Consider the following 49,430-nt stretch of genomic DNA (forward strand, 5'->3'; position numbering starts at 1 on the left):
CGCATTCGCATATACATTATGCAGCTCAAAGGGTTGAAAGAAGAACAGCATGCCCCTGCGGATTTCATGGGCTTGACGATTCACGATTACTTTTCCTACTCCTGCATGAACGAACAGCATCTCACAGCAGGAATGGAAGTGGTAGTAGCCCGAGGAGCCGCTCTCTGTCCGGATTCTATATCTCCAAATCAACGTCCTCTCGCCCAGCCTGCTCGGGTCAAACAATAACGGGGATTTCTTCACTCGGGACAGCTCCCTTCATGTAACCCATTATATAGGATGAAACTCCTTGCGTCGTCCTTAGGAGACTCCAAAAGTTCTTCCCTATATATCAACATGGATTAACGGGACCTTACCTTCTGAAAAATAAAAAAGACCGGCTTTCCTGGTAGGATCCCCTTTTGTTAGACGAAGACAAAAGGGGATCCTACCATTCATCAGCCGATTTCTTATCGTTCTTTGTCAGGCGGCTTAAGCTTGAACCGCCTGCAGCCAGGCTTGCGCAATGAGGGCATTGCCGGCAGGTGACGGATGAACGCCATCCGGTGCCCAGTAGGCAGGGCCTGTCTGCGTGCTTGCCTGCGCGAAGAGGCCGTCGAGCGGTACATACAGCGTCTTGAACTCATTGGCCAGCTCGCGAACCGCCTGGATCTTCGGATCCAAATCCTCTCTCCATGCCTTCTGACTGTCGTTTACCGGCAGTACGAACGGCTCGATGAGGACGATCTTGGCATCCAGCTTTTCCTTCGTTTGTACGATAAGTTTGCGGTAGTTCTCTTCAAAGTCCTGCGCACTTGTCGCATCATTGCTGTCGTAACGTCTCCAAGTGTCATTAATGCCGATATAGATCGATACCCAAGTCGGCTTGAGAGCCAGGCAATCCTCTTCCCATCTGGCCTGCAAATCGCCGATCCGGTTGCCGCCTATTCCCCGGTTGATAAAGCTAACCTGCTTCTGCGGATATTTGCTCGTGAACAGAGCGGTAGCCAGGTTCGCATAACCTGAACCCAAATCCCATCCATACTCGCGGTTACGCCCTCCATCGGTAATGCTATCGCCTTGAAATAATACCACTGCTTGGTTTTCAATTAATGTCATCGTAACACCTCCGAGAGTAATTATACGACATCATCCGAAAAATGTAATCGCTTTTTTAGCTGAAAATAACTAACGGTGCAGCTGCTATGATTCTGGTAAACATTTTATTTTCATCAGAACGCTATGATATACTGAGCAAAAAAGAAGGATGTGGAAGCATGCTGTTTTCCGAATTTACAATTAGAAATGTCGTGCTCAAAAATCGGATCGTCATGTCGCCGATGTGCATGTACTCTTGTACCCATAAAGATGGAAAGATCACTCCCTTCCATCTTGTGCATTATCCATCCCGGGCGGTAGGCGGCGCCGGACTTATTATACTTGAGGCTTCTGCTGTGACCGCACAGGGGCGAATCACCGATCAGGATCTGGGCATCTGGAACGATGAACAGATTAGCGGTCTGCAGCAGGTTGTCCAGCTGATCCATGAAGCCGGCAGCAAGAGCGCCATCCAGCTCGCGCATGCCGGCAGGAAAGCCATGATAGACGGGCCGATCATCGCGCCTTCCGCAATTGCCTTCAACGATAAGATGCAGCAACCCGAAGCCATGAGCCAGGAGCAAATCAAGGAAACGGTCGATGCCTTCGCCAAAGCCGCCGGCCGCGCGGTCGAAGCCGGATTTGATATTCTGGAAATTCATGCTGCGCACGGCTACTTAATTCATGAATTTCTGTCTCCCCTATCGAATACAAGAGAAGATGGGTACGGCGGTGACGCTGCGGGCCGTTACCGGTTCCTTAGCGAGATTGTGAACGCCGTTCGTGCCCTCTGGCAAGGACCTCTGTTCGTGCGGATTTCGGCAAGCGACTATCATCCCGAAGGATTGGACGTTGACGATTACGTTCAAATTGCTTCTTGGCTGAAGAATCAAGGTGTCGATCTGATCGACTGCAGCTCCGGGGCTCTCGTGCCTGCCGCGCCGCGCACCTATCCGGGCTATCAGGTTCCTTTCGCAGACAAAATCCGCAATGCTGCGCAAATCGCAACTGGAGCCGTCGGCCTCATTACCCGCGGCAATCAAGCGGAAGAAATCCTGCAAAGCGGCAGAGCCGATCTCATCTTCCTCGCCCGTGAGCTGCTTCGTGATCCTTACTGGCCGCGCACCGCTGCCAAGGAGCTTGGCGTAACGATTCCGGCACCTAAACAATACGAACGTGCGTGGTAGGGAAGCGCCGCTGCGATGAGGAATAATGGAACAGCGCCTGCCTGATACGCCGCCGAAAGAGGGGAAAGCATGGCATACCGAACGTTTGAATTGCGATGCAGCGACAGCTCGAGCCGGTTCGCTTGCGAATGGAAGCCCGAGGATACGGAGCAAATAAAGGCCGTGATCGCTATCGTTCACGGAATGGGAGAGCATACGGGCCGTTATGAGCATGTCGCCGATTGGTTTACTGCAAACGGCTACTCTGTTTTTGGCTTTGACCAATGCGGGCATGGACGTACGGAGGGTAAGAGGGGACACACCGAATCCTATGAAGCGCTGCTGACCGGAGTCGATGAGATGCTTGCGGAGGCTGCACGAATCTACCCCCGTCTGCCGGTCTTTCTGTTTGGTCACAGCATGGGCGGCAACGTCGCAATCAATTACGTCTTAAGGCGCAGGCCGGCTATTAAAGGCGCAATAATCAGCGGGCCGTGGCTCAAGCTCGCGTTCTCTCCGCCGCCGCTGCAGGTGGTCGTCGGCCGGATCGTCGAACGCGTCTTTCCCAGATATACGAATAACCGGCCGCTTAATGTAGAACATTTGACATCCGATCCGATGATGATGGAGATGTACCGCAGCGATCCGCTCGGACATGGTCATATTACGGCAAGGTTCTTCTTCTCGGTCCAGACTGCCGGGCTGTGGGCATTAAAGCACGCATCCGAATGGCCTGTCCCGCTGCTGCTTATGCATGGCGGCTCCGACCGCGTAACGTCGATCCATGCCAGCAGGCAGTTTGCAGCAGCGGTCGGCCCGCTATGCACATTCATCGAGTGGCCGGAATTTCGGCATGAGCTGCACAATGAGAGCAAACGCGCGGATGTTTTTGAGAAGATGAAAGATTGGCTGAGTCAAAAGTAAAAGGTGTGCTGTCCGAGGTCGGAATATGACTCCGGGCAGCACACCTTTTTCATTGATAGGGCTGGAATGATGAATGATCGCCTGCCGGCTATTTCCACCAGCTGTTATCTTCACTCGTCAGAAGCGCTGCCGATTCACGGCTCCACGCAAATTCCCTTTCCTTCCCGTTCAACAGCCAGCGGCTTGGGCAGGTCGTTTCATGCCAGTCCAGCGGTACGCCTGGAGGAAGCGGTTCTGCCGCCAGATCGAAGGCTGCCCGGATTGCGGCTTCCTGTTCCTTCGTTACGGATGAAGGTGAAGCCGATACGAACAGCGGCGTCCCGCTGCCTGCCAGCAGATCCAGCCACTGACGATTCAGCTCCCATGGAATCTGATCCGTAATGCCGATACAATCCGCGTCATGACTGTAGAAAGTTCCATGCTGAGGCATGCGGAAGGCCAGTGTATTTACACCCATATACCGCGTCCGCTCCCACGACTTGCCGCTCGTATCATCGCCTGTTCTCTGAATTTCGAACAACCCGGCTGCCAGATGGCTGACCGTGTTGCATCCAATAATGATGCTGCTGCCTGCCGATTTCCGCAGCACGCGGTAGAGCTCCAGTATAATCTCCGCCGTCGTTCTCGAACGGTCATGAAACCGCTGCGTGAGCGCATTCGTTCTCGATTTCATCTGAAAGCCCCACTGACCCAGAATATCGAAGGTCGTGAAATCATGCTTAATCATCTCAAAGCCCCAGGAAACCATTCGCGACTGCGACTCAGCAATGTAATCCAGCACGGACCGGACGCTTGGATCCAGCACATTGCCTCCCCCGGCTGTATAACGAATGCCTTCCGTCACATCCGAATCATTCGTAAGCAGCGGACGGAACCAGATGCCCGGCTTCACGCCGATTTCCTTCATTTCGCCGGCCAGCTGTTCCATCCTCGGAAATTGCTTATTTCCAACCCATGGGCCTCCGTTGCAGGCTCCCCCGCCGCTCGTTAATTGCCAGCCGTCATCAATCACCATATACGGACGGTTAGCCGCCGATGAAGCCAGGGAAGACATAAACTTCGAATCCTCCAGAATTTCCTGATGCGAGCTGTTACCGTATGCATAATACCAATTGTTGCCCCCATAAACCGGCTGGGCCGGCATTAATGGACGCTCACACATCACCGCGCAGAAACGGGTCGCGGCGGCGAAGCTTGACTCCCCTTCAACCCCTTCATAGCCTACGATCTCGGCAACATCCAGCCGCCTCTGACCTAATTGAACGCCTTCGCTGCCGTTGCGGACATCGGCTGAGAACGTAATTCCCTCCCGGTCGAGATGCCAATAACAGAATGAATGCGCGCCTGTCTTGACTCCATAGCCACTTGTCACGGAACCGTTATGAGTGAGAAAATACCAGGGCATCGTCCGCTCCGGCACGATTCCTCTCCATTCCAAATCCCCATATGCCCGCTCCCAATGGTCGCCGAGAACCGTGAGCGGCCCGCGGAGTGGTTCGATCCAGCGGAGCTTGATTGTTTTGACCGGAGTGCCCGGCGCTTCCAGTTGTATGGCTGCTGTCCCATTATGCTGTGCAATGGTAAGCTCTATCCCTTTGACCTGCCAATGTCCTTCTGACAACCGGCTCGCTGCGCTCCAGCCCAGCTCCGTCTCGATTAGAACCGCATTCGGTTCGCTGTTAATGATTAATGTCATTCCGCGTCCAGCTCCTTATCACATGAAAGACTCGTACTTCCATTCCAATCAGAAACTATAAAACGAACAAAACAAACAAACTATACAAATGTTATAATGAAAACCCGGGTACATTCTAGCATGTTCCATGATCCGGTTACAATTCCAAATTGGAGGCCAACAACTTTCATAGTGCAGACGATCCGCTGGAAGCAAGAAGATTATCTGCCGGGGAGCCGCTGAGCAGGTGCACGAACAGCTTGGCGGCCGAGCAGAGTCTGCCGAATCCGGGCTGTACAGAAGCAGAAGGACTGCCATCAAATGACAATCCTTCTGCTTCTGTATATTTTCAGTTACTTTCAGCAATCGCAATGGGTACCCGCCAGTGGCCGGCTATTCAGCTTGCCCTAATTCCAGCCAGGCTCCAGCAGCTGCTTCAACCCTACAGCGGGAGCATCCTTCGGAAAATATTCCAAGCCCATATAGCCGCTGTATCCTGCTGCTTCAATAGCTGCAAATATACGCGGATAGTGAAGTTCACCTGAGCTCAGCTCATGTCTGCCAGGATTGCCCGCGGCGTGAAAATGCCCGATCCAATCCAGATTAGGCAGGATATTGGCGAGCAGGTTGCCCTCTGTGATCTGCTGATGATAAATATCGAATACGATTTTAATGAAAGGGCTTCCAACCTCCCGTACAATATGGAAGGCCTCTTCAGATGTGGTGAGATAATAACCGCCGTGATCCACAAGCGTGTTGAGCGGTTCAATCACAAGCGTGATCCCTGCTTCCTCAAGCAGCGGAGCACTGGCCTTTAAACCTTCAATAATAGACTGCTGCTGCAATTCGCGCGGGACTCCTTCGAGCAGCTGACCGGTTTGGCCGATGAGCGCAGAGCAGCCGATCCGCTTGGCCGCGGCGATGGATTCCCGTAACCCCGTAACGAACTTCTCTCTTTGGCTCGGCTCCACTAAACTTACGAATTTGGTACAGATGGAACCGATTCGGAGGCCTGTTTCGTTAACCGTCTGTTCCAGCCGGTCCAAATCCTTATCCCACCATGACCAAAACTCAATCGTGTCATAGCCGATTTCTTGAATCTCCTGAATGCTCTCGAAGAAATCCTTACCTCTGTAAATGGAGTCCACACATACAGAAAGTTTCATTGTCATCCCAGCTTCCCCACGTTTCATATGTATTTGCAATTTCAATAATAATCGATCGATCAGTGTCGATCCTCTGGTTAGCGCTTTGAATTTGGTCCAGCGGCCGCTCCGGTATCCTGCTCCACGGAGACTTCACGAATTCCGAATTCCTGCGCCCTATCTTGCCACATTTAACTCAATGACATTGCGGTCAGGATCGAGAAGAAAAATTTGCGCGAAGCCTGTAATACTCTCCCGGTTCGCTTTGCATGGTACACTGTGGCTTTCCAGCCAGGCCAGCGTATCGTCGAAGCTGGTAACCCGCAGCGCAAAGTGACCGTCCCTAGTATCGATGCCGCCTGTTCGTTTCGTCTGCCCCTCATGGACGATCAAATGCAACTGCTGTCCGTTCGGCCCAATTGCATACCACGTGCCGGGGAAGTCAAAATCCGGCCGCTTTATTTCCTGCAGGCCGATAATCTCGGAGTAGAACGCCCGCGCCTTCTCCAGATCCGTTACGATTATACTGACATGATGAATCCCTTCCGGATGAATCATCTCTCGTTCACCGCCTTTTTTGACTCCATCATAGCATAAAACGGCTCCCAGTCGACCCCTCTGGTTAGAAGGTTTTTTGCTGTCTCCTGCTGCTCTGCTTCCGCTCAATCCTCCTTCATCTAATACTGCTTCGGCGTACTTCCGTACATTCGCTTGAATATCCGAATAAAGTAGCTCGTTTCCATCCCAAGCTGCTGAGCAACCCTCTCAAGCACAATCCATTCTTCTTGATGAACAAGAATATGCCGATGTTGAAACCGGCGAGCCCGTTCAAGGAAGGATAGATTTAGGCGTTAATGGCGCACGGATTCTTAAACGGTAATGGAATAAGGTTAACGCGATTAATTAATGAATAGACCAATGGCAGCCTGGGACCAAGAATCGTCCCGGACTGCCACTTCTTTTATATAAATTCTTTTCGACCAACGTAAGATTATTTCTTTCATGACATTAACCCTCCTCTCTTGCGTATGCACGGCATGAGAATATGTTATCCGGATACAACCAAATGAAGTTCAATTCCCGACGGATCAGCAACGATAGCCGTTTCACCATCATAGCGGACCTGCTTATCCGCTGCCTGCAGACGTTCCACAGCTGCACGGACTGCAGTCTGATCGGGCAATGTGATTTCATAGTGCGCAAGTCCCGGTGAATCGGCCGGAACCAATGGCGCACCGACACCGGCCCATGTATTCAGCCCAATATGGTGATGATAGCCGCCAGCTGATATAAACAAGGCCGATTTCTCGATATGAGCCACGATATCGAAGCCCAGAACATCGACATAGAACGCTCTAGCCGCTTCCAGATCCGTCACATGCAGATGAATATGCCCGATAATCGTTCCCGCGGGCAAGCCCCGCCATGGATCATCTCCCGCTTCCTCGATCAGGTCATCCCAGTCGATCGGATCAACAGCCATAATGTACTCGCCCTTCTTGTCGCGCTGCCATGTATTTCTCGGCCGGTCCCGATAGATTTCAATGCCATTATTGTCAGGATCCGCAATATACAGCGCTTCGCTGACGAGATGATCCGCCTGGCCAATATGAATGCCGGCAGCAATTAAATTACGCAGTGCAAGACCCAGTGACTTCCGGTCAGGAAGCAATATTGCAAAATGGTACAAACCCGCTCCGGATCTGCGCGGCCGAACGACTGCATCCGGAATTTCTTTAAGAAGCAGAATTTCATGCTTACCATCAACGGTGAATGCTGCTGTCCCGCTATCTTCCTTCAGCAGCGTTAGTCCAACGACATTGCGATAAAAATCAATCGACCGCTGCAAGTTGCTTACCCTCAGCTTGACATGTCCAATCGCCGTGCCCGGATGAATATGTTCGGACATTGGATTCACCTCTTCTTCCCGATGGTTGTGTACGCCTAACAACATTCTAATACTGAAGCAGATCCGTTTGCAAAAATAAGCCGCGTAAGCCTCTTCGCCCGCTCGCATCAGAAGCTTGCGGGAAACACAAACAGGGAAAGGGCTGCCGCTGCTGCGTATCTGATACGTTTGGCGAGAACCCTTTCCCTATTCTATTATCCATTTCCATCAGATATCCTGCTTCATACCGTATCTAAACCGATCCCTTCTTCTCCTTGAGGGCGGCCAATTCCTTCTGAATTTCCTCCCGTCTCTCCTGCTCATTAACCGCAGGAGCGGCCTGCAGCACTTCACCGACCTGTCTTCCGGCAAGGGCGCCCGATTCCAGTCTCCACACCTGCTCTTCAATTCGGGCGAGGCCGTAGTTTAAACGATCCGCATCGAAAGCCGTCAAAGAGGAGCTTGCCGCTTGAATCGCCTGCGCCGCATGGATTCTAGATAATAAATGCTGCTTCTTCAGCTGCAGCTCATCATACTTTTCCTTCATCAGCTTGATTTGGTTCAGAAGGACGGACGATTGCGTCTTGAGGGTTTCATACTGGGCTTTGCTTGCAGCCAGCTTGGTTTGATTAGTCAGTTTATCTTCCAAGGCCAGCTCTGCAATCTCATCCTCACCGCGGGCAACCGCCAGCTCCGCCTGTCTTGAACGCTTCCTAACTAAAGCCGATAACTCCTCGATCTGCAGCTCATACTTACGCTCCACGAAGTACTGCTGGGATAATGCCTGCTGGGCTTGTCCGATTTGCTCCTCCAGCTCCCTTATATATTGTTTGATCATACTTATAGGATTCTCCACCTTATCCAGAAAATGATGCACATCCGCTGTTGCCATATGTTTAACACGTTTAAATATCCCCATGTTTATTCTCCTCACGATTTATATTGTTTTCCCATTCATCGAGCAGATCGGTGTTACGGGTTGGTGTCGGTGGTGTCATTTCCAGCATCGGGCTGACCTGTGCAGCTCTTGGGGAAAAACGTTTGACTCTGCGATACAGCCAGAATACAACCAGACCCACAATTAGCAGCACCCATCCAATTTTGCCAAGCAGCTCACCGCCGTCCATGCCGCCATGCTCCCGTCCTTCGCCCCGGCTGAACATCCGGCCTTGACCCATTTCGAATCCATGACCTCTATCGATGACAAACACTTGTCCATGCTGAGCGATTACGGCCCGTTTTCCGCCTCCGAAATCATGGCCGTGGCCGCCGTGTAATACTTTAACACCGATGATGACCAGAATCAGCAGGCTTGCGATTAGGATTGCTAATTTCAAGCCTTTAAAGCCTTTGAACCTTCTTTTCATCCACTCTCCTCCTTTCCCCGAGATTACTTTCACTTGCTTCTTCTTCAAGATAATCGAACTTGGTGAAAATTTAGTGAAATGCCTTTCATCTGATTTTCATCCTATTGTGGTATCTTGTATGTATCTTATTTATTTGATAAAGGATCAGGTGGCGGTTATGAAAATACTGTTGGCGGAGGATGATCCGCTTCTGGGCGAGCTCGTTGCCCATATGTTGAAGAAAAAAGCTTCCTATCACGTCGATTGGGTTACCGGAGGGGAAGATGCTTACGATTATGCTCTGGCATCCTCCTATGACGTACTCGTTCTCGACTGGATGATGCCCGGAGGTGACGGTACGGCCATTTGCCGCCGTTTGAGAAAAGAAGGGTACAAGGGCGCCGTGCTTATGCTGACTGCTAAAGATACGCTTCAGGATCGGATCGACGGCTTGGATTCCGGGGCTGACGATTATTTGGTCAAGCCCTTTGAAATTGATGAGCTGTTAGCCCGGCTTCGCGCGCTTTCCCGCCGGAACTTTGCTCCGATCCACGAGGAAACGGCCCGGATCCGCGGCCTCGAGCTGCATCGGACAAGCCAGACCGTGCACAGAGGTGAGGAGCGCATCCAATTATCGCCCCGGGAATTCCAGCTCTTCGACCTGCTTGTACAGAATCAGGGTCTCGTGCTTACGCGGGAGGTAATCTTTGACCGGATCTGGGGGTTTGATGCTGATGTCAATCTGAAGACAATTGACGCCACTATAAAGCTGCTTCGGAAAAAGCTGGGGATCTCCGAGCCTGACTCTTTCATTCAAAGCGTACGCGGGGTGGGATATAGGCTTGAACATTAAAGCGAGGTTCAGAAAGTGGATGCACCGCGAAGGGGGGTCCGTCTTCAGCCGAACTCAAACCAGGCTGACCCTCCAATACAGCGGGCTGTTAATGCTGTTTCTGATCTTATTCATTGTCATTGTGCTCGGCTTGCTGTATTACATCCTCATTAATGATTCCAAGCGCCAAATCAATGCGCTTGCGGATGAGGAAATTGCTGCTGTACGGGATATTCTCATTCACAGCGACAACAAAAAGCCGGCTAATCAGGTATCCCCGGTCTATTTTACGATTGGACAGAATCAGTTCTTCTACTACTGGATAGATGCCTCCGGCACGCTTAAATTCGGGGAAGAGCTGCAGGGAGAAGCAAGGGGTGAGCTCCTTCGCTGGCTGTCCGGTTGGCGGCCGTCTTCGGACAAGGTCCGTATCGCCGACCTCTATTCTCGTGATCGAGATCGTGATTTCGGAGAAAGGTTCCATCCCGAGCAGGAGCAAAAACTGAAGCTGATGGCTGCAGGACGCTCACTCTATATGAAGAATCAGCTCATAGGCACGCTGTATATCGGCAGGGATGTCTCCTTCCAGTTCAAGCTCTTTCGCTGGTCGCTGGCCGCCCTCTTGGCGCTCGGCCTCCTCTTCTTCCTGCTGGCCTTGTATCTCAGCCATATCATGTCCAGGCGGGCGATGATTCCCATTGCCCATTCATACACCCGTCAGCGTGAGTTTGTAGCCGATGCTTCGCATGAGCTTCGAACGCCGCTTAGCGTTATTTTGTCCTCGATAGATACCCTGCAGATGGAAGAGACTTTGGGGAAGGATGCTTTCATCCAGAGAGTTCTCGGCAATATGAAGGGCGAGGTGAAACGGATGACGAAGCTGGCCGGCGATCTGCTGACTCTGGCGCGTTCCGATTCGGGAACTCTGCTGCTGCAAAGCGAGCCGCTGGATTTGACGGTCCATGCGCAGGAGATGCTGCTTTCCCTGCAGCCGCTGGCGCAAGCCAAGCAAATCGATCTGCAGCTCAAAGCCCCGCAGACGCTGCCGATCAGAGGGGATGCGGACCGGCTGGAGCAGCTGCTGGTGCTGCTGGTGGACAATGCGATTAAATATACGCCTGACGGCGGTTATGTGCTCGTTGCATTATCTGTGGAGACGGTCAAAGCTGCATCGGAGCTGAAGATTATCGTGCAGGATACAGGCATCGGCATCCCGCCCGAGGAGCATCAGCGAATCTTTGCCCGTTTTTACCGCAGGGATAAGTCACGCTCGCGCCAGCTCGGCGGTCACGGCCTCGGCCTTGCGATTGCGAAGTGGATCGTGGATGCCCACCAAGGATCGATTCAAGTGGTGAGCAAGGTTGGCGAGGGCAGTACCTTTACCGTAAGAATTCCGTTTGAGCGGCAAACGAATAACGGGCAGCAGAAATAGAACCAGCCGGACAGGAGTTAGATCCTGACCGGCTGGTTCTCTATTCATGCACCATTTGAAAGCGAAGCCTCCCAGCTAACTTCTAAACTTAATCGTCGTACTCCGTGACCCAAGTCACGTCGAACCATGCGGTTCCCACCCCGTATAATAGTTCAACTACACTATTATTATTTGTTGGACTTCGACTAAGCGTATGGAACGCACTCGTAAAAAGGATACCGCGAGCCTCAAGGACGGATTAGCCCTGATCTTCCATGCTCCGTTCTCGAACTCGCCCTCGTCGATTGACAAGTACGCCACATAGGGAGGATGACCCGGCTTCGCCTGAAACTCGACGGAGAAGCCATGCCCGGCAACAATAAACTCCGACTCCGCGATGATAATGCCCGCCCCCGGAAACCCCTCATTCCGAGACGTCTCGCCTGGCTTCAGGAATGAAAAGCGGATTTCCCGACCGCGCATAACAAGCACACTCGGAGGGTATCCCCGTTTTGTGCGTTTTAAAACCCATTATGCTCATTTTATAGGGGTGCAGATATCATATATTTCCACTAAGTTTGTGACCGTGTAAGTGCTTTGAATTTCTGCAGAGCATTCTTGTGACTTTCTGTTAATCCAGCAGGTATCAATTCCTGATAGAATGCCGCCTTTTATATCGGTATTTAATGAATCCCCGATAATAAGCGCTTCCTTTATATTAAAATCTTTAATATGACTCATCACGTAATCGAAAAATTCTTTTGATGGCTTTTGAAATCCAATGCTTTGCGAATCAAAAATGTCTTCAAAAAATTCATATAAGCCTGACTGCTTCAATCGCTTTATCTGAGTTTGGGTTATACCATTAGTGATAACAAACAGCCTATGGGATGCAGATAAGCTCTGACACACTTCTAAAGCTCCTTCCATATGCTGACACCCATTGCCCAGAAGTTCTCTATACAGATTTTCCCATTCAATGCCGTCCACAACTTTTCCCAGTCTTAACATGGTTTCTGAAAATCTTGAGTTTAGCACATCATCTAATACAATATTCCCATTTTCATATTCAGCCCATAGTTGTTTGTTGACGGAATTATATACGCGAAACAACTCATCCGAAAAAGTATATCCGTGCTGCTGAAACAATTTGTTTAACGAATCAGTTTCATTAGCGCCGAAATCTAACAATGTATCATCTAAATCAAATAGAAGTATTTTATAACTCATTTTTCCTCCCCTAAAATATAAATAACTGCAAAAATCTGTTATTTACGTGCGGCCGGCTGATATTCTCCAGGCACCATACCCGTTGATATCGCTATTCGATTCCAACAGTTGATCGCATTAATCGCCATAATCAAATCGACAAATTGGCCCTCGTCGAAATGTTTGCGGACTTGCTCATACAATTCCTGAGGCACGCCAGCATCTGAAATTTTGGTCACAGCTTCCGTTAATGCTATTGCGGCCCGCTCCGCTTCCGTATAGAACGGAGCTTCCCGCCATGCACTAAGCATATACAATCGCTGCTCCGTCTCCCCCGTCGCACGCGCATCCTTCGTATGCATATCAAGGCAGTAGGCGCAGCCATTAATTTGCGAGGCGCGAATTTTAATCAGCTCCCATAGTTTATGGTCAAGACCGCTCTTCTTCACATACCCTTCCAATTTTAAAAGTGTTTGAAAAGCTTCGGGCTGCACTTTGATATAATTCAGTCTCATTTCCATGTGTCATTACACCCCTTCATTTTTTTGTGGATAACGTAATTAAAAAGTAATTACTTTTTTGTTGCTTAGTAACCAAAAAGTATTAATTGAGATTAGTCGCTCCAATTCCATGACCATAAATATGCCCCAGCTAAAACAAATAAAATGTATTTCATGATGCCTCTTTGTGTTCTAACTGGTCCTCCAGATGACATGATTGAACTCTCCCTGAGGTTAACTAGAGAATTTTACTATTCTCAGTAAGCTTCTCTTTACTCCTTCTCAGGGAACATCCCCGTGGAGATGGCGATTCGATTCCATGCATTAATGGTATTGATTGCCATAATGATTGCCACATATTCTGCCTCATCCACGTGTGCCCGAACTCTTTCATACAAATCCTGCGGCACGCCTTGCTCGGAAATACGGGTTACAGCTTCCGTAAGCTCAAGCACCACTCTTTCTTTGTCGGAATAAAAGGGTGCTTCGCGCCACGCGCTAAGTAAATAAATCCGCTGCTCCGTCTCGCCCATTTTCCGCGAATCCCGTGTATGCATGTCCATACAATAAGCACACCCGTTAATTTGTGATGCTCTGATCTTAATCAATTCATATAGCTTTGCATCCAGCCCACTTGCCTTAATAAACCCTTCCAGCTTCATCATCGTTTGCAAAGCACCTGGACTTGCACTGATATGGTTTAATCTAACCTTCATAGTAATCTCCTCCGTGAACAATAAATTTTATCTTGCCTCATAAAGCATAACGACGACAATATATATCGTCGATTAAATTCATCTACAATATAGATCTTTAATTTATGACTGTCAACCAAAAATCATGGGTCATTTAGGTGAAAATGCCCAAATACCCACATTTGACAAGGATTTTAAATCCACCTAAGATGATTAATAACAATCTTTATAACTAGAAAGCAGGTGTTTGCATGCAGTATAGTATTGGCGTTGAATATGGACTGCATTGCTTGGTATATTTAATTGATATTCCTCCTGATTCTACAATTGGGATTAAAGAGCTCTCCGCTTTTCAAGGTGTTTCGGAGACCTATCTTTCGAAGATTTTTAGTAAATTAACAAAAGCTGGTATCGTAAGCTCTGTCCCTGGTGTAAAAGGAGGCTATAAATTAGCCAAGTCTCCTGCGGAAATTTCTTTTTGGGATGTAGTTGAAGCTGTTGAAGGTGCTACCCCCATTTTTCAATGTAAAAACATCAAAAATAATAGCTATCTATGCCGTGATGAAGACTATGCAGCATGCTCTCAAGCTTCTTCCTGTGTGATTAACTTAACTATGCTCGAAGCTGAAGATAGTATGCGCAAAGTTCTGCGTAACAAGACACTTACTTGGTTGAATGAAGAGCTTGATCGTGTATTAACCCCTCAATCGCGCAAAGATACTCGTGAATATTTTGCTAATAGCAGCAATGTTTAATGGTGAAATTAAATGGGACACTTATTGAATAAATGCGCTCATGTTATTGAAATTGGAAATTTAACCATGTCAAAAAAAAACAGGCCAAGACTGTATGGTTCCAGTTTTGGGCTGCTTTTTGTGATGCTTCCTTGATAAACTTTACATGAGCTGTGATTAGATCGTTAAAACCTCGCGAAGCATTCCCCATATATTTATCACGGTGAGCGCAGATTAAATACCCAAATAATTGCTTGAAGCCAGATAGCCTGGATCCGCAGCGGAAAATAGATGGTGATCATCATCATCGGGAGGATAGGGTAAAGGCGAACCTTCCGATTCCCATAGCAACCACCAGTGCCGCTATGCCCCTGAGCAAAACAATCATCGTCTGTCTCTCCAATCGCTTTCCTCCTTTCTCTACCGACTACTTATCGGATATCCGAGCCATATTTTAGCTAAAGTACTGGAATTAAGCTTATTAATTACCAAAATCTGCATAGCATAAACGCATTCCGCTTCGTCCATAGTACCTTAAAGAGATAAGTAGTTATGGAGGTTGTTCGTCCATGAGTTTAATAAGCAGTAGTATCGAAGTGAATGAGGCTTATCTCAGAGAACAATTCAATAATTGCTCAGATATTGTATTTCGATCTTTTATTTTAAGGGATGAAACCATACTTTTACTTGTTTATTTAGATGGAATGACTCGATTGCAAAGCGTTGAGGAGAACATGCTGAAGCCGCTTATTTTCAGCGGTTTACCGCAAGGTATAGATCGAATACATTCGCTCGCCGAGATGTTCAGAAGCAGATGGCTTCCGTTAACAAATATAAAGACAGACGAATCTCTGGAGGATCTAGTCCATCATATCCTACAAGGTAGCTTGGGAATATTGGTGGATGGCGAGGCATCTGCGATCATCGCTCAGGTCCAAGACTACGAGAAGAGGAGCATCGAAGAGCCGAAGAAGGAATCGACCTTGCGCGGGGGCGTTCGTGATCTACAGCTCGCACAATATACGGATTTCACATATGATTAAGAACGTGTATATTATCGGTTACTTTTATTCCTTCGTTAACATTGTCATACCTTTGATTTTATGGATGATAGGAAGTATACGGCAACGCCGTAAAGCGTCCAGCATCAATTAAATTTGTAAGTAAGACCACAAAGTAAAATTCTTAGATATCCTTGAACTGGTTAAGCGTATCCTTTTGGTCATGGGCGCTGCTGCGGCCAGAACTACGGCAGTAGCGGAAAAATACATCCAACCCAACCTGATCAGCAAGGACGATTTCTTCCTCAACCTCACGCAATCGCTGTGCATGACTGATCGTCTCGCCTGTTAGAACATCCGGAGTCGTTTCGACAAATGTATCTACACCTATTTCCATTTTCAAATCCCCTCATACCCAATTTTCTTCAGCACGTGAATAAGTTCGAGATTCAGCTGTTTGCTCGCAAGTTATAAACATGCAAATAGGGCAGCAGCCATGAATGGGCTGCCACCCTATTGGGAGAACTTTTATTCCACAATATTAATTTTCACATCGATGTCTCCCCGAGGTTAAACGGTTCGCATCAATTCCAATTGCATGATGTTAAATCAAGATCTCTATTTCAAGCGCCGGCTAGATGATTATCCTTTAAGCAGATTCCCGTTAAATAGGATGTTCATCGTTCGAATAAAGAGAACGGCCACAACGATACTGAGCAAAGCCAGAACGATCGCGGAAATGGCGATTAACAGCCAGGAATCCACGAACATCGCGTATTTTAATGCGGCATTGCTGAGAGCAGCCATCGGAAAGCTTACACCCCACCAGGAAGCGCCAAACGGGATCGACTTTTTGAATACTTTGAAGAACAAGACAATGAACAAGAACAGTCCAAAGTAAAACAAAATGGAGGCGAACGGATCAATTCGCTGCTCAAAGTTCGTATAGCCAAGAAAACCAACCTCAAACGGCGCAATCATGATTATCATGGAGGGCGTTAATCCTGCTGGCATTGGAGCGTGATGAATCAATCTGGATAAGATCAAGGTGAAGAATACTAAAGCCACAATTCCACCGATCGCAAGGGATAACAAATTAATTTCATGCGCCCATGGGAACGGCATTGTCCCCCCGGCAACCGCAATATCAATGGTCCCTACCACAGGAACCAGCGAAGCCGGAACCGCGTTAGCCGGCTCGTGATTCCCGTTCAACAAGCGTGAAACGAAAACAAAACTAAGCGCTAAGGTCGCTACTGTTCCGATGATCCAAATCACTTGTCCTGATATTTGACTGTAGTTGCCAATCAAGGAGGAAAGCAAGAGTATGGCAATCGTGATCGTACCGAAAAAATTCCCCGTGATGGGATGCGTAAATTCAGCTTTGACTTTCTGCGGGTATAAAACCCATTTTGAAATATAACCTATGCTTAATGCGATAAATATCACAACTGCAACAATTCCACTGATATCAGTGATGACGGTGGAAGTGCCGAATAGCTTACTTGCTTCTCTCCAAGCCAATGACAGACCTGAAATTCCCATAACCGACGCAAATAGATTAACGGGTAAGAATTGAATAGAACCGATGCTACTTTGTTTCTGTACGGCAGTCATGGTTTGCATGGAAGGTCACCACTTTCTATGTTCTAATTCAGAGTGCAATCGTGCTATGTCGTCGTAACAACGTCAAAAGGAAATTCCTTTGTCGTTCTCCCTCCGATTAGAGCGACTATCTCCTGTTGCCTCATTGTATGAAAATCAAAATGATAGATCAATATCATTGTTTCTATGGAAACGATAGACGAGAGCTATGAAGGTTTTTATCACGGTACCCCTTAAGAAGCTGATTATTCATCACTGTCACAATACTCCAGCAGCGTATCTTGCTTGAGAAGCTTTACATGAGCCGTGATTAGATCGATAAAACCTCGCGAAGCATTTCCCATATATTTATCTCGGTGAAACACAATGCCTACTTCTCTGCACAGGGTAGGATTTTGAATCGGAATATGAAGCAAATCGTCGTAGTTGTACATTTCAAGAAGGGTTTTCGATAAAACAGTGCCGCCTGCACCTGAACGAACGAGTCCAAATAACGATTCGATCGTTGTCGTTTCGATCAAGGGATTAAGTTTAAAACCGGCCCTAGAACAAGTCATATCGACTAACTGGCGGCACCGATGGGTTTCAGGGAACATCACAATCGGCACATTCAGGATCTCTTCAAAATTAATAGCGGTACGGCCTGCGTATGGATGTTCCGATGTTGCAACAAAATAAAATTTTTCTCGGTACAGGGGAATCGTATTAATTCTTTCATCCTCGAGAGGCAGAATCGTAATTGCCAAATCCAATTCGTTTTGCAATACGCGGTTTACGATATCTTCGACACCAAAGATTTTAATTCGGACTTTGGGATAATCGCGATGGAAATCAAGCAGTAAGGATGAGACTAATTGGTTTAGCTCGCCCGGGAGCGCACCAATCGATAATGTGCCGCGCTCAATTTGCTGAAGCTCTTGAATTTGCTCTTTGGCGCTTGATAAATTGCCGAATGCCAATTTACTCTGCTTATACAAAATCATCCCGGCCTCGGTTATCGCAATTTTCTTCCCGATACGGTCGAATAACGGGACGCCAAGCTCGTCTTCAAGCGCTTTGATTTGATGACTTAAGGACGGCTGGGTAATCCCCAGCTTGACGGAGGCTCTTGTGAAATGCAATTCTTCGCATGTCGCTATAAAGTAATCCAACTGTCTTAACTCCATCTCGATCGGCCCTTTCCTTCACGATATCCCTCAGAAACGAAGTGCGATAAGTATTGTTAGGCTCCTGCTTACTATCCCGCATTTTTGCATCGGTTATTAAATTCGCTTCGAATCAAACCGATGGACCATGTTGCCATTAATGAGAAAGGTCATAATCCGCTTCGAATGTCGAATGTTTTCGACAACGCAAATATAACGGAATGCTTCCTCATCGATCAATGCAGCTTTATCTATCATTTTGATAGTTTGTTTCTATGATCATTCTTAGCTGGATTATTATAGGGGCAGTTAACGCTAGTTCTCGCGTACGTCTACGATCTCATTGCAACGGGAATACCCTGCTTTTCCAAAGCCTTCGAACCCCAATGCCTCTTGGCTAATATTCCTGGATAGCCATTGCTGATTAATTTCTTTTCCCCGATGGGAGCCCCCAAGGATGATGAGTTTATTTCTGATTATGGAATGAAAGTTTAGCTGCTCATCCGGCCTGCGGTCCCCTTTAAGAAATGATAATTTAAAGGTCAAAAAAGAGAAAGGATCCGCCGCGGCGGATCCAGAAGATCGGAAATTCCTATTCGTCACTGGTCCAGTTTGGCGCTTCGATCAGATATTCGAATTGCGTCATAACCGCTCGCTTGGTCTCTACATCTATCGTTTCAAGTATGCTCGTTATGCCGCTTCCTGTGGTAATCGCTATGTTCTCCTATCAGTTACAGAATTGTTTTTTGCATAATCTCAACCAATTCCATGATCTCAAATTATAGTCAAATAATTACGTCTATCTTCCTGGCTGAGCAGCTCGGATCCGCTCATTTATCTTCTCTCGGAAGGTCAGCAGCCATGCGGCATCTCTCGGATAACTGTTGAACGTAATCTCTTCTTGAAGCCCCTCTTCAACAAGCCTCATAACTTCATCATGCCCAATGAAGCTCTCCAGGAGCTGAAGCGCCCTTAAATCCTGGAGTCCTTCCCGAAAAACGTTCAAGCGAACCGATTCAACCGGTTCACCATTCTCGCCGGGATACACAAGAAAAGCATCGCCCGATGGAAAGGCAAAGTCGGCATCCGTGGTCTGATACGGATTGAGCTTACGCTCGGAATATTGGGAATACCAGAAATTATAGCCCCAATGCAAAAAACCTGCGATAGCAAATTTGTATAATTGCACACCAAGGATCCGATTACGGGCAGATGGCATATGGAAGAAACGATTAGACACTTCTTTATACTGGCCGCAGCAGTAGTACGTCCATAGATCCTCTACTCCGCGTTCCAGAAAAGGCCCGATGTGATTACTTGCCGGAATCGGATTGCTCACGAGCCCCTTATCGTAATATTCAATATTCGAGAGTGCATCGATAACCGGAAAGTCGCTCAGATAGGTTTGAAGAAGCTCACTCGCGCTGCTGTACCAAGGCAAATGCTCTAATGAAGGCTCATCCGATACATGAAAGTAACTGCGGCGTTCAAGCCCATTCTCCCTCAAGAAGGCAGTCAGCTGAGGCAAAAACTGCCCCAGGAAGGACTTGTAGGACTCCCCTGCCGCATCTGTATCCCAGCCAAAAATCCGGGTAAGGACACCATTTTCCACAGCCATGATTTTGGGTGCATGCTTGGCTCCCCACTGGGTGAACAGGTGAGAAAATTCAAAGTACCGGATGCCGCTGCGATCACCTATCTGGGCCCAGCGCTTCAGCTTGTCAAAAGCAAAAACGTACGTTTCCCCATCTTTAACGACATCCACCAATTGAACCGTCGGACGTTCACCGCCGACCTTCGTGTCCAGAGGCGGCGTGAATATTGGAGTCAGCAGCATATTCATGCCGCCGCGAACGGCGCACTGAACATACTTCTCCACAATGCGCCAATGCTCCTCGCTGAACACCTCCACCTTATACTGTGTGGCAAGACAATCGGTATGAAACCACTCCGTATGAATCAGTTTTTGTTCAGGCAGTGCAGCAGCTATAATTTCCAGTTCGAAGGTTTCTTCAGCCAGCACGCTGCCGTTTTCATGAATAAACTGAATTTGGATCGGATAAAGCCCGGGAGCTGCGTCCGCCCCGCTGAGATCAGCCGTTATCCACAGAGCTCGCCATTGACGCGGCGGAATGAGCAAACCATTCTCTGAAATCGGATGAAGCGGATCCGGGTATAGGCCTACAGAGGTACGGAGGATATGTTCATCATGATCGGGATAACATGGGAACTCGGATGGAACAAGTCCAACGTTACGGACGGATACCCGGTCCAATAAGCCCGATGAAAGGCGAATCTGAATATTTCGCAGGGTATGGCCGAATGAACTCCGGTAAGCAGTTTGCCAAGAAAACCATTCATTTCCAAGTGCGGTGGCGCGGCGGTAAGCAGTCTCCGTCAATGGTTCATCCGGAAAGACCTTCACCAATGAATGCAGGCTTCTAGTTTCAAGCATAGCTTAGGGCTCAGCTCCTCTACTCGTTAAATTGTTCCAGCATGGATAGCGTTATCATAGCTTGAAAGACTGAGCCCGTCCAGATAAGAAATTTTCATCAAACAATCCACTTTATTTTACATAATTTGTAATACAAGTGTGTTATCATTTGGTGGAGATGTCTATTCAAGATAAGAAAGCATACCCTAGGAGGTTATTAGCAATGGCGCATCCTGCAATTGAAATGTACAACTATCACGTTTGGGCAAACAGAACCATGCTGGACCGGCTAAAAGAACTGCCGCGTGACATCTACGAAAAGGAGATTCCAAGTGTTTTTCCATCCATCTCCAAGGTCATGCCGCACATCTACATTACCGATTGCTGCTGGTTCGATATTCTTTCCGGCAAAAGCATGAACGAGGCCATGGCAGCTTCCCGTCAGCTTCAAGAGCTTGCAGAGACGAGCAGTATTGAAGAATTGCAAAGCCTGTTTCACGAATCATCCGAGAAGTATCAAGCATTCTTCAGCCGGCAGGAAAGCATGGACAAGACGATCGTGCTGGATAATCCCTATGCCGGAATCCGGGATACCAGTTACTCCGAAATCGTCCTGCAGGTAGTCAATCATGGGACTTATCACCGCGGCAATATTACAGCAATGATCCGCCAGCAGGGCCTCGCCTCTACCATGACGGAGTATGGACTATATTGGTATTCGAAGTAGTTCTTCATAATCGAGCAGCTTCGTTCAATATAAACGAATGCAGACTGTATCCCGAGGTGGTTTATATTGAATAACGTATTGAAAGAAACCGATCACGAGCTTATGATGGACTACTCTTCTTTTCCAAGCTTACTGCAGGAAACCCTGGCGGGCTTAACGGATAGCGAATTAGATTTGTGCCGGGCTCCGGGGAAATGGTCGATCAGACAAATTATTCATCACATCGTCGACTGCGAAATGAACTACTTTCAGTACGATCGGTATGCACTTTCAAATACGGATAGCAATTTTCCTTTTCCAGCTTTCAATGCGGATACTTGGGCAGAAAACATGGCATACGGGAGCAGACCCATTGAACTTGAGCTGCGGTTCTTTTCGTTGATCAGAGAATATATCACGCATCTATGTCATTCTTTACCCGATGCTTTAGACCGCACATTGAAACATGAAGACGGAGAGTTTACAGTAAGGCAGGCACTTGAGCATGACATCGCACATGCCCGGCATCATAGAAATCAAATTATAGAAACAAGAATAATAAACGGAGTATAAGCACCCGTTCCTGGTTCATAGGATGACCCTATATCAGGAAAAGCCCGCAGGAGGTAACCACCCGGCTTCTCCGTTTTCAGCCATTTTGGTACAACTTGGCATTTCATGCTATATTGAATGCAGTGAATAGAAACCAAAAGGAGAGCTGAAATGTCGACTGGTAATGGAACTGGAACCAAAGAAAATCCATGGAAATTAAAAACGCCTCCGCAATCCTCGGAATATGAATTATACAAGGACGAGAAGGACGGGCGGGCCATCCTGGTTTGTACTGTAGGCAAAACCATTTTGCATTATGATTACCGCTGTGTGGATGACTTGTATGCGATGCTTAAGCAGCATGGGGACTGGATGGAGCTTGGGAGCGCGGATGAGCAGAAGCCTGCCAAGGAAGGTACCGTTGAAGCTTGGGGACGCTCGGCAGACAATCCGGTTGGCGGCTGGTATGGACTCAAGAAAGGATTCCGCGGCAGATTCGGTATGTATATCCCGCCGCTTCTGGAGGAATTAGGACTTGCTGAAGTCGAGCATAATCCGAGGAATAACCGGATGCGGGCCATCTAATAATCGCATTGTTGTTCCCATTTGTTCCCTAATAGGACAACCATCTGCTCTCCCCTTCCATCTGGCAGAGTCTTAAGATTTGTAATGCAGCATCATCTTGGCCACATGCCTCTCTAGCTCTGCGATTAATTCAGGAGTATCGATTATTGTAACGCTGCTGCTGTAGCTAAGTATGTTCTGAATGGCTTTCTCCAGCGAATTGAATTAAAAGAGGATTGGACTGCTTTTTTACTGTACGCAAGGAGCGGCATGTATGCTCGGGGTCTGGAAAATCCTGTTGGTTAAGTATAGGAGGGCAGCGTTATGCAATCGCATGCAAATCAAAAAACTGTATCTATCTGGGTCCGAATCCTGTCCTTCTTATGGGATTATATTCTTATTGCGGGTTACATCATTCTGCTGGTCGGAGTCTTTTATCTTGCACGGCCGATACTGGTACCGCTGTTCACTGCCGGCCCTTTGCCTTCGGAGATCACCGGGTTTCTGTTCATTACGCTCCCTGTATATCTATATTTCGCCGTATGTGAGGGGTCTAAGATGCACGCGACATGGGGAAAACAAAAGATGGGGATTATAGTGGCCGGCGTGAACGGCCGGCCATTCGGGCTTGGATCCTCTCTTCTCCGGTCTGCTCTTAAATTCCTCCCATGGGAGCTTGCCCATTTCACCATATGGCACATGGTCACTCCTACCGGGTACGCCGATTCTATCATTTACGCCTTGTTAGCGGCGGTCTACGGACTGGTGATTATATATTTGTTAAGCCCCTTAATGAGCAAAAGAAATCAAACGGTTTATGACTTCATTGCGGGGTCCGTTGTACGGTACAAGGATTAAATCTTATGAACCCTTCGCCAAACGGAGCAGACTCCCATCCTGTGCGCATACATACAGCTCGCCCGCCGAATCGACGCCAAACGAGGTGATTTGTTTGCCTGACTCCAGCAGCGTCCTATTCTGAATCGTTCCGTCTTCTTGCTGCCGAAGCGCCCAGATCGTGCCTTTCGCGTAATCCGCGTAGATGTACCAGCCTGCCAGCTCAGGCAGTTCCTCGCCTCGATAGACGAATCCTCCGGTCACCGACACACCCAGATCCCGGCCATAGGTATAGATCGGCAGCACCGTATCGGATTGATCGCAGCCCTCCATCGGATTGAAGCATAAATTGCCTTCGACCTTGTTCCATCCGTAATTGCCGCACTTCTCAATGAGATCGATTTCCTCGAGCCGGTCCTGGCCGACATCTGCCGCCCACAGCTTACCCGTTACCGGGTCGAAGCTGAATCGCCATGGATTACGCAGCCCGTAGGCATAAACCTCAGGGGCCCCTCCGCCTGCCGCGAAAGGATTATCCTTCGGGATGCTGTAAGATTTGCCGTCTTCTCCGCTGTCTACGTTAATCCGCAGAATTTTGCCCAGCAGGCTGTCTTTATTTTGACCGTTGCCTTGCGGGTCGCCGCCGCTGCCGCCATCCCCCGTTGCAATATACAGATTACCATCCGGGCCAAAGGCCAGCTGACCGCCGTTGTGATTCGGATATGGCTGCTCGAAAGTAAGCAGGATAACCTCGCTTGCCGGGTCAAGCAGCTCAGGATGCTCCGGATCCTTCATCACAAACCTCGAAATGACCGTGGATGTCTCCGTTGTATAATTAACGTAAGCGATACCCGGCTTCTTGGGGTGAAAAGCAAGACCGAGCAGTCCCTGCTCACTGCCTTCGGAATAAACACGGTCTGTAATGTCGAGCGCAAGCTCCGGCGGCCCGGCCGCATTCAAATCCAGCATTTGAATGCGGCCTGGCTGCTCCACAATGAATACCTTGCTCCTCAGCGCAGCAGTCACCCCATGCTCGCTTACCATCCCGACCGGATTATCGAAGGTACCCTCCGGGGCAATGGTCTTCAGGATGATTTCACCAGAAACCGATCCCTGATCCGGCTCCTTCTCTCCCCGGCAGCCGGTCAGCAATGTGATCATGATTAGGATCAAACCGCTTAATAACCCTCGCTTCATTAGCTATCAACCCCCTAATATTTACATAATCTCACAATGAGGAGGGCTCATACAAGTCCGCCGGGCCTTGTAATTTCATACGGGCATTATCCCTGCTCCCTATAGCCTCCAGGCGTTACACCGCTTGCTCTCATGAACGCATGATAAAACGAAGGCTCGCTCTGATAACCGACAAGCTCCGCAATCTGCTTCACCTGCAGGGTCGTCGTCTTCAAATACCGCTTAGCCGCTTCTATTCGGCAGTAAATGAGAAACTGAATGGGACTTATGCCTACGATATCCTTAAACAAATGCGCAAGATGGTATTTATTGAGAAAGGTCTCCTCTGCCAGCATCTCAAGCGTAATCGGGGCGCTGTAGTTCTCCTCCATCATTCGTTTAGCCTTCCATACGGCCTCCTGTGCAGAGGCGTTCATCTTATCCCGGGTCTCCCCATAGTGGACAAGGCGGGCCAGCTTGGCAAACAGAATACCCAGATAGTGGTTGGCAATCATCGTCGACTCCGGCTCCCCCCGGTAATATTCCGCAATACATTCCCGCATCAGCTTACGGATGGCTGGAAGCTGATCATGCAGGTGAACTACCGGGGGCAGCCTGGGATCTATGAAGAAATCCGGTGGCAGCTCCCGCAGCTGAATGCCCGTGAAACCAATATACGTAGCGCGAAAAGGATGCTTCGTCGACAGCTCCTTATGCCAGATCCCCCGGTGATACAAGAGCAGCGTCCCCGCCTCCGCCGTATAGCGGACACCGTCAATCTCAAACTCTCCTTCTCCCTCCTCTATCAGCAGAATTTCGCTGTTCGCATCATGCTTATGCAGCTCCAGCATGAACCGGTTGTCCTCTTCCAGATCAAAGGAAGTCCCCGACAGGAAAACAGGCTGGCTGCTGAATAAGGAAGTTTCATTCATGATCATCGCCCCTCCTATCGCAAGAATGAATAGTTAATCCCACAAGCTCTCGCATTGTATCGTCCGCTCTCATCGCCTAATCTTATAATAGAAAGCGCAATCACTCATTACTCACAGAATAGAACACAAATTCAGCAGCTGCAATAACTAATAGTTTGATAAGGAGCGTGACTGCTTTGCTTATATTCAAGAAGAGGCAGATTTCGGATGAGAAGTACGAGGCATGTGCCGTATTCGACGTCAATGGCGACGGCATTCCAGATATCGTCAGCGGTGCCTACTGGTATGAAGGACCCGACTATTCGAAGAAACATTTTATATGCGATATCTTGGCGATCCATGAATACCATGACGATTTCTCCGACTATCCGCTTGACGTTGACGGCGATGGACGGCTGGATATTATTACTGGCGGCTGGTGGGGCGAGACCTTGCGGTGGCGCCGAAATCCGGGTGCAGCAAACACGGCGTGGGAAACCTTCGATATTGATAAATGCGGCAGCATCGAGACCATCCGATTCTTTGATATCGACAATTGCGGAGTACCGGAAATTTTTCCGAATACGCCAGGCGCACCGCAGGCTTTCTATAAGCTCATTCGCGATGCAGACGGCAAAGGAACCGGCGAGTTCCTGAAGGTTGTGATCGGCGATGAAGCCAGCGGTCATGGCATGGGTTTCGTGGATATGACCGGCAATGGGCGTACGGATGTCGTATTGTGCAGCGGCTGGCTGGAGCAGCCCGAAGATCCTTTTCAAGGTCCATGGACATTCCATCCGGAGTTTCAGCTTGGATCCGCCAGTGTTCCGATTCTCGGACATGACGTGAACGGGGACGGCTTAATGGATCTTATCGTCGGCCAGGCGCATGATTACGGTCTTCATTGGCTGGAGCAGGGCTGGGCTGCAGATGGCTCCCGGACATGGACGAAACATGATATCGATCTGAGCGGCTCACAATTTCATGATCTATGGCTTGTCGATCTGGATGGAGACGGTGAACTGGAGCTTATTACCGGCAAAAGGTACCGTGCCCACAACGACGGCGATCCCGGAGCTCATGATCCAATCGGCATCTACTATTACAAGATTGACGGCGGCCGGTTTGAAAAGCATGTCATCGACTACGGAGCAGCGGGTGAAGCATCGGGAGCCGGCATCTATTTTTGGGTGCAGGACTTGACCGGCAACGGCTATCCGGACATCGTTGCTCCCGGCAAAGACGGGCTTTATTTATTTGAAAATCTAGGGTATGGAGTGGAGTGATACGATGAGTAAATTACGGATCGGCTTTGTAGGCGGCGGCGGTATGGGCCAGATGGCGCATCTGAGCAATTATGCGGTTTTGCAGGATCTATGCGAGGTTGTCGCGCTTGCTGAGGCACGCCCGCAATCGGCGAAGCTGGTTGCACAGAGGTACGGAGTCCCCGAGGTTTATGGGAGTCATCTTGAACTGCTGACGCATGCGAAGGTGGATGCGATCGTCGCTCCCCAGCAATACCGCAATCATCCCGCGATTATTCCTGACATTCTTCGCGCAGGCATTCCGGTCTTCACCGAGAAACCGCTCTGTCTTACGGCAGAAGCCGGACGGGAGCTTGTGCGAATAGGTGAGGAGACCGGTACGCTCCATATGATCGGTTATCACAAACGCTCCGATCCTGCGATGGAGAGTGCCAAATCCGTTGTCGACGAGTGGAAGTCAAGCGGTCAATACGGCAGGCTGCGCAGCATTCGCGTCTCGATGCCGCCGGGAGATTGGGTCGCCGGTGCCGATGCACCGCTTGGCGTCAATGAACCTTACCCCGTTATCACGCCAGAGCCGGGCCCATCCGATTACACCGATGAGCAGACTCGCGCACTGGATACTTTCGTCAATTACTATATTCACCAGGTCAATGCGATCCGTTTCTTTCTCGGTGAGAACTATAAGCTGACTTTCGGCGATCGTGCAGGGCTGCTGTTAGTCGGCGAAAGCGAAAGCGGTGTTACCGTCAGCCTTGAGATGGCCTCCTATCATACCTCAAGAGAATGGCATGAGCAGGTGCTTGTCTCCTTCGAGAAAGGTTATGTTAACGTTGATCTGCCGGCACCGCTCGTTCGGCAGCAGGCGGGTAAACTGACGATTTATAAGGATAATCCAGACCTTGCGCCTCCTGAGCTTATTCAGCCGATCATGCCTAATGTCTCTGCGATGCGTAATCAAGCGAGAAACTTTATCGCAGCCGTTAAGGGCGAACGTCCTGCTCCCTGCACCTCCAAGGAGGCGCTCGAGGATCTCATCCTCGCTCGGTCCTATATTGACTTTATGTCCCGCACTTATGGCGGTTAACCGCAAAAACCTAGCTTATGCTTCCAGTGCGAGTTTTTGCTAGGACGTTCGATAGTCTCGATGTCTAGGCAGAGCCCGCAAAAACCTAGCTTATGCTTCCGATGCGAGTTTTGTTGCGATGTATGGTCGAAGAAGTATGCCTTCACAAAACTTAGCTTATGCTTCCGGTGCGAGTTTTTGCTAGGACGTTCGATAGTCTCGAACGTCTAGGCGAAGCCCGCAAAAACTTAGCTTATGCTTCCGATGCGAGTTTTGTTGCGATGTATGGTCGAAGAAGTATGCCTTCACAAAACTTTTAGGAGGGTAATCCATGAGAAGAATTGCTATTATTGGGGCGGGCAGCATTGTGTTCTGCAAGACGCTGATCCTGGACATCATGGCTACGAAGGATTTGGAAGAAACCGAGTTTGTGCTGATGGCTCCTTCCACAAGCAAAACCTCGCAGGTTCAAGCTTTTGCCGAGAAGGTCATTGCCCATAACGGACTTAAGTCGAAGGTCACGGTTACGACGGATCGCCGGGAAGCGTTGAAAGGCGCAAGCTATGTCATTACTTCTTTTCAAGTCGGGGGCGTCTCCGCGTTCGAAATCGATTACAAAATCCCGCTCCAATACGGGGTCGACCAGTGTATCGGTGATACACTTGGGCCGGGCGGTGTATTCCGCGCTCTTCGCAGCATTCCGGTCATCCTGGATGTTGCGCGGGATATGGAAGAGTTATGTCCGACAGCCACACTGCTCAATTATGTGAATCCGATGGCCATGATCTGTTGGGCGCTCGGTGAGACCAAGATCAACTACGTCGGTCTCTGCCACGGGGTTCAAACGACGCTGGATCTCATTTCCGGCTATGTGGGTATTCCTAAGCAAGAGATTGATTACGTTTCCGCAGGCATTAATCATATGGGCTGGTTCACCAAGCTCTCTCACAAAGGACAGGATCTGTACCCGCTGCTGCGTGAGAAGTTCGAACAGCCGGAGTTCTATGTTAACGAAAAAGTACGCGGCGAGGTATTCCGTCACTTCGGATATTTCATGACGGAATCGACCGGACATTTATCCGAATATGTGCCTTGGTTTCGAAAAAACCAGCAAGCACTGGACCTTTATTGCGATGAGCCGTCTTTTGGCGGCGAGACAGGCGCCTACTATACTTGGTGTAATTATGTCGCAGACAAATATAGGGAGCGCGATATTTTGGCGGATGAATCCGCTGATTTGCCACCCCGGAGCGTCGAATACTGCGCCTATATTATCGAGGCGCTGGAAACTGGCCGGACATTCAAATTCAGCGGCAATCTCCGCAATAACGGCATGATCGCTAACCTGCCTGCCGAATGCTGCGCCGAAGGACCGGTCTTTGCAGACCGAAACGGCCTGCATCGGACGATCGTCGGCGAGATCCCGCCGCAGTGCGCTGCTCTCAATCTTACCAACATCAACGTACAGCGTCTGGCTGTGCTGGCTGCGAAGAGCGGAGACCCCGAGACCGTCGTTCAAGCGATCGCACTCGATCCTCTGACCTCTTCCGTTCTGACTTTGAAGCAGATTCGGGATATGGTTACGGAAATGCTGGCAGCTCAGCAGCAGTGGCTGCCCCAGTTCGAGGGCAGACTTCCAAGACCAACGCCGACCGTTCCTATTCCAGCGAATATCAAGCGCGCGGAGGTGCCGATTGATCCGGCCCTTGCCGTATTCTCTCGTTTTGGCGAACTAGCTACGTAGCATCTCTCATGGACAAATATCGCTTAATACCTCCCGAATATAGATTCTGGTATAATGTGTACTAATCAGATTCTAATCGAGGGATGCCCATGTCGAGCGAACAATCATATACAACCGAAGAAATTGCCAAGCTGCTGAAAATATCCAAGCTCACCGTATACGATCTAATTAAGAAAGGCGAGCTGCCCTCCTACCGGGTGGGCAAACAGATGCGCGTCGATGCCTCTGATCTGGAGAACTACAAGCTCCGCTCCAAAGGGATCACAGCCAGTGCGGCGGAGAAGCCCGTTTCTCCTTCCCTGCAATCTCACGAACCGTTCAAACAGCTCGATCCCGCTCATACACAAGAAAGACAAATTGTCATTACCGGGCAGGACATTAGTCTGGATATTCTAGCCAAGCATATCGAGAAGCAGCTGCCCGGCATACGTCCGCTGCGTTCCTATGTAGGCAGTATGGACAGTCTCATCTCGATGTACAGAGGCGAGTCGGACCTTGTCAGCACGCATCTGCTCGATGGCGACACCGGAGATTATAACGTTCCCTATATACGCAAGCTTTTTATCAGCCAATCCGTTATTGTCGTTCGCCTGCTCTCCCGTTCGGCCGGACTCTATACTGCGAAGGGAAATCCGCTCAAGCTCGGGGAATGGGCGGATCTCACGAAGCCTAATCTGCGGATCATCAACCGCGAGAAGGGATCAGGCGCACGCGTTCTGCTGGATGAGCAGCTGAGGCTGAACCGGATAAAACCCTCCTCTCTGACCGGCTATGCCGATGAACAAAATAGTCACCTTGCTGTTGCAGCAAAAGTTGCGAATGGAGAGGCCGATGTTGGGGTTGGCATTGAAAATGCAGCCCGTTTCGTTGACAGCATCGACTATATACCACTCATTCAAGAGCAATATGATCTCGTTATGCTCAAGCGGCCAGACAATCTCCCATGGATCCACGGGGTCATTTCAATTCTGCAATCGAAAGCCTTTCAGCAAGAGCTTGAAAGTCTTCACGGCTACGATTTGAAGCAAACCGGTCAAATTCTCTATGAAACGTAACGTATGAGGGTGTCCAAGGAAATTTGACATGCCAATGCGATGCATGATTTGCATCTCACATGTTTTATTGAAATGGATGGCTTCACGAAAAAATGGCTGCACAGGATGTAAATCCTGCGCAGCCATTTTCAATTGTTTCTCCCTAACCACGATTAAGCTCCTCTATCCTTTTGAAACAGGAGCTATACTGGATTTCATGCAGTATAGAGAGCCATATTTGATCCGGACTCACGCTATACTGCATTCCATACAGTTAAATCGCCTCAGAAAAGAGCTTTTCGAGCAATATGTGCCATTTTAACTGTAAATATCCAGTATAGCGACAATTTCGGTCAAAAAAGCCGTAAATAGCTGCATATATCCAGTTTAGAGGGCAATAGTGGTGTTGGTAAGGCTGTTCGCTAAGCCTTTTAGAGGCCAATAGTGGGTTTGGTGAGGCTGTTCGCTAAGCCTTCGAAAACCGGTTCGCCAGCAGCAGCATAAGGAAGGAGAAAACAACCATTGTACCCGATAACGCCCATGCGAGCTGCATGCTGCCTCCGTCTATCGCCACATAGATTGCAGTGGGAATGGTTTGCGTCTTGCCGGGTATATTGCCTGCGATCATTAAGGTAGCCCCGAATTCCCCAAGCCCGCGGGCAAAGCCCAGAATATAGCCGGCCGTTAATGAGCGAACCGACAGCGGGATGGAAATATGACGGAACACCTGCCACTCCGATGCCCCCATCGCTCTGGCCGAATCCTCCAGCTCACGCTCAACGCCTTCGAAGCCGGCTCTCATCGCTCGATAAGCGAGAGGGAAAGCAACGACTATTGCCGCAATAACTGCAGCCTCCCAGGTGAAAACAATCTGCCCTCCGAATACCCACTCGTACAGCCTGCCAATCCAGCTCCGCCGCCCCAGCGTAACGAGAAGAAGAAACCCGATCACCGTTGGCGGCAGCACGAGGGGCAGCAGGAGCACCGTATCCACGAGACTTTTGCCTATGAATCTGGCATGAGCCATTCGCCAGGCGAAGAACACCGATAGAATCATCATGATGATACTGGCTATAATCGATATTTGAATCGACAGCGTAATCGGTGCCCAAAAATCTTTCCAGTCCATACCTCATACCTCTCACTTCTATAACCTATACCGCTCTAATTAAGCTGGCAGCTTAAATCCATATTTTACAAAGACGGCTGCAGCCGCTTTGGATTGCAAGTACGTATAGAAAGCTTTTGCTTCCTTCTCATGCTCGGTTTCCTTGACTATGCCTACGGGATATACGATTGGCTTATGAACCCCGGGAATGATTTTGATCGCGACCTTGGCTTTCTTCGAGGTCATCGCGTCTGTGCGGTACACGAAACCGGCATCTACATTGCCTGTTTCCACATAAGTTAGAACCTGTCTGACATCCTTGGCAAAAACCAATTTATTCTGAAGCGTATCCCAGACTTTGCGTGTCGTTAGCGTTTCCTTCGCATATTGTCCGGCCGGCACGGATTCCGGCTGTCCGACCGCAATCTTCTTGATCGTATTAGCGGTTAATTCCTTTACGGTTGTAAAGGTCTTCGTCGAATGGGAAGGCACGATCAAGACAAGCTCATTGCCGAGCAGCGTCGTGCTTTGAGCGATCAGCTTCTGACTGACTAACGCGTCCATCTGCTTCATCCCCGCAGAGAAGAACAGATCAGCCGGAGCGCCCTGCTCAATCTGCTTCTGCAGCGTGCCTGATGATCCCAGGTTAAAAGTCAGATCGATATCCGGATGCTGTTTCTCATAGGACTTCTCGATCTCTTCCAAGCTGTCCTTAAGACTTGCAGCTGCAGATACCAGCAGCGTAGTTTTGCTCTTCGCAGCCACTGCCGGCTGCATCGGCGCAGCAAGAAGAAGTAAAGCGGTGCTTGCGGTTAGAATCGTAAACAATGATTTCTTTAACATCCTAAAACTCCTCCACCCTATAGTTCAAGCTTATGATCATCATAGTAGCATAAGTGTTCAAAAAATAGAATGCATTGATTATATTTAGCAATATTTAAAACTATTTAGACATAACTAGATCCGCAGCAACCTGCAAAAAAGAGCCCCCTCAACCAGCTTCTGCTTGCGGGCAGCTCTTCCTTGATCTTCAACATTCATCAATCTAATCTATTTCTTGACCGATTTAATCTTTAATCGCATGAAATATATCCTGGATGTAATCCCATGTCCGCTCTACCGAGGCGATCCGGAAATGCTCCTCAGGCGTGTGGAAGTTGAACATATCCGGGCCGTAGGAGACTACATCAAGGTAAGGCATTTTCTCAACTAAAATACCGCATTCAAGACCTGCATGAACCGCCTTGATCTCCATCTCTTTCCCATACTTGCGCTGATAAACCCCTGCAAAGATATCTCTGAGCTTCGACTCCGGCCGATACGGCCAGCCCGGAAAATAATGATCCGCGCGGAAGCCGCAGCCAAGCGCCTCAGCCAAAGCCTCCATCTCATACAGCGCAAGGTCAAGCTGTGAACGCATGGAGCTCCTCACCAGACTTTCAAGCACAACCTCGGATGCCGTCGTCTTCACGCTTCCGACATTGGAAGAGCTTCGCACGAGATTGCCGATCGACTTATTCATACTGAACACGCCGTTTGGTACGAGCAGCAGAGATGTGATCACTTTATTCTGCGAATCGGCCGAGAAGCGCTTCCCCGAAAGCGGCTCGACTGATTCTCCATAAGCCATCAGTTCAATTGTAATATGGGGATCGACTGCCTCGAACTCATCTTGCACAATCCCGTTCCACGCGGCAATTCGTTCGGAGGCAGAACCCTCGTCCTTCAAATAAATGACGGCTTCCGCTTCCCTCGGAATCGCATTAACCTTAATGCCGCCGCTTAACCGGGCAAGCTCAAACTCCACCTTGTTCCGGCGCAGATCGTCCAGTACCCGGCCCAGCAGCTTATTCGCATTGCCCCGCTGCTGAATGATATCCTCGCCGGAATGTCCTCCTGCAAGCCCTTTTACCGACAGGGTATACGGATTGCCGCCTTGCGACAGTTCCTCCCACTCAATCGGAATCGTATGCAGCACCGATATGCCGCCGGCACTGCTGACGAATAACGTTCCTTCCGTATCCGAATCCAGGTTGATCATCATGCGGCCCTGCAGATTCGTCACATCGATGTTCATCGCTCCGGCCATACTCGTCTCTTCCTGCGTAGTAAGCAGAATTTCGAGCGCCGGATGCTTCAATTCCTTGGCGTCGATCAACGACATAGCAAAAGCGACGGCCATGCCATTATCCGCCCCGAGCGTCGTATCCTCGGCATAGATCATTTCGCCCACAATCTTGAGCTTGATGGGATCCTTGGTGAAGTCATGCTCAGTCGATTTATTTTTCTCGCAAACCATATCCAGATGCCCTTGAAAAATAACCGTCGGCGCATGCTCATACCCCTTTGACGCCGGTTTCTTCACGATAACGTTCCACCATTCATCCTGCAGCGCAGTGCAGCCCCGCTCCTCTGCAAACCTCACGATGAAATCGCTGATGGCTTTCTCATTCCCTGACTCTCTCGGTATGGCGGATAGCGGATAGTTCTTCGAAGAAACGGATGACCTTGCTGTCCCCGGTATATACACGGCTTGATTCCTGCTTCAAATGGCTGCCCCCTAAACATTGATTATTATGTAATAAGCCAATACCGACACCTACACCGGCCAGCGTCATAGGTCTTAACCGGCTCTAGTCCAGATTATTAAGAATATTATCCTCCAATACCGCGCTCTTATCGCCATACTTCATTACAATATGGCACTCGCCCCAATTGCATAAAGAATCTAATATTGATTTTAAACTCCATCCATATGGACTGAGCTCATATTCAACCTTGGGCGGAACCTGGTTATAGCTGATCCGATTCACGATGCCGTCCTGCTCTAATTCTCTAAGCTGCTGCGTTAACATTTTTTGCGTAATTCCGGGCATGATACGTTTTAGGTCGCTTGTGCGCTTCTTCCCATGCGTAAGATGGCAAAGAATCACACATTTCCACTTTCCGCCGATGACCTCCAAAGTCGCTTCCACAGATATGTTGTATTTCTTCTTGAGCACCCTTTATCCTCCTAGTTATGCATGATAACTTTTTAGTAACTATAGTACTTATAAGTACGTACTACCCATGTTTATTTTAACACCCTATAATAACATTTACCGGCCGGTGAATACTATACTGTTACTATAGGAGTGTACCCAAATGATCATCGATAAAAAGCGAAGTACCTTGGCGCTCCTTGCTTTAGCCATCAGCGCCTTTGCCATTGGAACGACCGAGTTCATCAGTGTTGGCCTGCTTCCGCTCATCGCTGAAGACTTACACATATCTGTCACGACAGCGGGCTTGACCGTTAGTTTATACGCGCTCGGCGTCATGCTGGGCGCTCCAATCCTGACTTCACTGACAGCGAAAGTATCGCGTAAAACCTTGCTGTTCTGGATCATGATTGTCTTTATTGCCGGTAACAGCCTCGCTGCCGCCGCCCATGGAATTGCTCTTCTGCTCGCAGCACGCGTATTCTCCGCCTTCGCTCATGGGGTATTTATGTCCATCGGCTCGACCATCGCGGCCGATCTCGTCGCTGAGGACCGCCGGGCCAGTGCAATCTCGATTATGTTCTCCGGGCTGACGGTAGCTACCGTTACCGGTGTGCCGATCGGCACATTAATCGGACAGCAGCTGGGCTGGCGGGCCGCTTTTATCGCCATTGTCATTATTGGGATAATCGCATTGATAGCAAATATGATTCTCGTGCCGGCCGGTCTCCGCAAAGGGGCGAAAACATCAATTCGCGACCAGGTCAAGCTCGTTACGAACGGACGGTTACTACTGGCCTTTTCCATTACGGCTTTAGGATATGGCGGCACGTTCGTCGTCTTCACCTACTTGGCCCCTTTGCTTCACGATATAACCGGATTTAAAGAAAAGACGGTTGCCGCGATTCTCGTACTGTATGGGGTTGCGATTGCGATTGGCAATGTCATCGGAGGGAAAGCAGCCAACCGTAAGCCGCTGAATGCCTTGTTCTATATGTTTGCCCTGCAGGCCATCGTGCTGTTTGTGCTGCTGTTCACCGTTCCCTACGCGGCTGCCGGCTTGGTAACCATATTCTTCATGGGCCTGCTGGCTTTCATGAATGTTCCAGGATTACAGGTGTATGTCGTCGTACTCGCTAAACGTTTTGTGCCGGGTGCAGTCGATGTCGCCTCTGCGCTTAATATCGCTGCCTTTAATGCGGGGATTGCGATCGGTGCTTACCTTGGCGGTGTCGTTACGGATACGATCGGCCTCAAACATACGACATGGGTCGGCGCGGTTATGGTTCTGGGGGCTGTCCTCCTGACCGGCCTCAGCCGGGCTTTGGAACGAAAAGATGAAGCATCCCATAAAGAAGCTCCGGGCTTCTGCTTGAAGCGGTTATCCGGCGTTTAAATACATGAAGGACGAAACATTATCATTTGGAGGGTATTTGGAAAATGACAACTAATCTGCAAGCTGCAACAACATTAAACAATGGTGTTCGTATGCCCTGGTTCGGACTGGGTGTGTTTAAAGTAGAGGAAGGCGCCGAGCTGGTAGAAGCCGTCAAATCCGCAATCAGGCATGGGTACCGAAGCATTGATACTGCAGCCATCTATCAGAATGAAACCGGCGTTGGGCAGGGAATTCGCGAAGCCCTGGCAGAAACAGGACTCTCCAGGGAAGAGCTCTTCGTCACTTCGAAAGTTTGGAATGCAGACCTTGGCTATGAATCCACATTGGCTGCTTATGAAGCGAGCCTTGCGAAGCTCGGGTTGGATTACCTGGATCTCTATCTCATCCATTGGCCTGTGAAAGGCAAATATAAAGAGGCTTGGCGAGCGCTCGAGACGCTGTATAAAGAGGGCCGCGTAAAGGCAATCGGCGTGAGTAACTTCCAAGTCCATCACCTCGAAGACCTGAAGAAGGACGCTGAGATTACGCCAACCGTAAACCAAGTGGAATTCCATCCGCTCCTCAGCCAGCAGGAATTGCGACGCTACTGCCAGGAACAAGGAATTCAGCTGGAAGCTTGGTCTCCGCTCATGCAGGGTCAGCTGCTGGACAACCCGGTGCTGCAGGAAATCGCCGCCCATCATGGCAAATCAACAGCCCAAGTCATCCTTCGCTGGGATCTGCAGCACGGGGTAGTCACGATTCCGAAGTCTACGAAAGAGCACCGCATTATCGAAAATGCCGCGCTGTATGATTTTGAGCTGACTCCCGATGAAGTGGCCCGGATTGATGCTTTGAACAAGGATCAACGGGTGGGCCCGGATCCGGATAACTTTGATTTCTGATCGCAAACGCTCGCGAGGCACCGCTCCTTCCCTTTAGGAAGATGCGGTGCCTCTTTGCTGTTATTCCTCCGATTCGTTCCCATGCAGATTGTCTTCCTCATTATCACGAATCGTTTTTTGCAGCACCAGACAAGCTTCGATAAGAAATGCGCCTCCGATGGCGTAATAGCCTTTTACATAGAAGGGCTCCTGCAGCGTGTATAGACCGATGTATTCTGCCAAGACGGCAAGCAGAAAGCCGCCCCATGCCATGAACGTAAACGCAGCTGTATTCCTGCTTCTGTAGCCTGGATTCTGATCCTTCAAAAATTTATCTTCATCGTTATCTCTGGCCACCTTCTGAAGAAGGAAGGACGTAATAATCAGCAATACCCCGGTTACGGCATAGTACCCTTGGACAGACAGCGGCTGCTTCAGATAATAGATGCCAATGAATTCAAATCCGCTTGCCAGAATGAACGCCGACCATGCCATGAACGTATAGGTTGGCGTGTTGCGCCGACGGTAGAAATTGACCATTTTCCGATTCTGCCCAGCTTCCATTAGTAAAGCCCTCCCGTATAACCTGCCGGTTATTTGATATGACTTCATTCTATAATGTTCCATGAATTTGAGTAGTACCATCTATTTCTAGTACCAGGTCCTATACATAAGGGGACAGAGTCAGAAAGCCGGCTATCGCTGCCATACAATTCTAAAAAGCTCAGCCCCAAATGGATCGGGAGCTGAGCTCGAATATACGCATATAGCGGATCAATACCATAAGAAATACATAATCAAACTGATTGCAGCTCCGAATAAACAGCCTACAAAAACTTCAATCGGCCGATGACCCAGCAGTTCCTTTAATGCCTTCCGGTCAACGCCTGTTCCATGGGCTTTTCCTTTATCATGAAATAAATAATGAAATTCCTCGGTTAGCCGGTTAATAATAACCGCCTGTTCGCCTGCCTGCCTCCTTATGCCGCAAGCATCGAACATGACAATAGCCGCAAAGACAACGGAGATGGCAAAATAAGCTGAGGCGACGCCCTGCTCGATTCCGATTGCAGCTGCAAGCGATGCGACCGCGGCCGAATGGGAACTCGGCATCCCACCCGTGCTGAAAGCAAGCCCCCATGCCCATTTTCGGGCAGCGATATAATGCAGGGGCACCTTAACTAGTTGGGCCAGCAAAATAGACGCAAATGCCGCCACGAGCGGAAAATTAGTTAGTATCGCCATTGCAGATCCCCCTTTTCGCCTCATTCCATGGACATTCGATTAAGCAAATGATGGATAATATTCGATCAGCTTCGTATTAAACGTTATCCATTTATCGGTTCCGATCCGCAGCCACTTACCGCTCTTCTCATAGGCGGGGAATCTCTGCCTTGGCCTAATAATGGTCACTATATCCGCTTTGCTGTCCGGTGCACACCGAACGTTAAGCGTCCCGGTTAATACTTTGATGTAACCGATAACGTTAGCTGCCGAAGCAGGCGCTGTTTCATTGCTGTCCGGTGACTTCAGCTCCTCATTCTGAGAGCCTGGATGAAGAAAGTCAAGACTTCGATAAGAGGAAGGAAGGAATAGAACTGCGATGATCAGCGCTGCCATCAATAGGCATGCGATCGTATAGCTGCGATAGGAAGTCGTGTCGATACGGACAGGCTCCGGTATGATCGGAATATAATTCATGATCTCGGATGTCTGCGGCACTTGGCCATTCAGCCGGTGAGGAAGCTCCGTCCTTACAGCGCCTGCAGCCGCAGCGCTCAGCTGTTTCTCCGTCTCTTGGAAAGCATGAATGATTTCTCCAAACGACAGCCTTTCTGTAAAATCCAGCATGACAATGAACTGAGCGGCCATTCTCCCATATAAATAATCTTCTCCTGTGTCATGCTCTCTAAACTGGCTTTCATTCAAGAAATTGCCCAGCAGCGCGCGCAGCTCCTCGATAAAGGAGAACTGCTGCAGCGTCTTTGCCGCATCGCGAAACCTGGCAAGCGTATTCAGAATGGGAGACGCTGCGGTCTGTTTCTTACGCTCCGCTTGTTGATGGAGCTCTTTCCAATCCTCTTTCAACCTGCTGATCTGACTGGCCGTGAGGGAACAGCTCCGTTGATTATCGTTGACTTGTTCAACTTGAGTTCTCAATTTAAGCAGGGTTTGATGGGGAGCGAACAGTCTCTTAATCGGGCTGGAAACCTGTTTATATAGATCAAGCATCGCTAGCTTATTGTTATTGCAGGTCTGAATATTACCTTCATGCTCTTCTTGCAGAATGGTAAATTCCTCAGCAATTTGCTTAAGTCCGGCATAGGTATCTAGCTGAATAAGCTCATCAAGCGATGCAGGCTTTTGGCTATGAGGTTTCCGGCTCAGTGATTGTTCCTGTAAGGAGGCTTTGTTCTCCGGGAGCCGGTCTCTCTGCTCGGTTAGGAGGCCCGTCTCTTCCCTGAGAAACCGCTCAAGCTCAGCATGATGCCGATGCACGTTGCGCTGCGTCAGCAGCATAATGAACGGTTTAATGAACCCCTCCATAAATGCGATGACTTGCTTCATGGTTCGTTTCGTCTTCAATTTCTCCTGGCTGCTCAATGCCGCTTCAATTTCGGCTATATTGCTGCGGTGTATCCTGTCAGGATCATTGTCAAGCTTGCCCTGAAGGGCCTGATCAACGGAAATCCAGATCAGCTCTCTTACATAGGGCCAAAGCCGGCTTCTTTTGCTGCTGCTGACTTTATCCAGCTCTGCGCCGGAATGATCTTCATGAGCATGAATGCTGTTAATCAGTCCAAGCGGGGAAATGCCGTAATGATCTTGGATCTCATAAAGTGCATCGACGTCCATCCCTTGATCGGCAGTACCGCTGTTAAACAGCCATATGACATCATCAGCAAGCTTGAGCATCTCTGCAGCGGCCTTGATTTGTCCCCCGAATGGAAGGGTCCTGCCTGGGCTGTTCATCAGCGTAATTTTCTTTAATAACTCAGCAGGATGCTGAATCTCAAGATGATCCAGCCGATGGTGCGAATCCGCCGTTTTCCCGCTTTTCTCCAGTGAGAAAACCTCTCCGGCATCCATTTCCGTTCTGGTTCCGTCTTGAAAATAGCCGTAGATCCGGACCGCAGTCCCGTATTTGATTATCATTCCTGTATCCGCTGCCGGCCGATCATCAACGGCCAGGAGCTCTTGTCCCAGTAAGGCATTGATAAGCTTCGCCCTGCCCGAATAGGATTCTCCAATGATCAATACCCGGCTATTTTCCTTCGATTCCTGCACCATCGCTTGCAAATCCGCCCGCCACTAACGACACTCCTCACTTGCGGCAAATAACTCATTTAATCCTTCCAACAGTCGGCTAAGGCGCTCATGTCGTCCCAAGGTTTCTGCACTCCTTGCTGTCGCTGCGTAATATAATGGATTTTTTAGCTAAGAAGTTATTTTGTGAATGTTTTTGTAATGTATTCCCTATTATAGTTCGCAAGTCGGAATAGTTCTACATATTTCCGTCTTATCGGTCAATTTACCCGCCCCAAGATAGGCAACTTACAGCTGCAGAGCCGCCCGAATTTATGAATCCCCAACCCAAAAAAGGTGCTGCGAATGAGTTCGCTGCACCTCTATTTTAGCCTATCATTAAAATCTCCCGGATCTCCTGCTCTGACAAGCCGGATAAGGCTTCTTCGCCCGGTTGAATGACTTCATCGATCAAGTTCATCTTCCTCTGCTGAAGCTCGTACATCTTATCTTCCACTGTACCTTGGGTTACCAGCCGAATCACCTGCACGACTTTATTCTGTCCGATCCGGTGCGCGCGGTCAGCAGCCTGCTGCTCTACAGCAGGATTCCACCACAGATCATACAGAATAACCGTATCTGCACCAGTCAGATTCAAGCCGGTACCGCCGGCTTTCAAGGAGATAAGGAACAAATCCCGCTCCCCTTCATTAAAACGGCTGCACCGGTCAACTCTTTCCCGGGAGGGGGTAGAACCGTCCAAGTAAAAGAACGGTATGCCTTGATATCCAAGCTCACGTCCGATGATGCCCAGCATTTCCGTAAATTGCGAGAATACAAGCATACGCTTGCCTGCGCTTCGGCATTCCTCAATAATCTCCAGCAGCTGCTCGAATTTGGCTGAGCTTCCCGCATAATCCTCCACAAACAGCGATGGGTGGCAGCACAGCTGCCTCAGCCTTGTTAAGCCGGCAAGGATTTTGATACGGTTCTTTTGAAAATCCTTATCGTTCAGATGCTTTAAGGCTTCCTGCTGCAGCTTCGCCAGATAAGCCACGTACAGCTTCTTCTGCTCCGGCAGCAGCTCGGAGGCCTGAAGCGACTCAATCTTCTCCGGCAGCTCCTTGAGCACTTCGCTCTTCAGCCTGCGCAGCAGGAACGGCTTCGCACGCTTGGCCACGATGTCGCGGGACAGATCATTGAAGGCTTTCCTGTCCTTGAACAAAGCCGGGAATACCGCATCAAAGATCGACCACAGCTCTTCGAGCTTATTCTCCACGGGCGTCCCGGTCAGAGCGAACCGGTACACGGCCTGAATCGCTTTTACCGCATGCGCAGTTTGCGTATTATGATTCTTGAAGAACTGCGCCTCATCCAGAATAAGCGTATGGAAGGATTGCTTGGCAGCCTGTATAATATCCCTGCGCAGCAGGGGGTATGAAGTGATGATTACATCCGCCTTGGAGCTTGCCTGCAGAATTTGGCTTCGCTCCTCCTGAGTACCGTCAGCAATGACAGCCCGAATCTCCGGAGCGAATTTCTGCAGCTCATTCTTCCAATTGTACACAAGAGAAGCAGGGCAAACGATAAGCCCCGGCTGCCGCTTCTCTCTTATCTCAGGCAATACGGAGACGAGAAAGGCGATGCTTTGCAGGGTTTTGCCGAGCCCCATATCATCCGCAAGGATACCGCCAAAGTGATAATGAGCCAGCGTCTTGAACCATTGAAACCCCACCTTCTGGTAATCCCGAAGGACCTCTTCCAGTTGCTCTGGAATGGGGAAATCCAGATTGTCCGGATTGCGCATATTCTCCAGAAGCTGACGAAATGATTTACCGAGCTTAATGGTATGGCTCTGTCTATGCGACTCCATCAGATGGAGGGCGTGAGCCACAGGGAAGCGAACAATCGCAGCCTCAAGCTCGCTTCTGCTCATGCCGGTTTCATTAATGAAACGGATGATCTCCTGATATTCTTCACCCTCGAGCGGCAAAAACGCGCCTCCGGGAAGACGATGGAATTTGCGTTTCTCTTCGAGCGACTTCAGCAAATTGCGGATTTCCGACTCCGGAATGCCGTCGATTTCAAACTTGCAGATCAGCCAATCTGTTCGTTCATTCACGCTCACCGTGACCTTGGGCGGCATAAGGCCGGTTGGAAGCTTCGTCTTTACCGCAGAGGTTGCGTACACATCCGCCAGTTTCTCCAGCTCCGGCAGCACATGATACAGAAACTCATATTCCAGATCCTCGCCGCTTAAGAAATAACCGCCCTCCGTTGCTGTGAATCCGCTTTGCACCATAAGCTCAAGGATTCGTATTTCCTTCTCTCCATCCCGCAGCAAAATATGCCTTTCCTCTCGGGATGACCCGTCTGACTCAAGCGGATTAATGACAATACTCCCATAATGAAATTCCAATCCGGCGAGCAGACGATCTCTGACCCGGTCCAGATACAGCTTGGCCTTTAGCGGAGTTTGCACGATACGCTCCGACACCGCCTGCGTAAGGTGTACGCTGCCAAGCTTCATCAGCCCCGGCACGACCTTCTCCATGAAAGGCTCCATCTGCTCCTGAGCGATCTGAATTTGCTGCGTACGGGAAGCTTCCAGCATCTCTTTGAGCATCGATAACCGTTTGCAGGAATCTGCCTGCAGCTTATGCAGTTTACCGGCGGCCATAACGATGCCGTATGCATCCATGATGATCATTTGATCCAATCCATGAACGTCCAGCTGAAAGCCATCCCCTTCAATCATCTGCTCAAATTCAAATTGCAGCGGCGGCAGCTCGCCGGTCAGTTCAATGCCGTCATAGGAGACGCCTGCCTGTTCAAGCTTTACCGACTGGGCTTTAAGCAGTAAAGGATGCAGCATGGTCCAGGCATTCGGCGGAATCAGCAGCATGCGGTCACTGGTATGTGCAGCGGGCGTGCCCGAGCCTTCAAGGAACATCCGCTCATTGTCTTCAAGCTGGATTAACAATTGAATCACCGCATCATTGTCAGGGTGAAAGCTGTGCAGCTCCGGTTCATAGGTAAAATGCTTCGTGAAGGCGTAAGCTTCTCTGCGGCTTATGCAGTCCAGGAACTCGCCTAATTTCTGGACGATATACAGCCGTTTGGGACCGACCTTCATTTCAATCCCGAGCCTATGCTTCTTATAGCCATAGGGAAACGGCTTACAGATAAACTCAACATCCAGAGGCTCTCTCGTATCGAAGAGATTCCTTGCTCGGCTTGGACGCAGCGGCCGCTCGCTGAACAAGCTTATCATGCCGCTGAGCAGCTTCGCATCTCTGGCTGAATCCCACGCAGCAGCGTTCCCTGCGCCTGCGCCTGCGCCTGCAAAGGAACTGTCGGCTGAAGAATTCCGCGGCCTTGCCAGAGGACCGGCAAAATCCCCCGGATTGTTCTTAATGCTCAGCAGCACTGCTGCGATATGGGAACAATATTTGTCAAAAGAAGCAAGGGTCGGACAGCTGCATTCTGCTTCCACATCCCCATTCTCGAAAAGCTCAACCGTGACCTCATCACTGCCATTTGCTCTGACCACAGCTTCCCAGGTCAAGGCCTCGGGATTATAGTACGTAATGGTAACTTTTCCTGACCGGTAATAGGCCGCTCCCTTATCATAAGCGGTTTGGCCGCACAGCATCTGGATGGATTTATCTGTCAGCTGAACATTCATCGGAATAATCCTGCCTTTATAAGAATATTTGTTCGCACGAAATCATCTATCCCTATGATAACAGAATTCAGCAGGAAGAACAGAACAAGGCTTCGCCCTGATGATGCTAAGAGCGAAGCCTTGCCTGCTTCTCATGGTTAATTGTTAAACTGAGGTGTTTTCCGCTGGAGTGAATAGTCTTTGCAATGCTGCAGCCGGCCTGTATTTCATTATAAGTGCAGGTGCGCCAAGCGCCCTTACTTCTTATCCCTATAAACAGTTAATTCGCTTAAATAAGTCCGCCATTGATGCGCACCGTTTGGCCGGTTATCCACTTGGACTCTTCGCTGGCCAAGAACAGCACAACGCTTGCAATATCCTCCGAGTCTCCAAGGCGGCCAAAAGCATTCATATTACGGATAGCCGCGATCTGCTCCTCGGACTTGCCCACTGTGAAGAGCTCTGTATTGACCGGACCCGGTGCCACTGTATTGATCGTGATCCCCTTGGGACCGAATTCTTTCGCCAGTTGGCGCGTAAATTGCTCAACCGCTCCCTTTGTGCCTGCGTAGACGCTGTAAGTCGGAAACATCAGACCCGCAACAGAGGTGGAGAAATTGATGATGCGTCCATTCTCATTCATATGTTTAAAGGCCTGCTGGCAGGCAAAATAAGTGCCTTTTACATTAATGGCAAACTGCTTGTCAAAGTCTTCTTCCGTCATGGCAGCGAGCGGCTTCGTAATCATAATGCCTGCGTTGTTCACGAGAATATCGAGCTGCCCGTATGCCTCTATGGTCTTTTGAAACAGCATGTCGAGCTCAGCGATTTGGCTTATATCGGCTTGAACAGCCAGCGCTTCTCCGCCATTTTGTTTAATGCCGCTAACGACGTCCTCCGCTTTAGCCGGATTGCTCGCATAGTTAACGATAACCTTGGCCCCCTTATTAGCAAGCTCCTCAGCTATTTCCCGCCCCATCCCTCTCGATGCTCCAGTTACTATCGCTACTTTACCTGCTAAATTGTTTTGCATTTTAAATTCCTCCGGGATTGGTTTGATTTATTTAACAAGTAGTGTATCCGTCATTCAGTTACTGCCGCTGGATAATTGGCTGGTTAAACGAGAAAGACCCTATCTTTCCTGATTGTATGCATATCTGACTGGTTGCTTTTGATTATATAGAAACGAATAACAAAATACAAGTGACAATTTTATTATTATGTCATTCATTATTTGAAATTTCAATTGAATCCCTCATCGATGACAGCCCATTTCCTTTTATAAGGTAATTATTTTTTGTTCATAAAATCGGTGTTGATATTGATAATGATAATTGTTATCATTTATAACGGATTGAAAGTCCGCTTGTTTACCAGGTTGCTTTCAAAATAATTTACGGTCCTATTAGGAGGAAACATCGTGTTTAAACGTAATCGAATGAAGTCTGTACTTATTCTAATCAGCTTAATGATTTTAGCTCTGTCGCTGGCAGCTTGCGGCAATAAAAACACCGACAATTCATCCCAGACATCTGAAGGAAATGCAGCGGCAGCTGATCAAAGCGCACCGGCTCCAGCCTCCGATAGAACGCTAACTGACGCACTTGGCAATAAAGTTACCATTCCAGCCGAGCCGAAACGGATTATCGGTTCTTACTTGGAAGATCCGCTGGTTGCCCTTGGCGTTAAGCCTGTCGCCCAGTGGTCTGTTCCGAACGGTAAACAAGAGTATTTGAAGTCTTATCTCGACGGAATTCCCACCATTTCATATGACCTTCCTTACGAAGCTGTAACGAGCTTCAATCCGGATCTTCTTCTTATTGCTTCCGATGGTGAAGTGAAGGATGGCAAATATCCGCAATATAACAAAATCGCCCCTACCTATGTTTTAGGAGATGCCATTAACGCCGACTGGCGCAAAGCCCTGCTCAAAATCGGCGAAGTTCTGAATAAGAGCAAAGAAGCCCAGCAAGTCCTGGACCAATACGAAGTCAAAGCAAAAGATGCGAAAGAAAAACTGGCGAATGCCATTGGCACACAATCTGCTGCAGCTATTTGGCTGGTTCAGAAGAATTTCTATGTCGTAAGCGACAACCTCTCCAGCGGTTCTGTTCTATACAAAGATCTGGGTCTGACTGCACCTGATGTGGTGAAGGAAATATCCAAAACCGGCACAGGAAACTGGAACGCCATCTCGTTAGAAAAATTAGCGGATATGAAAGTCGATTATCTATTCCTCATCAACAGCGATGAAACAGATTCCGATATGCTTAAGCAGGCAATTTGGAAGAACATTCCTGCCGTTAAAAACGGACATGTCTATGAATTCGACAAAACGCACAGCTGGCTGTACGGCGGACCGATCGCAAACGGCCAAATCATTGACGATGTTCTTGCCAGCTTAGTGAAATAGAGGCAAAAATCTTTTTTGCCTACTGCCTGCAAGCCTGGAGCAGCAGCGGCGGGTAAGAATTGGAACAGACATTTACAAGAGGGGCTGTACCGGAATTCGTAATCATGACTTTCGGTAAGCCCCTCTTGTTCAAGGATACTCCCATCCGAGTTAGAGAATAAACAAAACAAAGCCTTGCAGTGCCGCAGGGCTTCGTTAGATACCGGCCGATTCGGCCGGCTAGTCATTCTATTCAGATCGGCTTATCCTTAGCAGCCATTCACGATTATGGATACCAGACCTGCTTCTCGGAAGTCACCGTCGTCCCTTCGGTAATCGCTTTTTCGATCAGCATACTCAAGTAGTGGTCTTGGGATGCCTCCGCCAAACTGTAGAATGAAGGTCCGCCTTGAACATAATCTCCCATCTTGCTTAAAGCAGTTGCAATCGCAATCTCGTCATCGGTCAACCTCCCCGGCACGTAGGGATTGCGAAATAACCATTCCGATCCAAGCAGTATACCGCTGTAATTAAAGCCTAGAAGATTACCGTCAAACCCGTTATCGACCCGCCTCAGCTTGGAGATGACCGGCGTTTGGAAATCTTCAAGCCAGGCAGCCTCGTCCCCCATAATTTCACCGCGGATTCCTCTTACAAGAACCCGCTCACGGCGAATCCATGAAAAGTACTGATCTCCGGTAAAGTCGAGCACTCCCAGCTTATTTCCGAAGCTCAGCGTGGCGATATCCTGTGAGGATTCCTTGATGACCTCTTCCTGCGGGGGCCCATATCTGCCCGGACCCTCCACAATCGACGATAGAAACCGCTGGCCGCTAATAACGGCTGTCTCGAAGCTCACATCCAGCAGCTGGCGGATTAAACTGACTCCATGATAACCGTGCGCCACAGACACCTGAGCTTGAGACACGGGTCCGATTCTGCCTGATCTGGCCAAGGATATACGTGCGGCATGCATGGGCTGAAAGAGAAGCTGCTCCGCAACCTGAATCTTTGCCCCGCTTCCCACTGCCTTGAACAGCTGGGTCAGGCCGTCAAGATCCGGTGCCGGCGGCGTCTCGGCAAGAACGGGAACGCCCCGATCAGCCAGCTCGCGAATGTAGACCGGACAGCTCTCCCAAGACACAGATACAACGACAAAAGATAGTTCCGCTCCATCAAGAAAGGAATCCAGATCCTGAAAGGTCTCGACACCCCATTCATTTTGCAAAGCGGCAGCCGTCTCTTCGCGGCGAACCAGCATCCGGCTCACCTTGAACCGTTCAGGCAGCTCCCTTGCAATCCGCAAATAAAAATCAGCCCGCCAACCATGGCCAATGATTCCAAACGTTATTTTCCCCATTTGCTATTTTTCCCCTCTTCACACTGGAGTGTGCTGCTTCTTTTCTATTATAGCCCATACCACCATTTCAAAAGAAGAAACTTCCAATTCCAGCAATTGCAGCCTGTCACTGCATGAACGACAGTTTGCAGGACGTTTCCAGCAATTATACTTCCTTCAGGCTGGATAAACTATTCCATTAGGGGAATACCACGGATAGCAGGTATTCCTGGAATGGAGGTTTTATCTTTTGAAAGAGAAGGACATTAGATTAACTTCAACCGAGATGGGAGCGCTCTGGGCAACCTATGTCAATGATACAATGGCGAGATGCGTATTGAGCTATTTTCATCATATCGTTGAAGATTCCGAAATTACATCCGTTGTTAAATATGCACTAGACCTTTCAGATAAGCAAATTCAGGAATTAACGAAGATTTTTAATGCAGAAGACTTTCCAATTCCTAAAGGCTTTTCGGATGAAGACGTTAACGTAAACGTCAAGCGCTTATTCTCGGACAGCTTCTTTTTGTATTACATTAAGAATATGGCAAAGGTCGGATTAGTGACGTACAGCATGACCTATACAATGGCATCTCGTTCAGATATAAGGTCATTCTTCCACGATACCCTATTAAAAACGGTAAAACTGGATCAAAAGGTGACTGAGGTTTTGCAGTCCAAAGGACTTTATATAAGACCCCCTTATATGCCAATACCGGACGGAATTGATTTCGTGGAAAACAAAAATTTCCTGTCGGGAGGGTTCTTCGGATTTCTGGATAAGCGACCGCTAATATCTATTGAAATCGCGCATTTATTTGCGAACGCACAAACGAACGGACTCGGTAAAACGATGCTTATGGGATTTAATCAGGTCGCCCGGTCGCAGGAAATTCGCAAATATTTTTCTCGAGGTGTCGATATATCCACTAAGCATGTGAAAATTTTCGCTGATATCCTCAAGGATGATGAACTTCCTGTCCCCATGACGTGGGATTCAGACGTAATGGATTCTACGGAAGCACCTTTCTCCGACAAGCTTATGCTGTACCATGTGTCACTATTGATTGCGGCAGGAACCGGCAATTACGGTATAGCGACAGCGGCAAGTCCCCGCAGAGATGTTGCGGCTAATTATATAAGGTTGGCGGCAGAAATCGCGAGTTATGCCGAGGATGGCGCGAAAATGCTGATCGAACACGGCTGGTTGGAAGAACCGCCTCAAGCGCCGGACCGCAAAGAATTGATGAAGACATAATTTGCGGATGGGTTAAATTTATACCTGTTCGATATGTGGACGATTATAGAAATGCTGGAGGGGGCAGCGATGCCCCTCTTTCTTTTGGCTAAAGATAAAAGCCGTGAACCCTCCAAGAAGGGCAGGGCTTGCCTTGGCAATAGACTGATTTGTTAATACATTAGAAAGATAAAGCAGGACATACCGATTTAAAACCGATCCGCCCTGCCTTTGTGTTGATCAGTCTTGCTCTGCTTGTGCGCATGGCTCGCATTTCCAGTCCTTTGCCCATGGAGGTAATATAGACAGTTTTGCAGTCCTGTGATGAGCCTAAATGTCATCGCCGGATAGATATCTTTTTATGAAACATCTACTGTTTCTTCGGTGTTCTTTGATAATAAAGTAATTTAAAATGGTCGCAAAAAATGCAGTAAACCCGGCCCTATGATGCGGGCCTTGGTCAGAAATAAAGTTGTTTAAAAGCATTGAACTCCCTCGGTACGATTCAGTTTTCTCACGAATGCTCGCTTATTCGCAGGATTTCGCCCCTGAC

The 49,430-nt window shown here is 49.0% G+C and carries 46 protein-coding genes and 2 pseudogenes (1 of these 48 running past the window's edge); 18 read left to right on the forward strand and 30 right to left on the reverse strand.

From position 1 onward, the window contains the following. Nucleotides 1-243, reverse strand: the 5' portion of a protein-coding gene (locus ACFPYJ_RS16445; protein WP_379189261.1) for a helix-turn-helix domain-containing protein. Its footprint begins 633 nt before the window's first position; the window shows 243 of its 876 coding nt (coding positions 1-243); its start codon is at nucleotides 241-243; its stop codon lies off the left edge, out of view. A gap of 228 nt (nucleotides 244-471) precedes the next feature. Next, a complete protein-coding gene (locus tag ACFPYJ_RS16450) occupies nucleotides 472-1,098 on the reverse strand; it encodes an SGNH/GDSL hydrolase family protein (protein WP_379189262.1) in 627 nt (208 codons plus the stop codon). 158 nt (nucleotides 1,099-1,256) lie between these two features. Between ACFPYJ_RS16450 and namA the strand changes: the two genes are divergently transcribed. Next, nucleotides 1,257-2,264 (forward strand): NADPH dehydrogenase NamA, encoded by a 1,008-nt coding sequence (gene namA, locus ACFPYJ_RS16455; protein ID WP_379189263.1) that lies wholly within the window; start codon nucleotides 1,257-1,259, stop codon nucleotides 2,262-2,264. Nucleotides 2,265-2,333: 69 nt separating this feature from the next. Further along, on the forward strand, nucleotides 2,334-3,167 hold the full coding sequence (locus ACFPYJ_RS16460; protein ID WP_379189264.1) for an alpha/beta hydrolase: 834 nt from the start codon (nucleotides 2,334-2,336) through the stop codon (nucleotides 3,165-3,167). 88 nt (nucleotides 3,168-3,255) lie between these two features. Here ACFPYJ_RS16460 and ACFPYJ_RS16465 read toward each other — a convergent pair whose 3' ends face one another. From ACFPYJ_RS16465 to ACFPYJ_RS16495, 7 genes are all read right to left on the reverse strand, one after another. Next, nucleotides 3,256-4,863: an alpha-amylase family protein gene (locus ACFPYJ_RS16465; protein ID WP_379189265.1), complete on the reverse strand. Its 1,608-nt coding sequence runs from the start codon at nucleotides 4,861-4,863 to the stop codon at nucleotides 3,256-3,258. 386 nt (nucleotides 4,864-5,249) lie between these two features. Continuing rightward, nucleotides 5,250-6,014, reverse strand: a complete 765-nt coding sequence (locus tag ACFPYJ_RS16470; protein ID WP_379189266.1) for a hydroxypyruvate isomerase family protein — start codon at nucleotides 6,012-6,014, stop codon at nucleotides 5,250-5,252. 150 nt (nucleotides 6,015-6,164) lie between these two features. Then, nucleotides 6,165-6,653 (reverse strand): VOC family protein, encoded by a 489-nt coding sequence (locus ACFPYJ_RS16475; RefSeq protein ID WP_379189267.1) that lies wholly within the window; start codon nucleotides 6,651-6,653, stop codon nucleotides 6,165-6,167. An 11-nt stretch (nucleotides 6,654-6,664) separates the two neighbouring features. Beyond that, entirely contained in the window at nucleotides 6,665-6,760 is a 96-nt protein-coding gene (locus ACFPYJ_RS16480; protein ID WP_379189268.1) for an AraC family transcriptional regulator, read from the reverse strand. A gap of 275 nt (nucleotides 6,761-7,035) precedes the next feature. Further along, complete coding sequence (locus ACFPYJ_RS16485) at nucleotides 7,036-7,896, reverse strand: VOC family protein (RefSeq protein WP_379189270.1); 861 nt, start codon at nucleotides 7,894-7,896, stop codon at nucleotides 7,036-7,038. A gap of 232 nt (nucleotides 7,897-8,128) precedes the next feature. Further along, the gene (locus tag ACFPYJ_RS16490; RefSeq protein ID WP_379189271.1) at nucleotides 8,129-8,794 is read right to left on the reverse strand and encodes a PspA/IM30 family protein; all 666 of its coding nucleotides are present in this window, start codon (nucleotides 8,792-8,794) and stop codon (nucleotides 8,129-8,131) included. Further along, nucleotides 8,781-9,242 (reverse strand): hypothetical protein, encoded by a 462-nt coding sequence (locus ACFPYJ_RS16495; protein WP_379189272.1) that lies wholly within the window; start codon nucleotides 9,240-9,242, stop codon nucleotides 8,781-8,783. Before ACFPYJ_RS16495 ends, ACFPYJ_RS16490 begins: the two co-directional genes overlap by 14 nt. Nucleotides 9,243-9,399: 157 nt before the next feature. Here ACFPYJ_RS16495 and ACFPYJ_RS16500 point away from each other — a divergent pair, with 157 nt between their 5' ends. After that, nucleotides 9,400-10,074: a response regulator transcription factor gene (locus ACFPYJ_RS16500; RefSeq protein WP_379189273.1), complete on the forward strand. Its 675-nt coding sequence runs from the start codon at nucleotides 9,400-9,402 to the stop codon at nucleotides 10,072-10,074. Continuing rightward, nucleotides 10,064-11,485 carry a sensor histidine kinase gene (locus tag ACFPYJ_RS16505; RefSeq protein ID WP_379189274.1) on the forward strand — a complete coding sequence of 474 codons (1,422 nt, stop codon included), beginning with the start codon at nucleotides 10,064-10,066 and terminating at the stop codon, nucleotides 11,483-11,485. Before ACFPYJ_RS16500 ends, ACFPYJ_RS16505 begins: the two co-directional genes overlap by 11 nt. A 156-nt stretch (nucleotides 11,486-11,641) precedes the next feature. On the opposite strand, the gene ACFPYJ_RS16510 is transcribed toward ACFPYJ_RS16505, so the two are convergent. The 4 genes from ACFPYJ_RS16510 to ACFPYJ_RS16525 all read right to left on the reverse strand — a co-directional run bounded on the left by ACFPYJ_RS16510 (nucleotide 11,642) and on the right by ACFPYJ_RS16525 (nucleotide 13,889). Then, nucleotides 11,642-11,956, reverse strand: a complete 315-nt coding sequence (locus tag ACFPYJ_RS16510) for a DUF5597 domain-containing protein (protein ID WP_379189275.1) — start codon at nucleotides 11,954-11,956, stop codon at nucleotides 11,642-11,644. Between the two features lie 45 nt (nucleotides 11,957-12,001). Continuing rightward, on the reverse strand, nucleotides 12,002-12,694 hold the full coding sequence (locus ACFPYJ_RS16515; protein ID WP_379189276.1) for a YjjG family noncanonical pyrimidine nucleotidase: 693 nt from the start codon (nucleotides 12,692-12,694) through the stop codon (nucleotides 12,002-12,004). 38 nt (nucleotides 12,695-12,732) lie between these two features. Then, entirely contained in the window at nucleotides 12,733-13,194 is a 462-nt protein-coding gene (locus tag ACFPYJ_RS16520; RefSeq protein ID WP_379189277.1) for a carboxymuconolactone decarboxylase family protein, read from the reverse strand. 251 nt (nucleotides 13,195-13,445) lie between these two features. Then, the gene (locus ACFPYJ_RS16525; protein WP_379189278.1) at nucleotides 13,446-13,889 is read right to left on the reverse strand and encodes a carboxymuconolactone decarboxylase family protein; all 444 of its coding nucleotides are present in this window, start codon (nucleotides 13,887-13,889) and stop codon (nucleotides 13,446-13,448) included. 230 nt (nucleotides 13,890-14,119) lie between these two features. Here ACFPYJ_RS16525 and ACFPYJ_RS16530 point away from each other — a divergent pair, with 230 nt between their 5' ends. Together ACFPYJ_RS16530 and ACFPYJ_RS16535 are read left to right on the forward strand one after the other, a co-directional pair. Further along, nucleotides 14,120-14,623 (forward strand): RrF2 family transcriptional regulator, encoded by a 504-nt coding sequence (locus tag ACFPYJ_RS16530; RefSeq protein WP_379189279.1) that lies wholly within the window; start codon nucleotides 14,120-14,122, stop codon nucleotides 14,621-14,623. Between the two features lie 548 nt (nucleotides 14,624-15,171). Then, on the forward strand, nucleotides 15,172-15,645 hold the full coding sequence (locus tag ACFPYJ_RS16535) for a spore germination protein (RefSeq protein WP_379189280.1): 474 nt from the start codon (nucleotides 15,172-15,174) through the stop codon (nucleotides 15,643-15,645). A gap of 153 nt (nucleotides 15,646-15,798) precedes the next feature. On the opposite strand, the pseudogene ACFPYJ_RS16540 reads toward ACFPYJ_RS16535, so the two are convergent. The 4 genes and pseudogenes from ACFPYJ_RS16540 to ACFPYJ_RS16555 all read right to left on the reverse strand — a co-directional run. Then, a pseudogene (locus tag ACFPYJ_RS16540) lies at nucleotides 15,799-16,000 on the reverse strand (LLM class flavin-dependent oxidoreductase); the annotation flags it as partial. Between the two features lie 245 nt (nucleotides 16,001-16,245). Then, nucleotides 16,246-17,229: an SLAC1 anion channel family protein gene (locus tag ACFPYJ_RS16545; protein ID WP_379189281.1), complete on the reverse strand. Its 984-nt coding sequence runs from the start codon at nucleotides 17,227-17,229 to the stop codon at nucleotides 16,246-16,248. A 224-nt stretch (nucleotides 17,230-17,453) separates the two neighbouring features. After that, nucleotides 17,454-18,374 (reverse strand): LysR family transcriptional regulator, encoded by a 921-nt coding sequence (locus ACFPYJ_RS16550; RefSeq protein ID WP_379189282.1) that lies wholly within the window; start codon nucleotides 18,372-18,374, stop codon nucleotides 17,454-17,456. 778 nt (nucleotides 18,375-19,152) lie between these two features. Further along, nucleotides 19,153-20,808, reverse strand: a complete 1,656-nt coding sequence (locus tag ACFPYJ_RS16555; protein ID WP_379189283.1) for a DUF4091 domain-containing protein — start codon at nucleotides 20,806-20,808, stop codon at nucleotides 19,153-19,155. 202 nt (nucleotides 20,809-21,010) lie between these two features. Here ACFPYJ_RS16555 and ACFPYJ_RS16560 point away from each other — a divergent pair, with 202 nt between their 5' ends. The 4 genes from ACFPYJ_RS16560 to ACFPYJ_RS16575 all read left to right on the forward strand — a co-directional run bounded on the left by ACFPYJ_RS16560 (nucleotide 21,011) and on the right by ACFPYJ_RS16575 (nucleotide 23,467). Continuing rightward, complete coding sequence (locus ACFPYJ_RS16560; RefSeq protein WP_379189284.1) at nucleotides 21,011-21,514, forward strand: DinB family protein; 504 nt, start codon at nucleotides 21,011-21,013, stop codon at nucleotides 21,512-21,514. 66 nt (nucleotides 21,515-21,580) lie between these two features. After that, nucleotides 21,581-22,066 carry a DinB family protein gene (locus ACFPYJ_RS16565; RefSeq protein ID WP_379189285.1) on the forward strand — a complete coding sequence of 162 codons (486 nt, stop codon included), beginning with the start codon at nucleotides 21,581-21,583 and terminating at the stop codon, nucleotides 22,064-22,066. Nucleotides 22,067-22,216: 150 nt separating this feature from the next. Beyond that, nucleotides 22,217-22,630, forward strand: coding sequence for a DUF6855 family protein (locus ACFPYJ_RS16570; RefSeq protein ID WP_379189286.1), 414 nt, complete (start codon nucleotides 22,217-22,219; stop codon nucleotides 22,628-22,630). Between the two features lie 303 nt (nucleotides 22,631-22,933). Then, entirely contained in the window at nucleotides 22,934-23,467 is a 534-nt protein-coding gene (locus ACFPYJ_RS16575) for an RDD family protein (RefSeq protein WP_379189287.1), read from the forward strand. Nucleotides 23,468-23,470: 3 nt separating this feature from the next. On the opposite strand, the gene ACFPYJ_RS16580 is transcribed toward ACFPYJ_RS16575, so the two are convergent. Continuing rightward, entirely contained in the window at nucleotides 23,471-24,643 is a 1,173-nt protein-coding gene (locus tag ACFPYJ_RS16580) for a PQQ-dependent sugar dehydrogenase (RefSeq protein WP_379189288.1), read from the reverse strand. Between the two features lie 86 nt (nucleotides 24,644-24,729). Then, entirely contained in the window at nucleotides 24,730-25,554 is an 825-nt protein-coding gene (locus tag ACFPYJ_RS16585) for a helix-turn-helix transcriptional regulator (RefSeq protein WP_379189289.1), read from the reverse strand. Nucleotides 25,555-25,730: 176 nt separating this feature from the next. Between ACFPYJ_RS16585 and ACFPYJ_RS16590 the strand changes: the two genes are divergently transcribed. The 4 genes from ACFPYJ_RS16590 (at nucleotide 25,731) to ACFPYJ_RS16605 (ending at nucleotide 30,663) form a co-directional block, all read left to right on the forward strand. Beyond that, entirely contained in the window at nucleotides 25,731-26,819 is a 1,089-nt protein-coding gene (locus ACFPYJ_RS16590) for an FG-GAP repeat domain-containing protein (protein WP_379189291.1), read from the forward strand. Nucleotides 26,820-26,823: 4 nt separating this feature from the next. Beyond that, nucleotides 26,824-27,885: a Gfo/Idh/MocA family protein gene (locus ACFPYJ_RS16595; protein WP_379189292.1), complete on the forward strand. Its 1,062-nt coding sequence runs from the start codon at nucleotides 26,824-26,826 to the stop codon at nucleotides 27,883-27,885. A gap of 310 nt (nucleotides 27,886-28,195) precedes the next feature. Continuing rightward, nucleotides 28,196-29,608, forward strand: coding sequence for an alpha-galactosidase (gene melA / locus ACFPYJ_RS16600; protein ID WP_379189293.1), 1,413 nt, complete (start codon nucleotides 28,196-28,198; stop codon nucleotides 29,606-29,608). An 89-nt stretch (nucleotides 29,609-29,697) separates the two neighbouring features. Next, the gene (locus tag ACFPYJ_RS16605; protein WP_379189294.1) at nucleotides 29,698-30,663 is read left to right on the forward strand and encodes a substrate-binding domain-containing protein; all 966 of its coding nucleotides are present in this window, start codon (nucleotides 29,698-29,700) and stop codon (nucleotides 30,661-30,663) included. Between the two features lie 445 nt (nucleotides 30,664-31,108). On the opposite strand, the gene modB is transcribed toward ACFPYJ_RS16605, so the two are convergent. From modB to ACFPYJ_RS16625, 4 genes are all read right to left on the reverse strand, one after another. Continuing rightward, nucleotides 31,109-31,771, reverse strand: a complete 663-nt coding sequence (gene modB, locus ACFPYJ_RS16610; RefSeq protein ID WP_379189295.1) for a molybdate ABC transporter permease subunit — start codon at nucleotides 31,769-31,771, stop codon at nucleotides 31,109-31,111. A 39-nt stretch (nucleotides 31,772-31,810) separates the two neighbouring features. Further along, nucleotides 31,811-32,593, reverse strand: a complete 783-nt coding sequence (gene modA / locus ACFPYJ_RS16615; protein ID WP_379189296.1) for a molybdate ABC transporter substrate-binding protein — start codon at nucleotides 32,591-32,593, stop codon at nucleotides 31,811-31,813. Between the two features lie 223 nt (nucleotides 32,594-32,816). After that, the gene (locus ACFPYJ_RS16620; RefSeq protein ID WP_379189297.1) at nucleotides 32,817-34,280 is read right to left on the reverse strand and encodes an aminoacyl-histidine dipeptidase; all 1,464 of its coding nucleotides are present in this window, start codon (nucleotides 34,278-34,280) and stop codon (nucleotides 32,817-32,819) included. Between the two features lie 103 nt (nucleotides 34,281-34,383). Continuing rightward, nucleotides 34,384-34,752: a winged helix-turn-helix transcriptional regulator gene (locus ACFPYJ_RS16625; RefSeq protein ID WP_379189298.1), complete on the reverse strand. Its 369-nt coding sequence runs from the start codon at nucleotides 34,750-34,752 to the stop codon at nucleotides 34,384-34,386. Between the two features lie 142 nt (nucleotides 34,753-34,894). Here ACFPYJ_RS16625 and ACFPYJ_RS16630 point away from each other — a divergent pair, with 142 nt between their 5' ends. Beyond that, nucleotides 34,895-36,127: an MFS transporter gene (locus tag ACFPYJ_RS16630; RefSeq protein WP_379189299.1), complete on the forward strand. Its 1,233-nt coding sequence runs from the start codon at nucleotides 34,895-34,897 to the stop codon at nucleotides 36,125-36,127. Nucleotides 36,128-36,171: 44 nt separating this feature from the next. Then, a complete protein-coding gene (locus ACFPYJ_RS16635) occupies nucleotides 36,172-37,014 on the forward strand; it encodes an aldo/keto reductase (protein ID WP_379189300.1) in 843 nt (280 codons plus the stop codon). A gap of 60 nt (nucleotides 37,015-37,074) precedes the next feature. Here ACFPYJ_RS16635 and ACFPYJ_RS16640 read toward each other — a convergent pair whose 3' ends face one another. From ACFPYJ_RS16640 to ACFPYJ_RS16665, 6 genes and pseudogenes are all read right to left on the reverse strand, one after another. After that, nucleotides 37,075-37,266 carry a YiaA/YiaB family inner membrane protein gene (locus tag ACFPYJ_RS16640; protein ID WP_379189309.1) on the reverse strand — a complete coding sequence of 64 codons (192 nt, stop codon included), beginning with the start codon at nucleotides 37,264-37,266 and terminating at the stop codon, nucleotides 37,075-37,077. A gap of 60 nt (nucleotides 37,267-37,326) precedes the next feature. Next, nucleotides 37,327-37,533 (reverse strand): annotated as a pseudogene (locus ACFPYJ_RS16645) (YiaA/YiaB family inner membrane protein); the annotation flags it as partial. A gap of 234 nt (nucleotides 37,534-37,767) precedes the next feature. Next, complete coding sequence (locus ACFPYJ_RS16650; RefSeq protein WP_379189301.1) at nucleotides 37,768-38,238, reverse strand: divergent PAP2 family protein; 471 nt, start codon at nucleotides 38,236-38,238, stop codon at nucleotides 37,768-37,770. A gap of 39 nt (nucleotides 38,239-38,277) precedes the next feature. Continuing rightward, entirely contained in the window at nucleotides 38,278-40,284 is a 2,007-nt protein-coding gene (locus ACFPYJ_RS16655; protein WP_379189302.1) for a hypothetical protein, read from the reverse strand. A gap of 343 nt (nucleotides 40,285-40,627) precedes the next feature. Then, nucleotides 40,628-43,927 carry a DEAD/DEAH box helicase gene (locus ACFPYJ_RS16660; protein WP_379189303.1) on the reverse strand — a complete coding sequence of 1,100 codons (3,300 nt, stop codon included), beginning with the start codon at nucleotides 43,925-43,927 and terminating at the stop codon, nucleotides 40,628-40,630. A gap of 268 nt (nucleotides 43,928-44,195) precedes the next feature. Next, nucleotides 44,196-44,939, reverse strand: a complete 744-nt coding sequence (locus ACFPYJ_RS16665; protein ID WP_379189304.1) for an SDR family oxidoreductase — start codon at nucleotides 44,937-44,939, stop codon at nucleotides 44,196-44,198. Between the two features lie 405 nt (nucleotides 44,940-45,344). Between ACFPYJ_RS16665 and ACFPYJ_RS16670 the strand changes: the two genes are divergently transcribed. Further along, nucleotides 45,345-46,319 (forward strand): ABC transporter substrate-binding protein, encoded by a 975-nt coding sequence (locus tag ACFPYJ_RS16670; RefSeq protein WP_379189310.1) that lies wholly within the window; start codon nucleotides 45,345-45,347, stop codon nucleotides 46,317-46,319. A gap of 265 nt (nucleotides 46,320-46,584) precedes the next feature. Here ACFPYJ_RS16670 and ACFPYJ_RS16675 read toward each other — a convergent pair whose 3' ends face one another. Continuing rightward, nucleotides 46,585-47,658, reverse strand: a complete 1,074-nt coding sequence (locus tag ACFPYJ_RS16675; RefSeq protein WP_379189305.1) for a Gfo/Idh/MocA family protein — start codon at nucleotides 47,656-47,658, stop codon at nucleotides 46,585-46,587. A gap of 229 nt (nucleotides 47,659-47,887) precedes the next feature. Here ACFPYJ_RS16675 and ACFPYJ_RS16680 point away from each other — a divergent pair, with 229 nt between their 5' ends. Then, nucleotides 47,888-48,898 carry a DUF3231 family protein gene (locus tag ACFPYJ_RS16680; RefSeq protein WP_379189306.1) on the forward strand — a complete coding sequence of 337 codons (1,011 nt, stop codon included), beginning with the start codon at nucleotides 47,888-47,890 and terminating at the stop codon, nucleotides 48,896-48,898. Nucleotides 48,899-49,430 lie beyond the last annotated feature (532 nt).

Origin of the sequence: Paenibacillus solisilvae, assembly GCF_042656405.1 — a bacterium.
Taxonomy (GTDB): domain Bacteria; phylum Bacillota; class Bacilli; order Paenibacillales; family Paenibacillaceae; genus Paenibacillus_Z; species Paenibacillus_Z solisilvae.

Bases quoted from the DNA above. Each gene is read 5' to 3' on its own strand.
- ACFPYJ_RS16605 (WP_379189294.1), top strand. From the start codon at position 29,698: ATGTCGAGCGAACAATCATATACAACCGAAGAAATTGCCAAGCTGCTG.
- ACFPYJ_RS16635 (WP_379189300.1), top strand. From the start codon at position 36,172: ATGACAACTAATCTGCAAGCTGCAACAACATTAAACAATGGTGTTCGT.
- ACFPYJ_RS16490 (WP_379189271.1), bottom strand. From the start codon at position 8,794: ATGGGGATATTTAAACGTGTTAAACATATGGCAACAGCGGATGTGCAT.
- ACFPYJ_RS16560 (WP_379189284.1), top strand. From the start codon at position 21,011: ATGGCGCATCCTGCAATTGAAATGTACAACTATCACGTTTGGGCAAAC.
- ACFPYJ_RS16630 (WP_379189299.1), top strand. From the start codon at position 34,895: ATGATCATCGATAAAAAGCGAAGTACCTTGGCGCTCCTTGCTTTAGCC.
- ACFPYJ_RS16595 (WP_379189292.1), top strand. From the start codon at position 26,824: ATGAGTAAATTACGGATCGGCTTTGTAGGCGGCGGCGGTATGGGCCAG.
- ACFPYJ_RS16465 (WP_379189265.1), bottom strand. From the start codon at position 4,863: ATGACATTAATCATTAACAGCGAACCGAATGCGGTTCTAATCGAGACG.
- ACFPYJ_RS16650 (WP_379189301.1), bottom strand. From the start codon at position 38,238: ATGGCGATACTAACTAATTTTCCGCTCGTGGCGGCATTTGCGTCTATT.
- ACFPYJ_RS16585 (WP_379189289.1), bottom strand. From the start codon at position 25,554: ATGAATGAAACTTCCTTATTCAGCAGCCAGCCTGTTTTCCTGTCGGGG.
- ACFPYJ_RS16670 (WP_379189310.1), top strand. From the start codon at position 45,345: ATGAAGTCTGTACTTATTCTAATCAGCTTAATGATTTTAGCTCTGTCG.
- ACFPYJ_RS16580 (WP_379189288.1), bottom strand. From the start codon at position 24,643: ATGAAGCGAGGGTTATTAAGCGGTTTGATCCTAATCATGATCACATTG.
- melA (WP_379189293.1), top strand. From the start codon at position 28,196: ATGAGAAGAATTGCTATTATTGGGGCGGGCAGCATTGTGTTCTGCAAG.
- ACFPYJ_RS16575 (WP_379189287.1), top strand. From the start codon at position 22,934: ATGCAATCGCATGCAAATCAAAAAACTGTATCTATCTGGGTCCGAATC.
- ACFPYJ_RS16660 (WP_379189303.1), bottom strand. From the start codon at position 43,927: ATGAATGTTCAGCTGACAGATAAATCCATCCAGATGCTGTGCGGCCAA.
- ACFPYJ_RS16675 (WP_379189305.1), bottom strand. From the start codon at position 47,658: ATGGGGAAAATAACGTTTGGAATCATTGGCCATGGTTGGCGGGCTGAT.
- ACFPYJ_RS16550 (WP_379189282.1), bottom strand. From the start codon at position 18,374: ATGGAGTTAAGACAGTTGGATTACTTTATAGCGACATGCGAAGAATTG.
- ACFPYJ_RS16655 (WP_379189302.1), bottom strand. From the start codon at position 40,284: ATGGTGCAGGAATCGAAGGAAAATAGCCGGGTATTGATCATTGGAGAA.
- namA (WP_379189263.1), top strand. From the start codon at position 1,257: ATGCTGTTTTCCGAATTTACAATTAGAAATGTCGTGCTCAAAAATCGG.
- ACFPYJ_RS16555 (WP_379189283.1), bottom strand. From the start codon at position 20,808: ATGCTTGAAACTAGAAGCCTGCATTCATTGGTGAAGGTCTTTCCGGAT.
- ACFPYJ_RS16450 (WP_379189262.1), bottom strand. From the start codon at position 1,098: ATGACATTAATTGAAAACCAAGCAGTGGTATTATTTCAAGGCGATAGC.
- ACFPYJ_RS16515 (WP_379189276.1), bottom strand. From the start codon at position 12,694: ATGAGTTATAAAATACTTCTATTTGATTTAGATGATACATTGTTAGAT.
- ACFPYJ_RS16470 (WP_379189266.1), bottom strand. From the start codon at position 6,014: ATGACAATGAAACTTTCTGTATGTGTGGACTCCATTTACAGAGGTAAG.
- ACFPYJ_RS16495 (WP_379189272.1), bottom strand. From the start codon at position 9,242: ATGAAAAGAAGGTTCAAAGGCTTTAAAGGCTTGAAATTAGCAATCCTA.
- ACFPYJ_RS16520 (WP_379189277.1), bottom strand. From the start codon at position 13,194: ATGGAAATGAGACTGAATTATATCAAAGTGCAGCCCGAAGCTTTTCAA.
- ACFPYJ_RS16500 (WP_379189273.1), top strand. From the start codon at position 9,400: ATGAAAATACTGTTGGCGGAGGATGATCCGCTTCTGGGCGAGCTCGTT.
- ACFPYJ_RS16665 (WP_379189304.1), bottom strand. From the start codon at position 44,939: ATGCAAAACAATTTAGCAGGTAAAGTAGCGATAGTAACTGGAGCATCG.
- modB (WP_379189295.1), bottom strand. From the start codon at position 31,771: ATGGACTGGAAAGATTTTTGGGCACCGATTACGCTGTCGATTCAAATA.
- ACFPYJ_RS16460 (WP_379189264.1), top strand. From the start codon at position 2,334: ATGGCATACCGAACGTTTGAATTGCGATGCAGCGACAGCTCGAGCCGG.
- modA (WP_379189296.1), bottom strand. From the start codon at position 32,593: ATGTTAAAGAAATCATTGTTTACGATTCTAACCGCAAGCACCGCTTTA.
- ACFPYJ_RS16570 (WP_379189286.1), top strand. From the start codon at position 22,217: ATGTCGACTGGTAATGGAACTGGAACCAAAGAAAATCCATGGAAATTA.
- ACFPYJ_RS16535 (WP_379189280.1), top strand. From the start codon at position 15,172: ATGAGTTTAATAAGCAGTAGTATCGAAGTGAATGAGGCTTATCTCAGA.
- ACFPYJ_RS16640 (WP_379189309.1), bottom strand. From the start codon at position 37,266: ATGGCATGGGGCGGCTTTCTGCTTGCCGTCTTGGCAGAATACATCGGT.
- ACFPYJ_RS16545 (WP_379189281.1), bottom strand. From the start codon at position 17,229: ATGCAAACCATGACTGCCGTACAGAAACAAAGTAGCATCGGTTCTATT.
- ACFPYJ_RS16485 (WP_379189270.1), bottom strand. From the start codon at position 7,896: ATGTCCGAACATATTCATCCGGGCACGGCGATTGGACATGTCAAGCTG.
- ACFPYJ_RS16525 (WP_379189278.1), bottom strand. From the start codon at position 13,889: ATGAAGGTTAGATTAAACCATATCAGTGCAAGTCCAGGTGCTTTGCAA.
- ACFPYJ_RS16530 (WP_379189279.1), top strand. From the start codon at position 14,120: ATGCAGTATAGTATTGGCGTTGAATATGGACTGCATTGCTTGGTATAT.